Genomic DNA, 57,671 nt, shown 5'->3' on the forward strand with positions numbered 1-57,671 from the left:
CTACGCTCACCGACCCTATCACGACACGCCGTGAATAATCCGGGCTAGTATTCAACACCCCTTGCCATTGAGAACAAATCATGTACATTGGCCCCGTTGCATCCCCACTCCAGCTATGAAATAAGGGAGGTTCAGATGGCAGACCCGGCATTGAGGCTCGTTGAAAGGAACGAAATGGACAAGCAGAAAGCGTTAGAGGCTGCCTTGAGCCAGATCGAACGTAATTTTGGCAAGGGTTCGGTGATGAAGCTTGGCCAAAACGATACGGCGGTTCACGAGGCTATTTCCACCGGTTCGATCGGGCTCGATATCGGGCTCGGTATCGGCGGCTTGCCGCGCGGCCGTGTTGTCGAGATTTACGGCCCCGAAAGTTCTGGCAAAACAACCTTGGCGCTTCATGCCATCGCCAGCGCACAAAAGCTCGGCGGCATCTGCGCCTTCGTCGATGCCGAACATGCGCTCGATCCGGCCTATGCCTCCAAGCTTGGTGTGGATGTCGATGAATTGCTGATTTCCCAGCCCGATGCCGGCGAACAGGCGCTCGAAATCACCGATACGCTGGTGCGCTCCGGCGCCGTCGATATTGTGGTGGTGGATAGCGTCGCGGCACTTGTGCCGCGCGCCGAGTTGGAAGGTGAGATGGGCGATGTCCATGTCGGACTTCAGGCACGCCTGATGAGCCAGGCGCTGCGCAAACTGACGTCCTCGATTTCGCGCTCGCGCTGTCTGGTCATCTTCATCAACCAGATCCGTATGAAGATCGGTGTCATGTTCGGCAGTCCTGAAACTACGTCGGGCGGCAACGCACTTAAATTCTACGCCTCCGTCCGTCTCGATATCCGCCGCATCGGCGCCATCAAGGATCGCGATGAAGTGGTCGGCAACCAGACCCGGGTCAAGGTGGTCAAGAACAAGATGGCGCCACCTTTCAAGGTGGTTGAATTCGACATCATGTATGGCGTCGGCATTTCACGTACTGGTGAATTGATCGATCACGGCCTAAAGGCGGGTCTGGTGGAGAAATCGGGCTCTTGGTATTCCTATGACAGCCAGCGCATCGGCCAGGGGCGGGAGAATGCCAAGCAATTCCTGGCCGATAATCCGGAGATGGCGGACTCCATTGAAGCGGCGATCCGCGAGATTGCCGGCCTCGGCGGCAAGACCAAGATAGAGGCCTTGAAAGGCAGAGACGGCGGGCCGGATAAGGCAATCGAGATTGAGACTGCCGAAGCGGTCGGCGAGTAACGTCCGATGGCGAAACGCTCTGGCGCGCGGTGTTACCGCGCGCGGTGAGACAGTGATTTGAAGGCCGCGCGGCACAAAACGCCGTGCGGCCTTCTCTCCGTTTGCACGACCTCTGTCGCACCTTGCTGGACAGGCTATCCCTGGCGCTTTAAACAGCAGACACCCGCGCGTCGAGCTGAGCGGCCTTAAATCGGATTTGTCATGCTAAGCGTCAGTGATATTCGTAGCCATTTTCTGGACTATTTCCGCAGTCACGATCATGAGGTCGTGGCGTCCAGCCCGCTCGTGCCGCACAACGATCCGACGCTGATGTTTACCAATGCTGGCATGGTGCAATTCAAGAATGTCTTCACCGGAGCCGAGACGCGGGCCTATCAGCGTGCCGCGACGTCGCAAAAATGCGTGCGCGCCGGCGGCAAGCATAATGATCTTGACAATGTCGGCTACACCGCGCGCCACCACACCTTCTTCGAGATGCTGGGCAATTTTTCGTTTGGCGATTATTTCAAGGAACGCGCGATCGAGTTGGCGTGGAATCTGGTGACTAAGGAGTTCGGGTTGGATGCCGAGCGCCTACTGGTCACCGTATTCGCCGAGGATGAGGACGCGTTTGACCTATGGGGCAAGGTCGCGGGTCTGCCGGACAGCCGAATCATTCGCATTCCCACATCGGACAATTTTTGGGCTATGGGCGATACCGGCCCGTGCGGCCCGTGCTCCGAGATATTCTATGATCACGGGCCCGATATCGCCGGTGGTCCACCGGGCAGCGCCGACCAAGACGGCGATCGTTTCGTGGAAATCTGGAATTTGGTGTTCATGCAATATGAGCAGGTCACCGCGACCGAGCGTATCGACCTGCCCAAGCCCAGCATCGATACCGGCATGGGGCTGGAACGTATTGCTGCCATCCTTCAGGGCGCGCATGACAATTATGAAACCGATCTGTTTCGCAATTTGATCGCTGCCAGCGTTGAAGTTTCCGGCATGCCGGCCGCGGGCGGTCATGTCGTGTCGCACCGCGTCGTGGCGGACCATTTGCGCGCCAGCGCGTTTCTCATCGCCGATGGTGTGACGCCGTCAAACGAGGGCCGCGGATATGTGCTGCGCCGCATCATGCGCCGCGCCATGCGCTATGCCCATCAGATGGGCTGCACCGAGCCGTTGATGTGGCGCCTGGTGCCGACATTGGTCGGCGAAATGGGCCAGGCCTTTCCCGAGCTGGCCCGCGCCGAACCGCTGATCGGCGAAACCCTGAAACTGGAAGAAACCCGCTTCAAGCAGACGCTGGCGCGCGGCCTGAAACTATTGGGCGAGGCGACTGCGCGGCTTGGCGACGGCGAAACCCGGCCGGGTGAGGTTGCCTTCCAACTCTATGATACGTTTGGCTTTCCCCTCGACCTGACACAGGACGCATTGCGCCGCGACGGGCGCGATGTAGACACGGCCGGTTTCGACAGGGCCATGGATCGCCAGCGCGCCGAAGCGCGCAAGGCCTGGACTGGCTCCGGCGACGCGGCGACGGAACGGGTGTGGTTCGAAATTCGTGAACGGACCGGCGCGAGCGAATTTCTCGGTTATGAAATGGAAAACTCCGAGGGTGTTGTTCTGGCCCTGGTGCAAGACGGCGCCCAGGTGAGTGAGGTAGCGACCGGCGCGGAAGCCGCACTGGTGTTGAATCAGACACCGTTCTATGGTGAATCCGGCGGTCAGATGGGTGACAATGGGCTGATCACCTCCGCCGAAGGCGCCAGATTTATTGTTACCAATACTCTGAAGCGCGCCGGTGACTTGATCGTCCATTTGGGCACCGTGGAGAGCGGCGTCCTCCAGATCGGCGATGCGCTAACATTGATCATCGATGCGCCGCGCCGCGCCGCCTTGCGAGCCAACCATTCTGCTACGCATTTGCTGCACGCCGCCTTGCGCCACCACCTTGGCGGTCACGTCAGCCAGAAGGGCTCGCTTGTCGCGCCTGAGCGTCTGCGCTTCGATATCAGCCACCCCAAGGCGATCAGCGCGGAGGAGCGCGACGCGGTAGAAGCCGAAGTGAATGCGTGCATTCGTGAAAATTCATCGTTGGTCACGCGCCTAATGACACCGGAAGAAGCGGTGGAAAATGGCGCGTTGGCGCTGTTCGGGGAAAAGTACGGCGAGGAGGTGCGTGTCGTCTCCATGGGGGAGAATGGCGAATCGGCCTATTCGGTTGAACTGTGCGGCGGCACTCATGTCCGGCGCGCTGGCGATATCGGCATGTTCACGATCCTTTCCGAGGCCGCGGTGGCAGCTGGCGTGCGCCGCATTGAGGCGCTCACCGGTGAAGCGGCCCGTCGCCATGCGCGCGCTCAAGAGGATTATCTGGTCGAAGCGAGCGGCCTGGTTAAATCGACTGCCGCAGATCTGGCTACGCGCATCGCGGCATTTCTCGAAGAACGTCGCCAGCTCGAGCGCGAGTTGCGCGAATTACGCAAGCAGGCGGCGCTCGGCGGCAGCGAGAAGGCGCTTCAAACCAGTGTTATTGGCGGCGTCACATTTCTTGCGCAACGCCTTGACGGGACACCACCGCGTGAATTGCGCCCCATGGTGGATGCGCTGAAAAAGAAACTCGGCTCCTGTGTGTGTGCCATCGTTACCGTCACCGACGGCAAGACCGCCCTGGTGGTCGGCGTCAGCGATGATCTGACGGCGCGCGTGAGCGCCGTCGACCTGGTGCGCGCGGGTGCCGCCATTCTCGGCGGCTTTGGCGGCGGTGGGCGACCCGACATGGCGCAGGCCGGTGGTCCCGATGGCGACAAAGCCGATGCCGCCTTAGAATCTATAGAAGCAGCTTTGAAAAATTTGGCCTGAACTTCAAGCCATCTCGGCTTCGAGGTTACGCGCGATCGCTTCAAGAAAATCCTTGGAATTTAACCATTTGGTGTCACCCGGCACGAGGAGCGCCAGATCCTTGGTCATTTCGCCGCCCTCGACGGTTGAAACACAAACCTGCTCCAATGTCTGCGCAAACCGCGCCAACGCATCGTTTTCATCTAGCTTAGCGCGGTGGCTGAGCCCGCGCGTCCAGGCAAAAATAGACGCGATCGGGTTGGTCGAGGTTTCCTCGCCGCGCTGATAGGCGCGGTAATGCCGCGTCACGGTGCCGTGCGCCGCTTCTGCTTCAACCGTATTGCCGTCCGGTGTCAGCAGCACAGACGTCATTAACCCGAGCGAGCCGAAGCCCTGGGCCACGGTATCGGACTGCACATCGCCGTCATAATTCTTACAGGCCCAGACATAGCCACCTTCCCATTTCATCGCCGCCGCCACCATATCGTCGATCAGACGGTGCTCGTAGGTGAGACCGGCGGCGTCGAACTTTGATTTATATTCAGCTTCGAATATTTCCTGGAAAAGGTCCTTGAAGCGTCCATCATAGGCCTTGAGGATGGTGTTCTTGGTTGACATGTAGAGCGGCCAGCCACGTTCGAGCGCGAATTTCATGCAGGCGCGCGCAAAATCTCGGATCGAGTCATCGAGATTGTACATTGTCATGGCGACACCGCCGCTGGGGAAATTGAAAACTTCGCGCTCGATCACGTCGCCGTCGCCCTCTGGCTCGAATCGAACGGTCAATTTGCCCGGGCCTGGAACAACGAAATCGGTGGCGCGGTATTGATCGCCGAACGCATGGCGGCCAATGACGATGGGTTTGGTCCAGCCCGGCACCAGGCGCGGAATATTGCTGCACACGATGGGCTCGCGGAATACCGTGCCGCCGAGAATGTTGCGAATCGTGCCATTCGGTGAGCGCCACATCTTTTTGAGGCCGAATTCCTCGACCCGCTCTTCGTCGGGCGTGATGGTGGCGCATTTGACGCCGACGCCATGTTTTTTGATCGCCTCGGCCGCGTCGATCGTGACCTGATCATCCGTTTTGTCGCGGTATTCCATGCCAAGATCGTAATAGGCCAGATCGATGTCGAGATACGGCAGGATCAAACGGTCCTTGATCCACTGCCAGATAATGCGCGTCATCTCGTCGCCATCGAGTTCCACAACGGGGTTCGCGACCTTGATCTTATCCATGAAAGGCTCTCCGGAAGGGTGGGCGGTGTGTAGAGTAACGGCTGACCGCATAGAGGCGGCGGCGGCACCATAGCATTGGCGCTTTTTCGGTCAAGGCCCCGACGTACGCGAACCTTAAAATCGCTCCGGCGCCTCAGGGATTTCGGGTGGTGGCGCGGCCTCCAAGAATTTGAACAGCTCCGCAACGCTATCGGCGACATGGTACAAACCGTGAGCCGAAGGCGGGGCGAAGCCCTCGGCCACCACCGCATCCAGAAGCGCCCGGAGCGGCGCCCAGTAGCCGCCCGATTCGAGAATAACCACGGGTTTGTCGTGCAGCCCGATCTGCCGCCACGTCAGGATCTCGAAAAATTCGTCTAGTGTGCCAAGTCCGCCGGGCAAAACGACAAAGGCGTCGGCGCGTTTGAACATGATCTCTTTGCGTTGATGCATGCTGTCCACAACTATGGTTTCGCTAAGCCCGCTATGTTGCAATTCCTCGCGCGCCAAATGATGCGGAATGACGCCGACGACATGTCCGTTGGCCGCTAGCACGGCATCAGCAACCTCAGTCATCAGGCCGATGCCGCCGGCGCCATAGACCAGAGATATGCCGCGCGCCGCGATTTCGCCGCCGAGCCCGCGCGCAAGGGCAGCGTGACGCGGGTCCTTGCCCTTGCTGGAGCCGCAATAGACGCAGAGCGTTTCAATCCGTTTCATGCGGCGGTCATACAACGTGGCAGCGTGAGATACCAGTCAGCGGCATAAGAAGTTTGTTGCTGGCGCTGTTCACGATAAGATGATGACGGCAGTGGGCAAAGCCGCTTTACCCTGCTCATGGCGGCGGTTAGCGTTCGTGTAATGAAGAAATTTGGGAGGGCGAATATGTTTCGGTTATCTGGACTAACTTTGGCGATCCTGGTGGCCGGAGCTATCGGCATTACGTCGTTGACGCCGCCTGTGGCCGCCGCCGACGATCCAGCCAATGTCATCAAATACCGCAAGCAGGTGATGGTGGCGAACGCGTCGCACATAACCAACATATTCAGCGTCCTCAAAGGCGAAACCTCCTATGGCGGGCACATTGCCGCCAATGCACGCGCCATTTCCGACGGCGCGGCGATGATGGTGGACATATTCCCACAGGGAAGCGGTGACGGCGATACCGCTGCGCTGCCCTCGATCTGGCAGGATTGGCCCAAGTTCGAGGCCGCCGCAATGGCCTTGAAAACGGCCGCCGATAAATTGGCGAACGCTGCCGGAACTGGCGATATGGCAGCTGTCGGCGCTGCCGCGGGCGAAGTCGGTAAGGCTTGTGGAGGCTGTCACGAGCCGTTTCGTAAAAAGAAATAGGCGACTTCCTCCTGCTGCTATCTCTTCGGCTCCTGTCTGAATGATGAATATCGGGCAGATTAAGACGCTTTGGGCCCCGTTTGCGCTCATATTGGTTGCGCTGCTCGCCGGCTCTCCCGGGACCGCTAGGTCCGAGGCGGCAGACGCGGTGCGCGGCGAATACATCGTGCGCGCTGCCGGCTGCATAAGCTGTCACACGCAGAAGGACGGCAAGGGCGAATTTCTGGCTGGCGGACGCGCCCTTCTCTCGCCTTACGGCACTTTCTATTCCAGTAACATCACACCGGATTCCGAAACTGGCATCGGCGGCTGGAGCGATGCCGACTTCATCCATGCCATGCGCCACGGTGAATCGCCGCTGGGCCGGACTTATTATCCAGCATTTCCCTACGCCTCCTTTAGCGCCATGCAGCGCCAGGACATGTTGGATATTAAGGCTTATCTTTTCACCGCCGCGCCGGTGCGGCAGGAGAATCGCGCCCAGGAATTACGCTTTCCGTTCTCCTGGAGGTTTTCAATTTACCCGTGGCGCTGGCTGTTTTTTTCGCCGGCCGAAGAGACACCGGATGCCCCCTTTACGAAGCCCGAAGAGCGCGGCCGATATCTGGTTGATGTGCTCGGGCATTGTGCCGAATGCCACACGCCGCGCAATATGGCGGGCGGGCTCAAGCGCGGCAAAACGCTGGCCGGATCGCGCTACGGACCCGGCGGCACGGTGCCAAATATCACGCCGGATACCGAAACCGGCATCGGCGCCTGGTCGATTGGCGATCTGGTGTTCTTTTTTCAGACAGGCTTAAAGCCGGATGGTGACGATGTGCAGGGCGAAATGCGCGATGTCATCGAAGACGGTCTGCGTCATCTGAGCAAAGAAGACTTGCTCGCCATCGCGACGTATCTTCAGACGGTGCCGCCGATCCATCATGCGGTGAAGCGCGCCAAGAGCCACGGCGCCAGTTCCCAATATGATGAGTGGTAGCTTAAACCCATGATGCCTTGTTGCGCCCGGCGCTGATGGTATAGTCCGGTTTTTCGCGCGACGAAATACGAGGCCACGTGAAACGCAACTTAAGAGCCTTGGTGCTGATCGTTCTAGTGGCGATCATCGTTGGTGTTGTGCTTGGCGTATTCCTCTCGGGCGGCGATGAGGAAGACGGAGCGCCCGTGCGCGTGGCATCCGTAGAAAGCGATTCCGCTTCCGCTGGCAATCAAATTTCCGAGCCCGAAAACACTCAATCCGAAATCGCCGAGACCATGACCGACCAGCCTTCAGGCGCGACCGGATCGGACGTTGAAGAAATCCGGCAGACGAATTTAGAAGAACAGATTCGCGTACAGGAGGAACCACCCACCGCAGGCGCGATGGTGACACCACCCAGTTTCGACGTGGTGCGGGTTTCACCGGGCGGCCGGGCAGTCATAGCGGGCAGGGCGGAGCCGGGTGCCGAGGTAACGGTGCTGGATGACGGTATTCCGATCGGCACGGTGCGTGCCGACAAACGGGGTGAATGGGTGCTGGTGCCAGATAACAACCTTGAGGGCGGAGACCGCGAGCTTTCTCTCGTGCAGGATTTACCGAACGGCGATCGAATGCAGTCCGAGCAGATTGTCGTGCTGTCCGTGCCGGTTCTGCCAGATAAGTCGGCGGTCGGGGCGGGGGAAGCCGAAACCGCGGGCACGGCGCCGGGTGAAGAGAAAACCGAAGACGGCGTGTTGGCAGTTCTGGTTGAGCGCACCGGCGATGGTCCCAGCCGCGTTCTGCAAAGCCCCGAGGTCGCCGGCGAGGGCATCGGCAACGAATCGGAAGTCAGCATTCGCAGCCTAGATTATGATTCCGAGGGCGAGGTAACTCTAGCCGGGCGTACCGAACCCAATGCAATTGTGAATGTTTACGTGGACGGAGAATATATTGGCAGCGCCCAGGCCAGCGAAGAAGGCGATTGGCAGCTTACACCGGAGAAAGAAGTTGTGCCCGGCCAGCATAGCCTGCGCATCGACAAAGTGGATGAGACGGGGGCCGTCCTCGCCCGCATCGAGACGCCCATCAGCCGCGCCCGCCCAGAGGAACTTTCGTTGGGTGATGCATTGGTCGTGGTTCAACCTGGCAACAGCCTATGGCGCATTGCCCGGCGCGCCTACGGCGGTGGCGTTTATTATACTGAGATATTTGGCGCCAATCGGGCGCAGATACTCGACCCGAACATGATCTTTCCCGGGCAAATCCTTGCGCTGCCGGTGCTTTAGTAATTTTTCGGCGAACAGACTGAGAGCGCGCGCCCCCGACTGGAAATTCGTGAATAGCGTGTCGGTGGTGTAGCCGTTCAGTCCAGGCGCGCGATCATATAAGTCAAAAGAGAATTGATCTTGGCCTTGTCCTGCTCTGAAAGGCCATGGGTCGCCAGCGCGTTAACCTCCAGCGCATAAGGCACCAATTCGTCGCGCAACAGATTGCCGCGCTCGGTGAGAAAGACATTAATGCGCCGCCGGTCGTTTTCGTCGCGCACCCGGCGCACCAGCCCATCGCGTTCCATTCGGTCGAGAGTTCGCGTGGTGGTGGGCTCTTCGATTTGGACGCGCCGGCTAAGTTGCTTTTGGCTGAGCCCGTCCTTTTCCCAGAGATAAAGCAGCAACGGCCATTGGCCGGCGCTCACATCATGCTCAGCAAAGCGCGATTGCAACGCGCGAGCGAACAGGCGTGCCGCGACGCTCACCAGTTGGGATGTGCTGTCTTCAATGACGAATGTCGAGCCGCCGTCTTCTTTTCCGACCGGACCCGGATGTCTGCGCGATATCTGATACGCCACTGGGAACCTTTGTCACACGCCTAGATCAACGGATTCCTGAACCTACTCTGGTGCGAACGCCAAAACAACGTGGCGGGCTTTGGGCTGTCGGTACCGCGTGCTAGGCTCGGCGCCACGAACTTCAAACCGAATTGTGGAGATAATATTCGATGGCGATAATCAACACCTGCAAGAAAAAACTTCTCAAGGGCGATCCCGCGATTGGCGCCTGGCTTTCGATGGGCAGCCCGATTGCCGCGGAAATCGTCGCCAATGCCGGCTATGACGCCGTCGTACTGGATCATGAGCATGGTCCGGGCGATTTCCTCAATGCCATTTCGTTGATGCAGGCGGTTGCCGAGGCTGGACCGACGCCGATGATGCGGGTGCCGTGGAACGATACCGTCTATATCAAGCGGGCGCTCGATATCGGCGTGATGGGCGTGCTCGTGCCCTATATCCAAAATGCTGAAGAGGCCCGTGCGGCGGTTGATGCCTGCCGCTATCCGACAGTCGGCATTCGCGGAGTCGCGCCACATGCTGGGCGTTGTTCGCGCTGGGGCGCGCGGCTTGGCGAATATCTCGATGCATGGCCGAAGCAATTGCTTCTGATGTGCCAAATTGAAACTGAAGAGGCGATCAACAATATCGAAGAAATCGCAGCGGTGGACGGCGTCGACATGTTGTTTCTCGGCCCGAGCGATGTCTCGGCCAGTATCGGACATATGCTTGACCTTGAGAATCCCAAAGTCACCGCCTTGTTCGAGCGCGCCGAAAGCAAAATGCGCAAGACCAACAAATTGATGGGCACCGTCATCCGCCCCGGACATACGCTCAGTTGGACCTACGAGCGGGGATATGATTTCGTGATCGCGGGCGGCGATGCGCGCTTGCTCGGGGCCAGCGCCCAAGCGCAGGTCAGCGGCTTTCGCGATAAGCCGCCAAAACGTCCGAAACGGGCCAACGCGCCACATCGCAAACGTGGTTGAGATAAACTAGATTTAGGGCGCGGCATCGGCGGCTCTTGGCATCAAGAGCCGCCACCGTTGCCTGCTGGTTTGATATCGTCAGGCCGCTGTTGCGGCTAGCCTGCGTTCGGCCAAAACCTCTTGCATCTTCATATCGGCGATTGGCAAGCTTGCCGTCGCCGCCTAGACTCCCGCTCTCCCGAGACATGTTTGTGGAAATAGTACATGCCAAAATGGGCCAGCGGGCCGACCGGCCACCCTTCCTATTGGCGGCGCGCGAAAAAGGAATTGAGCGCCGCGGACCCAGTGATGGCGGATATCATCAAGGGCTGTGGGCGCGGCGGTTTGATCGGACAGGGCGATCCCTTTGTCACTCTTGTGCGCTCGATCGTGGGGCAGCAAATATCGGTGCGTGCGGCGGACAGTATTTGGAATCGGCTGGAAGAGACGGTCGGCGGCATTTCGCCGAAGAAGGTCGCGGCCCGGGACGAAGCTGAACTACACGGCGCCGGGCTGACGCGGCGCAAAGCTTCCTATATCCGCGATATCGCTGTGGCGTTCTTGGACGGCGGCGTGGCGCCTTCGATGTGGCCCAAAATAGACGATGAGGGCGTCATCGCAGAACTTCTCGTTCTGCGCGGAATCGGCCGATGGACGGCAGAAATGTTTCTCATATTTCATTTGCTCCGGCCCAATGTCCTGCCGCTTGACGATATCGGTCTGATTCGCGCCTGTGAGCGTCATTACGCTGGCGGTGACGCGATGGCGCGCGCAGATATCGAACAGCTCGCCGAGCGCTGGCAGCCCTGGCGCTCAGTGGCAACCTGGCATCTTTGGCGCAGCCTCGACCCGACGCCTGTTGCCTACTAGTCCGAGCTATGGTTTTGCTTTGCTGCCCTTTGAGTCTGGGCGCGCGAAGGCGCGGCGCTGGTCCGCCAATTGAATAAGCCGCGCCTCGACTAGGCCGTTGATGGAATCAGGCGGAAATGCCCCTTTCGTGTCGCGTTCTCCGGCTTTCACACCGGTCAAGATCTCGATGCCTTCATCGATTGTGGACACCGCATAGACATGAAATTGTCCGTCGCGCACTGCTTCTAAGACATCGTTTCTCAGCATCAAATTCTTGACGTTGGATTGAGGTATGACGGCGCCATGCTCGCCGGTTAGCCCGCGCGCTTTGCAGATATCAAAAAACCCTTCGATTTTTTCGTTTGCCCCACCGATGGCCTGGACCTCGCCATTTTGATTGACCGCGCCGGTAACAGCCAGCGACTGCTTGATCGGCACATCGGCGAGCGCGGACAGCAAGGCGTATAGTTCTGTCGATGACGCGCTGTCGCCATCGACGCCACCATAGGATTGCTCGAAAACAATGCTGGCGGCGAGGGAGAGCGGACGGTCGGTGGCATATCGGGCAGCCAGATAGCTGCTCAGGATGAGCACACCTTTGCTGTGCAGCGGCCCACCCAGGTCCACCTCGCGCTCAATATCGATCACTTTGCCGACGCCCATGCGCAACCGCACGGTAATGCGTGATGGCTTGCCGAATGCGAAGCGCCCGGTTTGCAGAACAGCCAGGCCGTTTATCTGGCCAACCTTCGCGCCGTCGGTATCGATCAGCACCGTGCCGCGCAGAATTTGTTCCTGCATGGCCTCGCGGATGCGGCTGACCCTGCGCAGCGCTTCTTCAACTGCCATGTCGATATCATCTTTTTCGATAACGTCATGACCGCGTTCGCCAGAGAAATAATCGGCCTCTCGGACCAAATCGCTCAGGTGGCGTATCTGCGTCGAAAGCCGCTCTGAATCTGCCGCGAGACGCGCGCTGTGATCGCACAATCGGGCGACGGCTCCGCTGGCCAGCGGCCGCATTCCGTCACGTCGCGCCAAGGTGCCGAGCAGACGGGCATACATCAAGTTGGTCTCTTTGGTACGCTCGATCTTGTCGTCGAAATCGCCCGTAACCTTGAACAATTCGGCAAAATCAGGATCGCCCTGATCGAGCATGTAGTAGAGCTGTCTGTCGCCAATGAGGACCACTTTAATTTGCAGCGGTACCGGTTCGGGGCTGAGTGATTGAGTGCTGATAACACCGGCGGATTGGATTGGATGTTCAATGCGGATTTCATGTGAGCGAAGCGCCCGCTTGAGCCCCTCCCAGGCGAACGGTTCCATCAGAATGCTGCGTGCATCGAGCATTAGATAGCCGCCATTCGCCCGGTGAAGCGCGCCGGATTTGATGCGGGTAAAGTCGGTCGTCAGCATGCCCATTTCGGCGACATGCTCGATGCTGCCGACTAATTCCTGATAGGTCGGATGGTCGGCATAAACCACGGGGCCGCCTTTGATGAGGGAGCGGTCGACGATGAGATTGACGCGGTAGCGCCGAAATGGCGCTTCATGGTCCGCGGGCTCGCTGGTCGGCATTTGCCCAGGCATAGGCCCAGACGCTCCGGCCGGCATGTTGGTGCCGCCTTCCTGTGCCCCACGAAAGAGTCCTACATTATCGACCACATTCTTTTCGACGGCCTGCAGATATTCGAGTACGCGAGGCATGTTCGCAAATTGCGCCTTAGTCTCCTCGATCATGGATGTGGCCGCGACGCTGGTGACGCCGCGATCGAGCGCGAGAAATTTTTCCCGCGCTTCGCGCGCCCATTGGGGTACCATCATCATGGTGTCGCGGAATCGTTTTTGCAGCTCGCCTATATTTTTTTGCAGTTCCCCCTGTTCTTCTTTGCTCATGGCGCTGAGTTTTTCGGGCGGCAGAATTTCGCCTTCATGCGTTGGCGCGAACGCGATGCCATTCTCGGTTTGCATGATGGCGATATTGACTTCGCCGGCCTCGCGCTGAATTTGCAGGAAGGCGTTTTCCTGCCGCTGCTTGACGTCGTCAGCGATGATCTTGCGCTGGTTGCGGTATTCGTCGCTTTCGAATATCGCCGGGACGGCGGTTTTCAAATCCTCGATCAATTTGTGGACGGCATCGCGCAGCCGCGCGCCGTCTCCGGCCGGAAGTTCCAGCACCAAGGGTTTGTGGCTGCGTTCAAAATTGTAGACGTAGCACCAGTCGGAAGGCGTGGTTTCGTCTTTGGCTTGTTGTTTCAGTAGCTTTCGGACGACGGCATGTTTTCCGCTGCCGGCCGGGCCCAGGACAAATACGTTGTAGCCTTCCTGCTTTACGCCAAGGGCGAACCGAACAGCGCCAACCGCGCGGTCCTGTCCAGCGATTTCAACCTGGTCCTCAAGTTCCGCCGTGGTGGTGAATGAGAATTGCGCTGGATCGCAAAGGCTGCACAAAGCTTCCGCAGGCAATGGTTTAAGCACAGCGCCCTTTTTTCTTTCTTTCGCCATGTGATGTTTTTCCTTCTCTCCAGCATTGCGCTATAGGGCAGAGGTCAATTCTACCGGTCCTGGCCGCAGGCGTCGCGGCGTGCCAGCATTAATGATATACAGTTTGAATGCAGCACGTAACTCGCAGCAAAAATCGGCTTTTCATAATTGCCTGGGCGCTTATTCTTTGCTTGGCGGCACCGGTTTCGGCGGATTTCGATGAGGGCTTGAGCGCCTTTCTCGACGGCGATTATCGGCGCGCCCGCGAAATCTGGATGGACTTTTCAGCCCTCGGCGATGCGCAATCTCAGTTCGGCCTCGGCATGATGTTCGAGGGCGGACGTGGTGTGCCGCCGGATGCAGAGAAAGCTGCTGAGTGGTATCTCCGCGCGGCGGAGCAGGGCATGCCCGAGGCGCAACTCAGCTTGGGGTCTCTCTACGAACAGGGCAACGGCGTCGCGCGCGACCCCGAACGGGCGGCCGAGCTTTACCGAAACGCTGCCGATCAAGGAAACGCCCAAGCGCAGTATAATTTGGCGGCGCTTTACTTGGGCGGTGACGGCGTCGCACCCAACCGGGAACTCGGCATCGCCTGGTTGCGTCTTTCAGCGAGGCAACGATATGGCCGCGCTCTTCAACGTTTGAAAATGATAGATGTGCCGGTAGAGGGTTCGGTGGAAATTTTGGCCAGCGCACCCGCGCCAGAGCCTCCGCCTCCCGATCGCGCAACCGAATTACCGGCCACCGCGCCGGCGCCCAATCCAGAGCGCGCGGAGCGCCTGCAAATATTAATCGAGGACAATCAGTTCGAAGTGCCGTTGGCCGCCCTCGAAGAAGAAGTGGGCGAAAGTAGCGCTGCCGAGGACGGGACCCCGGCTGAATCGGGCTTCACCTTACTCTTAGCGACATTCGACCGCCAAGAGGCGGCCCAAGCGGCATGGCAAAAATTGAATGCCCGGTATCCAACGCTTTTCGGAGGTCTGCGACCTAAATATACGGCGTTGAAATTGGACGAGGGAGACGTCGAATTGTGGCGGCTCGAAGCTGCCGCCTTAGTAAGCGAAAGCGCGGCGGTGACACTTTGTGAAGCGCTCCGGCGTGAAGGCGAATATTGCTTTCCGCCGCGCGTGAGCAACGCGCCCGAGAACTAAGTGCCGCCCCGCGCACCTAGTCCCGGTAATCCGGTTGATCGCGGTCGAGCACACGTTTCAGCGCATTGAAGTGATCGTTGGCGAAGCGGTGCATGTTATCTGACCGCAATTGCCGCGCAGTGTTTTCGCATATTTCTTGGGGAATCCGCTTGAGCGGGCTGCCGGTGCTCATGGCGAGAATTTGCGCCTTGGCCGTGCGTTCCAAATAGTAAAGGTCGTCATAGGCGCTCGCCACGGAGGTGGCTCCGACCAGGACGCCGTGATTGCTCATCAAGAGAATTGATTTGTCCTGCAGGACGCCGGCGAGGCGTTCGCCCTCCGCCGTGTCGAAGGCAACCCCTGTATAATTATTGTCATACGCGATACGGCCGTAATAGCGCATGGCATTTTGGTTTATCGGTTCGATTGCGCCGTCCTCAATCATCGCAAGGGCGAGCATTTGCGGCTGATGGGTGTGCATAATACAGCGCAGGTCCGGCCGCTTGCGGTGGATCGGTACATGTATGTGAAAGGCGGTGTCTTCCACTACGCCGTCGCCCTCCAACACCTCCCCATCGAGGCTGACCAGGAGCAAATTGCTGGCCGTGACTTCGCTCCAATGGGTGCCGTGGCCGATCAATAGAAACTTGTCGGGCTGCCCGGGAACCGTCAGGGTCAAATGGTTGCAGATCCCTTCGCTGAGGCCGTGCATGTGAGCAAGCCGGTAGGCGGCGGCAAGGTCGATACGCGCTTGTCGAATTTCATCGATCATTTGTCGTTCCGTGTTGTGTTGTTCCGCGGTGAGATCAGAAAATGGTGACGCCCGGTGATAGCCGCGCAGACATGCGGGTTCAGCGCTCTCGGAAGGCTTCCGACCGAACTTTGATGACGGGTTTCAGCAGGTATTGCATCACGCTCTTCGAGCCGGTGTGGATATCTAACGTTGCCTCCATGCCGGGTGCGATGGGCAGGTCGCCGGGTTCAACACCGAGGTAATTCCTATCTGTCTCGGCAATAACTCGGAAATAACTCTGGCCAGTGGCGCTATCGACATGCGAATCGGGCGAAATAGAAACAACCCGGCCTTCAAGTCCGCCGTAGCGTGAAAAATCATAAGTGGAGACTTTGACTACCGAACTTTGACCGACACGGACATAGCCGATGTCGGTTGGGTTGAGCTTCGCTTCAACGACGAGGCGTTCCTGGGTCGGTACAATCTCCATCAACGGCTCTCCAGGCTGCGCCACGCCGCCGATGGTGTGGTGGCGCATGCTCTGGACCACGCCATCAATTGGGCTCGATATTTCTGTGCGCACGACCTGGTCGGTGGCGCGGCCGAGTTTTTCCCGGACCTCCGCGATACGCCGCTCAATCGCGCTCATTTCTTCGAGCGCGTTCCGCGTGGCACGCAATTGTTCTTCATTAATGCGCTCCGTGGTTTCGGCAAGGCTCGCTTGCGCGCGCGGGATAGCGGATTTGAGCTCCTCCATCTCGCCTTGCAATTTCTCGATCTCCTGTTTGATCTGAACATGGTCGATTTTTGGCGTCAGACCCTCGGCGAGAAGGTCCTCTGACATTGCGAAACGCTCGAGCGTGAGGGCCAAATTGTTTTTAATCGAGTTGAGCTGAGAGCGAATTTGGCGGACATCGAGCTCGCGCTGGCGCTGCTGCTCGTGCAAAACAGCAACGGTGCTCTGAAGCTCAAGTTTATGTCCTTCATAGGTTTGCCTCTCCGCCCGCAGCATTTCAGGGCGCCGCGCCGCTTGCGCCTCCGGAAAGACCAGTACCGTGCCCTGAGATTCCGCGACAAGGCGTACCCGGGTCAGAATTAGACTATCGAGTTCGATCTCAATTTCATCTCGGTTCGATCCGGTAATACCGCGATCAAGCTGCAACAGAAGATCGCCGGCATTTACCGTGGCGCCCTCGGTGACGAATATTTGGCTAATGATGCCGCCTTCGAGATGCTGGATAATCTTGACTTGGCCCTGTGGCACGACTTCGCCACTGGCAACGGCCACTTCTTCCAACTCGGCAAAATTGGCCCAAGCGAGAAGGATGGCGATCGCGATGGTGATGAGGAAGGCGCTGCGCTTCCAGCCCTTGGCGCTGGCCTTGCTTTCGAGCCTATCCAGCCGGTTCATGAAGATTTCTCCGCTGTTGCAGCCTGGGCTACGTTATTTTGTTGGGCTTCAACCGTCGCATCGGCCGGGCGCGGCGTGCCGCCAAACAAGCGCGGCAAAATTTCTTGTGTCGGCCCGCCCATGGCGATGCGGCCGCGCTCAAGTACCATGATAGCGTTGCAGGCGCGCAAGAGGACGGGTGTGTGCGTCACGACGACGATCGTGTGGTCGCGCGCCAATTCGCTCAGGGTATCGCGCAGGGCGATTTCCGCCTGCATGTCGAGATTACCTGACACCTCATCGAGTAGCAGGATTGGCGGATCCGGCAGCAGCGCCCGGGCGATGGCAATGCGCTGGCGTTGCCCGCCGGAGAGCCGCGAGCCGGCCTCGCCAATCTCAGTGGCATAGCCGTCGGACAAGTCGATAACATATTCATGCACGCCGGCCAGCGTCGCCGCCCTGACGATTTCCTCGTCACTCGCTTCGGGATTGGTAATAGCGATATTTTCGCGGATCGTGCCGGCAAAGAGAAAACATTCCTGCGGCACATAGCCGATCCACGTGGCGAGATCGTGGCGTGAGAATTGGCTGGTGTCGCCGCCGTCGAGCAGCACCCTTCCGCTGGTCGGGGGGTAGAGGCCCTGCATCATTTTGAGGAGGGTCGTCTTACCGCAGCCGTTGCGCCCGACCACGCCAAGTATGCCGGGCGGCTTGACCTCCATCGAGAGATTGTCGATTACCGGTGGGCGACCTTCTTCATAGCCATAGCTGACCGCCTCAAGAGTTAGGCGGCCCTCGGGACGATCCAGGCGAATGCTTCGCTCCGTTCGATCTTCGGCGAGCGAGAACACTGCATCGAGGCGCTTCAGCGCCTGGCGGCAATTAGCGTAGTTTCGCCAATTGCCAACCAGCTGATTGAACGGGCCGATAACTCGGTTGCCGAGCATGGTCGAGGCGATCAGCGCACCAATGGTGAGCCTCAGATCGATAATCGCGAGTGCGCCGGCGGTCACCAGCGCGATGGTGGTCAGCATGGTGAGGCTGGCGCCGATATTGCTGAACGTGTCGGTTCGCCCGCCGCGCACTAGGGCACGCTCAATGGTATCGGCATGCTTGTCTTCCCACGCCGGCTTTATTGCATTCTCCAGCGCTAGGGCCTTAACCGTAGACCGGCCTTGCAATAATTCCGTTAGAAACGCGTCTCGGCCGATACCTGCTTGGCGCTCCCCCTTGGTCGCAGTCTCCATCATTCGGCCGGAAATGATGGCGACGATGATAAATACCGGAAGCGCAATCAGTAGCACCCACACCACCGGCGGCGCGATGATATAGATGACCACCACGAACAGCACGGCAAACGGCAGATCGGTCAACAGCACTGCGGAGGAGCCCGAGAACGTATTGCGCACCACTTCGGCATCACGGAACAAGGTTTGCCAAAAGCCGGAAGGGCGGCTTTCGAGTGTGCGCAGAGGCAGGGAGGAGATCTTGTCGTAGAGCGAGCGTCCGAGCGAGACGTCGATTCTGAGCGCCACGCGCTGCAGCATGCGGCTGCGCGCTTGTCGAATGATGAAATCGAACAGAAGCGCCGTCAAAACGCCGATCAATAGGCCATAGAGCGTACTAATACCGTTACTAAAGACGACCCGGGTATAGACCTGCAAGACGAAGATCGGCACTGCCAGCGCCAACAGGTTGATGAATAGCGAAACCACAATCGCTTCCCGCAGGCCGGAGCGCGCCGGCTTCATCACCGCTTTCAGCCACTCGCGGCTGGCGGGTTTTTCCTCGTCGAGTGCATTTAAATCTGGCGCCGGCATAGAGCTATTTGGCCAACCTTATCGGTTTGTGGCAAACCTAATCGGCGACGCCGACTTTCTCACAAATCTGTGTCTGCCTTAAACCAGCTGGATATCTGTGATGGCCGGAGCATCTCCGGTGTTTTCCGCAAGCACCGTGTAGCCCGTACCGGCGGCACCGTTGCCATCGAAATAGAGAGTTTTCGTCACGTCGACGACGAGATAGGCAGTGCTGCCCGAGGCTGCGGTATTTGTGCCGTCGAATTGCTCTGTGATGGCAAAGAAATTGAAACCGGCGGACAATGAACTGAGACCGAAAGCGCTATCGGTCAGTGAAATTGTGTCTGTGCCGGAGGTAAAGTCCGAAATTATATTCTGAAACCCAGCGCCAATAGTGTCTGCGTTATCGCCCGGATTCGCCTCGCCGTCAGACGTCGAAGCAAAAGTAAAATTGTTGGTACCGCCGCCGCCCGACATGACATCGTTTCCGGTGCCGCCGGTTAAGATGTCATTGCCGTCTCCACCGCTTAGCGTGTCATTGCCGGCACCGCCGAGCAAAGTATCGTCGCCGCCGCCGCCGTCCAATATGTCGTCATCGTCTTGGCCTTGCAGGATATCGTTGCCGAGATCGCCGAACAGCGTGTCATCGCCGTTACTGCCGAACAAGGCATCGTTGCCGTCATCGCCGTCCAGTTTGTCGTTGCCGCTGCCGCCCAGAAGGGTGTCGTTGCCGGCATCGCCGAACAGCAAATCGTCGCCATCGCCTCCCTGGACGGTGTCGTTGCCGAAGCCGCCTTCGACCGTGTCGGCGCCGATGCCGCCGTTCAGGTTGTCGTCACCAGAGCCGCCTTTCAATATGTCATTGTCGTCGCCGCCGTTCACAAGGTCATTCCCGGCGCCGCCGTGGAGGCTGTCATCGCCGAGGCCGCCATTGATGGTGTCCAGGCCGGCGGCACCGAACACCGAGTCGTTTCCGTCGCCGGCATCAACCGAATCATTGCCGGTGGTGCCGGCCAAAATATCGTTACCGGCGGTGGCGCTGGCGAATGTTTCTCCGAGCCCGAAAGCGGAGAGGAACAGCCCGGTATCGACTGACACATCGCTGGTATCGGACACCGCGATCTTTATGGTGTGCGTACTCAGGCTGGTATTCAGCAACCCGACAATGACACCCGGTTCCGAAATACCGTCATATTCGATGCCGAGTGCCCCGCCCGTATTGTCGAAGAAATTGAATTCGTTAAAGCCGACATCGAAATGCAATATCGAATCGTCCGGGAAGAACGCAAAATTGGTTCCATCGACAAACACCGCGGCGATATCGTTGACGGACTGCTCGTTGAATTCGTCGGTGCCGAACATAAAATCGAAAATGATGGCGTTCACGTTGCCCGTCACGGTGAACGAAAATTCGAGGGATGTGGTGTCGGTCGTGGTTTGTATATGGCCGGTATTGGACAACACCGTATCGAGGTCGTTGTCGCCCAAAAAGCTGGCGTCGCCGCTGAACCCGATGGCGGTATTTGAATTGTTGGGCGTGCCGTCGCCGCTGGTGAGCACGATACCCTTGCCGAGCGAGAACGATACACCGTCTGCGGTGCCGAAATTCAAGCTCTCGAAAAAGCCGGCGGAGGAGGCGCCGGCGGTGGTATTTCCGACAAAGTTTGCGCTGGAGACAAACGGCCCGGGACCGGGTGCCGCAGTTACGGTTAGGCCGGATAAACTATCGATAAGCCCGGTGGCCAAGACCTCCGGGTCGCCGCTGAATTCGCTGACGTCGCTGACGCCTTGCGTACCGAAAAATTCTTCTTCGTTAATAAAAACGAAATCGTCTTCAAAAATGACATCATCTTCAACGAACGTATCGTCAAAATACAAATCACCGCCGTAGAGATACTCGTCGCCGAAGGTGTCATAAGTATTGTCTACAAAGGTGTCGCCATATAAGTCGTCGCTGTAGGGATCGCTAAAATAGTCATCGCCAAATCCGAAATCGTCGCCGCCAAACCCGTCATAGTCGCCAAACTCGCCCTCTCCTACTTCTCCGGCAAATTGTTCAGTCGCGAACTCTTCGAATTCACCCTCAAAGGCCTCGTCAAAGACATCAGGGTCGATTTCTCCATCTTGCGCGTCGAGTTCGCCGTCGAAATCCCCAACACCGTCTTCAAATCCGGCATATTCGTCAGAGAATTGATCCGTATTGGTGTCGAAACCGTCCTCCTGAGCAGCGCCATCGACAAGTTCGGGGTCGTCGAACTCGCCATCGGGGCCGCCATCAAGCAGGGTGTTAAATACGCCGTCCTGGATCGCTTCGTTGTACTGATCCAGGGCCGCGGCACCGGCGGCAATGCCTATATCGATAGCGTCCTCTAAAGAGCCACCCTCGTTGAGCGCCGCTTCCATGGCAGCGAATGCGTCGTTCGCTGCGGCGAGCCCGGCGGCGGCAACTTCTTCCTCGCTCGGTTCACTGCCGCCATCGCCTTCGGCACCGCCACCTGCGCCTTGCGCATCGTCTGTCGCACCGCCGCTGTTGTCCGCGCCACCTCCGGTATTGTCACCGCCTGTGAGCCCGGCTCCAAAGGCGCCGCCAGTTCCAGACAAAAAATTGTTGATTGCACTATAGAGGCCACTGGCCTGAGCCGCCGATAACGTAATCGCCGGACTGGGAGAATCGAAGACGGAGGAGACCGCCGTGGTTTGATAGGCGGTATTGAGGGTGACCGAGGATGTTTGGGTGCTCACGGTGATAGAACCGGTTACTTCACCTTGTCCTTCGCCCTCGGGCATCATGGTCACAGTATTGAATTCACCCTCCGCCGCCGCCCTGCCGCCGACTTTGGTTCCGCGAATGCCGAGCGTGGCGACCGGAGTGCGGACGATCATGTCATCAGGATTGTTGGCCGCGATCTCCCCGCTGACGAAAACAAATACGCCCTGCACCACCGAAAAGCTCGATGAGCCCTCCAGCGAAGTTGGGTCAAAAATCAATTCGTCCAGCACCATGCGGCCTTCTTCGCCGAGTGAAAATTCGGTTTCATCGATGAACACCACGGCGACCGCAGCGCCGGCGCCGGTCTCGAGAATATCGCCCTGGAATATTGAAGAATCCTTGCCCAACGTCACCGTGGTGCCGTCAACGCGCGTCGCCGTGACTTCACCAACCGATTCGCCGACGCGAACAATAGGCGCCTCTTCAATACCGTCTTCGGATTGCGCGTATTGGCCGGGCGATGCCGGTCCAGCCAAGGCCGCTACCAGATCGAACGGCAAAAGCGCGCCGCCTTCAGTCATCAGATCTGCTTGGGTCGCGGCGCTGAAATATTCGACGATGACGAATTGTGTGCCGTCGGGCGCAGTGATCAGGAGGTCGGAGCCGGCTCGGTCAAAATCGGCATGCAGCAGCATGTCGCCGCCGGGGACAATGATTTCAGCCGCGCCCTGAGCCGAAATGGGGATCGGGGCACTGCCTGTCGCGCCGGTCAAAGCCGATGACGCAGCTGCGAATACGTATTTTCCCTGTTCAATACTCACGCGTCTCTCCTGGGACTATTGTCCGCGCAGGGTTTTCCGGCTTCTCAAAATATTCGGAGGTAGCCGCCCAGAGTTAACTAACAATAGCACATCAAAACTATATATGGAGGAATTTTAGGTTGCAATTGCAACGATTTAGATGAAGCGAAACAGATTGTTAGATCGTCGGCGAGCATCAAGATTCATCATCTTCGCCGAGAAATCTACGCACCTCTTGCAAGAAATTTGCAACGGAGATGGGCTTAGAAATATAGGCGTCGCAGCCGGCCTCCAGGACCCGCTCCTCATCGCCACGCAAAGCCAGCGCCGTAACCGCGATAATCGGTATGGCGCGAAGTTCTGGATCCGCTTTGAGTTGTCGGGTGACGTCGAGGCCGGATACATCTGGCAGCTGAATATCCATAAGGATGATATCCGGCCGATGCTCACGCACCATTTCGAGCGCCCGCGAACCATCCTTGGTTTGCAGGGTTTCGATGCCGGACGCTTCGAGGAGATCTCGCATCAATTTTAAATTAAGAGCGTTGTCCTCGACGATCAGCGCCGTCTTTTTCATCCGTCCCACCATTTATTCAAGAATTTTATTACAGGATCAGGTTAGTAAGAACAGTATAGCTAACAAGACTGATAAGACCACCAAAGCCACGACGAGGCGTTTGAATATGTGGGCCGCCAATCCGAAAAGGCCGCGTTTTCCGGTTCGTTTGCCGCCACGGCTATCCAATCCGGACAGAATAACCATATAGAGCCGCATATTTTTGCGGATTAGCGACGGCGTATCGAAGCGAAGATCGACCATATGTCCAGCGCCGGTTGATTCGCCGAACACCATTTTTAGCGCCGCCAATTGAGGTGAGGTGAAGGTACCTCGCAAATCTGCAGGAATTCGTTCAAAGAATTGCCGAATGAACGGATCGCGTGCCGCTCTTTCGTCTATAGCCATAGGTATTCGCTTTGCTGCCGATTACGAGAGTTTGTAGGCACGGAACCATTCATTACAGGGTCAGGCGATCAATCAACTCAAAATAATATGATCGTGCCGTGATGGCTATGAAATCTAGTCCGCCGGCGCGGCTGCCGTATCGTATCGCCGCCCGCTAGATGCGCCGTCTGGATCATTATCTGACCTGCCTCGCATGGCTGGTGCTCCGCCACGTGACCGTTTTAGCCACACCGCAGAGTAGCGCTGGGACGTGACATCAACAAGTACCGCTGGTGCGTGACATCAAGGAGGATGGTTGTTGCCGCCCCGGAGTGGGACGGCGCATCCGTCTACGGGCGTAGCATTAATTATCCATAATGATGTTGCCGTTTTCGACTTCGAAGACGATCACCGCGCCTTCCTTCGGCGCCCAAGCGCGGGCCAAGCGGTGGCCCTCGGAGATATCGGCCGGCGACAATAACTTAGCCAATTTCTCGCGATTTGTGACTGCTACATTGTGCTCGCGGCTGGGGGGTAATTTTTCAGTCGATAGGGAAAACCATTTATATGCTTGAAGAAGGTCGTGCGGCCTGCCCTGGCCGGTGCCGAGCATGGTGGCCATATTATGGCCAGCCAGCATGTTTCCACGGTCAACCGCCATGGCATACCAGGTGTAGGCTTTGGCAGGGTCCGGCGCGACGCCCAATCCCATCTGATAGGCGAGCCCGAGGCTAAACATTGCGCGGGTATCGCCGTCTTTTGCCCGCCGGTTCCAATCTTCGACCATCTCCGGTTGGGTGTCTTTGGCCACGCCGCCGCGAATGACGGCCAGGGTCAATTCGGAAGAGCCGGCCGGGGCTGAATTTAATGCGGACTCCAGTTTGGTGAATTCTATAAATTGGTTCCAATAGGTATCGACGGCGCGATCATTGAGCGATTCACACCCCGCCAACGCCAACACCATCCAAATGGAAAGAATTATGTGTCTGGATCGTCGCATCACTCGGCTTTCATCACGCATAACGGGCATTTAATTATGCCCGTTCAATCAAATTTATCCCCAACAGACGCTGAATATAAACGATGCTAATATAAAATTGAAACGTCGATTAGTCAGACTCCGTCTCAAGATATTCTCTGAGCACGACCGCGCCGTTGTGTAGCATATCTTTGGTAGCGAAGACGAAGGTTACGCGTTGCCCGGCGCAGATATTCCGTAGCGAACACACCGCCGATTGGTTGTTGCTCAGTTCCAAGACGTAGCGCGCACGAAATTGCTGCCAGCGCTCCGGTCGATGACCAAACCAGGTTCGAAGTTCCGGACTAGGCGCAACATCCTTCACCCAGTGATCGAGTGCGGCGTCGGATTTGGATAGTCCGCGCGGCCACAAACGCTCAACGAGAATACGCACACCGTCTTCGTCCGCGGCGGGTTCGTACGCGCGCTTCAAGCCTATGTATCTAGGAGCCATCGCCAAATCCGTCGTAAATAAGACGCCCAACATAGACTCAATATGCGTCTATGCTAAGTTTCGTGAGTGCCGCCACCTGGGAGTCAGCAAACCCCACCATGGATCAAAGCGAGTATCGAGCGCGATGATAAAGCTGTACCGTTTTCCCCCTCTGGAGAAGTTGCCGTCTGCCAGCCCGTTCTGTGTAAAAGTCGAGGCCTATATGCGTATGGCGGGGATCGCCTACGAGACACGCGACATAACCGATCCGCGCAAATCGCCGAAAGGCAAGGTGCCTTTCATCCGCGACGGCGAAACGGAGGTCGCGGATTCGGCGCTCATTATCGAATATCTTAAAAGCCGTTACGGCGATCCGCTCGACGCCGGCCTGAGCGCCGCCGAGCAAGCCACGGCCCTCGCCTATCGCCGGTTGTTGGAAGAGCATTGCTATTTCTGCATCGTCCAAATTCGTTGGATACGGGAGGAAAATTGGCGGCGTTCAAAAGCCCGCTATTTCTCATCTCTGCCGCCGCCACTGCGCTGGATATTGCCGGGTGTGGTGCAAAGACAGGTGCGCCGCGATTTGCGCGGGCAGGGCATCGGCCGTCATACGGATGCCGAAATCAACGCCCTGGCGCTAGAGGATTTGCGCGCAATATCGAAATTCTTGGGTGAAAAAACCTATCTTATGGGCGCGGCACCGACTTCTCTCGACGCTGTGGGCTACGGATTTTTGAGCAACTTGCTGTATGCGCCCTTCGTACTGCCTATCCAGGCTGAAGTAGACGAGCTTAAGAATCTCACCGCCTATTGTGAGCGCATCGAAAAGAAATATTTCGCCGACATTTGAGCGGCCGGCGCGGTGGAAACCGCTCTCACCATTGCCGCGCTAAAGTGAAAGCGCCTGGCGCGCGGCCTCGACCACGGCGTTCGCGGTAATTCCGAATTTTGCGTATAGCTGGTCTGCTGGCGCCGACGCGCCGAATCCGCGCATGCCGATCATGATGCCGCCAGCGCCAAGATATCGCTCCCAACCAAATGAAACAGCGGCTTCAATGCCGATGCGCACGACTTCGCCGCCGAGCACGCTGTTGCGATATGCCTGGTCCTGCGCGTCGAACAATTCCCAGCACGGCAGCGAGACGATTCGCGTCGGGTAGCCTTCGGTCTCCAAAACCTGACGGGCGTCCGCCGCGATTGCGATTTCCGAGCCGGTTGCGAGCAGAACGACACGGGGTGTTCCGCCGGTCGCCTCGTGCAGCACATAGCCGCCACGCGCCGACAGGTTTTCATCGCTAAGCGTAAAGCGCTGTGCGGGTAACCCCTGGCGGCTCAGCGCCAATACCGAAGGGCCGGAGCGATTTTCGATTGCCGCTTGCCAACATTCCGCGGTTTCCATTGCATCTGCCGGGCGGAACACATTGAGATTGGGCATCGCACGCAAGGCCGCGAGATGCTCGACCGGCTGGTGGGTCGGGCCATCTTCACCGAGGCCGATAGAATCATGCGTCATGATATAAATAACGCGCTGGCCCATAAGCGCCGACAAGCGAATAGCCGGGCGGCAATAATCGGAGAAAATCAAAAATGTGCCGGCGTAGGGAATGCAGCCGCCATGTAGCGCCATACCGTTCATCGCCGCCGCCATGGCGTGTTCGCGCACGCCGTAATGAACATAGCTGCCGCTAAAATCGCCGGGTGCAATCGCTGCCATTCCGGCGACCCGGGTGCCGTTCGAGCCACTAAGATCGGCCGAGCCGCCGACCAATTCGGGCAGCGTTTGAAATAGTACCTCTAGCGTTTTCTGGCTCGCCACGCGGCTCGCGATCTTGGGCTGATCTGCCGCCAGAGCGCGCTTGAATTCCACTAAGCCGGCGCTCCAATCGTCGGGCAATTTGCCGCTTGACACCCGCTCGAATTCGGCCCGCAGTGCGGCATCGCTAGCGGCCAATCTGCGCTGCCAATCGGCATGCGCTTCGGCCCGCCGGACTCCGGCTTCGCGCCAGAGCGCAAGAATTTCAGCCGGCACGGTAAACGGTGGATGGGGCCAACCGAGGCGCTCTCGCGTTCCGGCGATCTCCTCCGCGCCGAGCGGCGCGCCGTGGCTCGCCTCAGAGCCTTCCTTAGTGGGCGCGCCAAAGCCGATCCGCGTGCGGCAGACGATCAGTGCCGGCTTCGCGGATTTCTGCGCCGCTTTGAGCGCCCGAGCAATCGCTGCGGGGTCGTGACCGTCGGCGTCAAAGGCGTCCCAACCGCTGGCCTGAAAGCGCAGCATGGCGTCGTCGGAAAGTGCCAGTTCGGTCGCGCCATCGATCGAAATGCTATTGCTGTCATAAAGCACGATCAGCTTGTTGAGTTGTAAATGACCGGCCAGGGAAATTGCCTCGTGGCTGATTCCCTCCATTAGGTCGCCGTCGCCGGCCAGCACATAGGTGCGGTGATCGACAATCGCGTCGCCAAAACGCGCTGCCAACATGCGTTCCGCGATCGCCATGCCGACCGCGGTGGCAAGCCCCTGGCCAAGCGGCCCGGTCGTGGTCTCGATGCCGGCGGCGGCGCCGTATTCCGGGTGTCCCGCTGTGCGGCTGCCGAGCTGACGGAAATTGCGGATCTGATCGATATCAATATCCGGGTAGCCGCATAGATAGAGCAGCGAATAGAGCAGCATCGAGCCATGCCCGGCCGACAGGACGAAGCGGTCGCGGTCCGGCCAATCCGGATGGGCAGGGTCGTGCTTAAGGAACTGCGAGTAGAGGACGGTGGCAACGTCGGCCGCGCCGAGCGGCATACCGGGATGGCCAGAATTTGCCGCCTCGACCGCATCCATGGAGAGCGCACGGATGGCGTTGGCCATGTCGCGGTGGGCGGTGTTGCTCGGTTCGGAGTTCGCGGCTGATTCCGTCATGCTCATTTGTCTTGCTGTGAAAACCCGCACGCAGCGGCGAGACGCCAATGCGCATGTGATCAAGCAACATGACGACGCTCGCCGGGAGCGTCAACAGCCTGTGTAATGCGCCCCATACAGTTGACTGCCAAGTCCGCCTGGTCTAAGTGTTTGATGGTGAGAAGTCGGTTTCGGAATTTATGACAACATGCTGATAATACTAAATGATGCCGAATCTTGATGAATCTGTAGCGCGTCTCGGGAGGGCAGTCGAGAAGTTGACGCAGGCGCTCGAAAACGGCTCCGCGAAGAGCGGCGCAGGGTCGGCTGTCGGGCTCGCCGAGTCGCTGCGTACCGTTCAGCGGGAGCGCGATGGTCTTCATGCCGATCTCGAATCTCTTCGCGCCGAACATCGCAAATCGGGCTCAGCCTTGCGCGATGCGCAAGAAAATTACGCCGCCATGCAAGTGGTCAGCGAGGCCGTCGCCGGCCGGCTAGATGGCGCGATCGGCGATCTGAAAACATTGCTCAACGAATAGGGTCGGGGCGTATGGCTCAATTATCCGTCACCATCCACGGACGCAACTATCCCATTGTCTGCGACGATGGCCAAGAAGAGCATGTGACCCGGCTTGCCGCCTACATTGATAAGCGGGCAACGGAAATCGCCGAGACGGTCGGGCAGGTAGGCGAAGGCCGCTTGTTGGTGATGACGGGTCTTCTTGTCGCCGATGAGTTGTCCGAAGCTTATGATGAGATGGAGCGGCTGCAAGTCGCGTCAAAAAGCACAGAAGACACAATTCGCAGCGAAACGCGCGAGAACCTGGAAGCAAAAGTCGCACCGGTTGTCGAATCTCTGGCCGTTCGCATCGAAAATATTGCCGCCGGCCTAGAGAGCGACTAAGTTCCGCTTGGGCGGTTGCTGCGGAGCGTGACACGCCGTAGTTTCCCGGGGCCAATAACTTCCTCTAGGGAGCTGTCTCTGCCGAGACTGTGGTTTCGGTATGCGGCGCCCACCTGCCTTGCAGGCCTGGAGGAAACTTGCAGCGTGGCGGCTGCTGCGGCGCCGCCCACCTTCAATCCGACATGTGGTTTCTCTTGCCGTGAAAAGATCAGACGCCGTTTGGGAAGCCAAGAATGCGCTCCGGGAGTATGCCGGCGCTCGCCGGCGGCTCGCCCACCGCCAGAGTGGGCCAGGCGCCGGCGTCCGTGCCGCTGATCACTGCTTGGCCAATTTGCCGGTGCCTCCGGGCGCCATTATTTCGGGCTATTGGCCCATACGTGATGAATTCGATGTCATGCCGGTAATGCGCCGCCTGTCTGGCGCCGGCTATCGCTGTGCGCTGCCCTATGTCGACAAGAAGCGCCACGTCTTGGAGTTCCGTGAATGGCGGCCCGGCACGGTCATGCTCGAAGGTCCGTTCCGCATTCCCGAGCCGACCGAAAATGCCGCCCAACTAACGCCGACCCTCCTGCTGGTGCCCTTGCTCGCGTATGATTCAGATGGCTTTCGCCTCGGCTATGGTGGCGGCTATTACGACGGCGCGTTGGCCGATCTCAGAGCCGCTGGAGGGCCTGTCTTGGCAGTTGGCATGGCGTTTTCCGAGCAACTGGTCGAACACGTTCCGCATGGCGACAGGGACGAACGGATGGATTGGATCGTGACCGAACGCGGCGCCATGCTGTTTGCCGGTGAATCTCAAAAGGACGGTGAATGAGAATATTGATGTGCGGCGACGTGATGGGGCGCTCGGGACGCGATGTGCTGAATGCGCATCTTCCGGAGCTGCGCGAATCACTGAAGCTCGACTTTGTTCTCGTAAACGCAGAGAACGCGGCCGGCGGCTTCGGCATCACAGGTGAGATTTGTCGCACCCTTTATCAATTGGGTGCCGATGCCATCACCCTTGGTAATCACGCCTTTGACCAACGGGAAACCGCTTCTTACATAGAAAACGACGCCAAGCTCATTCGCCCGGCCAATTATCCGCCGGGCACGCCCGGACGCGGAAGCGGCCTGTTCCGATTGGCCGACGGGCGAAAGGTTCTGGTCATTCAAGTGATGTGCCGTCTATTCATGGACGCTATCGACGATCCATTCGCCAGTCTCAAGGCGGAGTTAGAGCCGTACCGCCTCGGCGCCAATGTGGATGCCATTCTGGTCGATATTCACGGCGAGGCGAGCAGCGAAAAGCAGGCGCTGGCCTATTTGGTCGATGGTCGCGTTTCAGTCGCCGCCGGCACACATACCCACGTGCCGACCGCGGATCATATGATCCTGCCGGGCGGCACCGGGTTCATGACGGATATTGGTATGTGCGGCGCCTATAACTCGATCATCGGCATGGAGATCGCGCCAGTCATCGAACGCTTTACGCGTAAAATGCCGGGCAAACGATTTACACCCGTCCTCGATGACGGCACGTTGGCGGCTATCTATGTAGAAACCGACGACGACACGGGCTTGGCCAAGCGCGTCGCACCGGTGCGCATTGGCGGCGTTTTGACTCCGGCCATGCCGGGTTGAACGCGCCTGGCGGAGAAATTATTTGCCCGCGCGCGCGGCGCTGGCGGTGGGCCTTAAGGCGGCTCTGGTGATGCCCTCGACGCCGCCCGGCAGCGCACCGCCGGGCCCCGCCGCAGGACCCGCAACTGCCGCTGCCGGGGTCTCCACAATCGTTGCCACGGCGCTCGCCATATCGATTTCGACGACGCGGTTTATCGCGCTCACGGTCGCCAACAAGCGCGCCGCATCATCACCGCAATGCTCGATCGCCAATTCAACCAACATTTTTAGCACATGGCCATAGGCGCCAAGATACCAGCGCGGCTCGAGGCCAGCCTTTTCATGTGCTTGGCCCATGCGGCTGACGCGGGCAAAATAGCCATCGTCAAACTGACAGGAAAACAGGTTCAACAGGTGCTGGCCCTGTTCCCGGCGGAGACACGCAATGCCCTCGGCGCTTTGGGTCAGCAGGCGCATCTCCGGCCAGGACGAAACATATTTCAGAAATTCGGCAATGACGTCGTCGATACGCTGCTCGACGACGGGGCGAAACTCGGCCAGAAGTTGACGCGCTCCAGCGTCAAGTTCGGGGTGCGCACGGCCCTCAATAAGGGCCGCGTCAGCCGTCGCTTCCGCCGTTTCGAAGGTCTTTGTTCGCGCCGCCATTTATCCTCCAGCGGGTAGAAGGCCGTGATCCGGCATCTTATGCCATAGTGGCAGCATGCCGGTCTGATAATATTTAACACCAAGCAAGGCCGTTCGAACAGATTCAACATAAGGAGACCCAACAGCGTGACGGAACATAGTGCGGCAAACAGTCAAAGCTGGGACGTAAAACTATATGATCAGTCTTTTGGCTTTATCTCAGAATTTGGTGCCGGGCTGGTCGAACTGCTGGCGCCAAGCCCAGGCGAGCGCATCATCGATCTCGGCTGCGGAATAGGCCAGCTCAGTGCCCAAATCGCGGCCCAGGGGTGCGAAGTCATCGGCATTGACGCCGATGCCGAGATGATCGCGACGGCGCGGCGGAAACATCCGGACGTTCAATTCATCTGTGCGGCGGGCGAAGATTTCGCGGTCGATGTACCGGTCGACGCAGTGTTCTCCAACGCAGCGCTGCACTGGATGAAGCAGCCCGAACCGGTGATCGCCAGCGTCGCGCGAGCGTTACGGCCGGGCGGCCGGTTTGTCGCCGAGATGGGTGCGCACCGCAACGTGATGACCGTTACCGAAGCGCTCTATCAAGCCCTGGCGGAGCAGTCGGTGGCGCGCGCGAAGGTCGAGTTTCCATGGTATTTTCCGCGCACCGGGGCCTATGTCAGCCTCCTGGAGGCGGGCGGCTTCGACGTCACGCATTTGCACTATTTTTCGCGCCCCACACCGCTCGACAATTGCCCGAACGGTTTAAGCGATTGGATACGCATGTTCGGGCAGAATTTTCTCGCCGCAACGCCGAGCGGTGGTGAAGCGCAACTGATGGCGCGTGCGGAAGAGTTGTGCCGCGATCGTCTTTGCACCGATGGCCGCTGGTTGACCGATTATACCCGCTTGCGATTTCGCGCCGATCGTTTTGACGGATAGGATGGAGGCATATGATTGTCACGCGTTTGTTGGCATGTTCCGCGGCAGCTGCTGTGGCAGCTTTTTTGATTTTCATCCCCGCGGCACCGGCTGTCGCCTATGACCCGACTACCGGCGAAGCGCTTCACCAGGCATGCGCCGGCGCCGCGCCGCATGTTTGCCTTTCCTATCTCGCCGGTATCATCGATATGCATGAAGCCGGCCTGTCAGGCGGAGAAGTGCAGCTGTTCTGCCCCGAGAACGCGCCGCCGGAGAAAGTCGGCCGCGGCGTCTGGCTATATTATGAGCAGCATCCCGACGCCCTGGAACAGCCAGCGGCCTTGGGTGCGGTTCACGCGCTGGCACTCATGTTCCCGTGTGAGTAGGCCGCAGCCGCCTAAATTCGGCCACATTGGGTGATTATTGCTAAGGCTGTGAAATTACACGGGATTTGGTATGCTAGAGAATCCAAGTCACTAAATAGAGTATCGAGGCAAGAATGTCCGGACATGCAAAATGGGCCAATATTCAACATCGCAAGGGGGCCCAGGACGCGAGGCGTGCCAAGCGCAACGAAAAACTGGTGCGCGAGATCATAGTCGCCGCGCGGCAAGGCGCGCCCGACCCTGAGCATAATGCGCGATTGCGTACGGCAATCATTGCCGCCAAGTCGCAAAGCGTGCCCAAGGAAAATATCGACCGGGTCCTTAAGAAGGCCCAAGGAGGCGGCGACGACGTCAATTTCGACGAGCTCTGCTATGAAGGTTTCGGGCCGGGTGGCATCGCCATGTTAGTCGATGCCGCGACCGATAACAGGAACCGCACCGCGGCCGAAGTGCGCTCGATCTTCAATAAATATGGCGGCGCATTGGGTGAATCGGGCAGCGTGAGTTACATGTTCGAGCGCATCGGTTCGGTCCACTACGCAAGCGATGCGGCGAGCGCTGACGAGATGTTCGAGGCCGCGCTCGAGGCCGGGGCAAGCAACTGCGAATCCGATGCTGACGGCCATGAGATTTCGTGCGCAATCGAAGATTTCGGCGACGTCAGCGACGCTTTGGGCGAACGCTTTGGGATACCCGAAGATGCCGGCCTGACCTGGAAGCCGCAAACCACCATTCAAATTGAAGAGGATGTAGCCGAATCCTTGTTTAAGCTGATGGAGGCCTTGGACGATTGCGACGATGTGCAGACTGTCTCGGCCAATTTCGAAGTCAGCGACGACGTGATGCAGAAGCTCTCGGCATGATCGGCGTGCGGCGTTTCATCGGCTTAGATCCGGGCCTGCGTGCAACGGGCTGGGGCGTAATTGAGGCCCAGGACAATCGTTTGCGTCATCTCGCCAATGGCACGGTGGCGACGGATCCGGATCTGGAAACCGCCGAGCGCCTGCGTCAACTTCATGACGGCCTGGCACGAATATTAGCCGAGTGGGCGCCCGACGACGCTGCAGTTGAAGAAACCTTCGTCAACCGCAATCCCCGCTCCACGCTCAAATTGGGTTTAGCGCGCGGCGTTGTGCTCTTGGCGCCGGCCCTGTTCGGCCTCCGCGTCGCCGAATATTCGCCCAATAAAATCAAGAAATCCGTGGTCGGTGCGGGGCATGCCGATAAAACCCAGGTCGGTGTTATGGTGCGGCATTTACTGCCCGGCTGCGATCCTGCGGACGCGGATGCCACCGATGCCCTGGCCGTCGCCATTTGTCATGCTCATCACGCCGCGACCGACGGCCTGTGGCCGTCCATTCGGGCTGCGGCCGTCTGAGGCGCCGTGCCATGATTGCAAAACTGAGCGGCAAGCTGGATTCAACCGGCGATGGCTGGGCGGTGATAGACGTCGGTGGCGTCGGATATTTGGTTTTTTGCGCCGGGCGCACTTTGTCCACTCTGCCGAGTCCTGGCGCCGCGATCTCACTGGAGATCGAAACCGTGGTACGCGAGGACCAGTTTAATCTCTATGGCTTCGTCGATGCCCATGAGCGCGAATGGTTCCGCCTGCTGCGCAAGGTGCAGAGTGTCGGCGCGAAAATGGCGCTTGCCATTCTTGGACTGCTGTCGCCGGACGATTTGTCGCTGGCCATAGCGGCCCGTGACCGCAGCGCTCTGACTAGGGTCTCGGGTGTCGGGCCCAAACTTGCGGACCGCCTGATCACCGAATTGAAAGACAAGACGCCCGTGGCCGGCATGGCCGTGGCGATGGGTTCCGGCACCGCTAGCGAACGCGGATCGCCGAGCGGCGACGCGGTTTCGGCGCTGGTCAATCTGGGTTATCGCCAAAGCGAGGCGTTTGGCGCGATCGCTGGCGCGGCGCGGATTCTCGGGGAGGGCGCCTCGATCGAAGCGCTGATCCAGGCCGGCCTCAAGGAACTCAGCGCATGAGCGATGATCGCGACGATCGCATCATGTCGCCAGAAGCTCACCAAGAAGACGGCGCAGAGATCAGTTTGCGGCCGCAGACGCTCGACGAATTCATCGGCCAGCCCAATATTTGCGAAAATTTGCAAATCTTCGTGACCGCCGCGCGGAGCCGCGGGGAGGCCCTTGATCACGTGTTGTTTTATGGCCCGCCCGGGCTCGGCAAGACGACATTGGCCCAGATTGTGGCGCGCGAGCTTGGCGTAGGTTTTCGCGCGACGTCCGGCCCCGTCATCGCGCGGGCCGGTGATCTTGCCGCGATCTTGACCAATCTTAATGCCCGCGATGTCTTGTTCATCGATGAAATTCACCGCCTAAATCCGGCCGTCGAAGAAATCCTCTATCCAGCGCTTGAAGATCGCCAGCTTGATCTGATCATCGGTGAAGGGCCGGCGGCGCGGTCGGTACGCATCGATTTGCCGCCGTTCACATTGGTTGGCGCGACAACTCGCACCGGGCTCGTCACGACGCCGCTTCGCGAACGCTTCGGCATTCCGCTGCGGCTGGATTTTTACGGCACCGATGATCTTGAGGAGATCGTCCGTCGCAATGCGATTAAATTGAATTTCAATCTGACCCAAGAAGGAGCACGGGAAATTGGCCAGCGCTCGCGCGGCACGCCGCGGATTGCCGTGCGTCTGTTGCGCCGTGTGCGAGATTTCGCTGCGGTCGCCGGGACAGTTCAGGTCGACGCAAAGTTAGCGGATGCCTCGTTGCGCCGCCTCGAGGTCGATGAGAGAGGCCTTGATTCTCTCGACCGGCGCTATCTGAGTTGTATTGGGAAAAATTACGCCGGCGGACCGGTCGGTGTCGAAACCCTCGCCGCGGCACTGTCCGAACAGCGCGATGCGCTCGAAGAGGTCATCGAACCGTTCCTCATTCAGCAGGGCTTTTTGCAGCGCACCTCGCGCGGCCGCGCGTTGACTGCTCATGGCTTTCGCCATTTGGGCATGGAAGTGCCCAAGCCGGAAAGCCCGCAGTTCGAGCTGATCGAGGAGGGCGGCGATGAGTAGCAACGCCGCAGCCGCCGCCCGTCCGCCGGCTTTGCAAAGTGCTGCCGCTGGACGCTTGGCCGGCGATGTTTTTATCTTTTCCTTGCGCGTCTATTACGAAGATACCGACGCGGCGGGGATCGTCTACTATGCCAACTATCTAAAATTCATCGAGCGTGCGCGCACCGAAATGATGCGCGCCGCCGGCATCGATCACAGCGGCATGCGCGAAGCGGATGGGGTTCTTTTTGTCGTTCGGCGCTGCACGCTCGACTATCGCCGGCCTGCGCGGCTTGATGATTTGCTCGAAATTCATACCCGTATCGTTGCCCTGAAAGGGGCGAGTTTGGAGGCCGAGCAAAGCGTTCTCAGGGACGGCGAAACGCTGGTGCACGCTAATTTGCGGCTCGCCTGCATCAAGGAAACTGGCGCGCCGGCGCGTTTCCCGCCAGATCTCCGATCCGCCCTGGAAGCTATGCAGCAGGGATCACGACCAGCAAAAACAGGTTCTTAAATTATGGATACTAATCTCGTTACCGCGATGGAATTAGGTGCAGGCGCCGTCTCGCATAGCCTATCTCCGTGGCAGCTGTTCGTTGAAGCCGACATCATCGTCAAGGCGGTCATTCTGCTGCTTATTGTGTGTTCATTCTGGAGCTGGGCGATCATCTTCGAGAAGGTGACACGCTATCGCCGGGTCACCCGGCAGGCAGCGGCCTTTGAGGCCATGTTCTGGTCCGGCGGATCGTTGCAACAGCTCTACGAAAATATACAGCAGCAGGCGACGCATCCGATGTCGCGGCTGTTCGAATCTGCGATGCGCGAATGGCAGCGCTTTTCATCAGGTGCCAATCCGCAACTCGATTCCACCCGCCTCGAGGGTCTGCAGCGGCGCATCACCCACGCCATGGACGTGACGCTCGACCGCGAACTCGATCAAATGCAGAAATATCTCGGGTTTTTGGCGACCGTTGGCTCGACAGCGCCGTTCGTCGGCCTGTTCGGCACGGTGTGGGGCATCATGAACAGCTTTCAATCGATCGCCGCCAGCAAGGACACGTCGCTGGCCGTGGTTGCGCCCGGTATTGCCGAAGCTCTATTCGCGACCGCGCTCGGATTGGTCGCGGCGATACCTTCGGTGGTCGCCTATAACAAGCTGAGCGGCGATCTTGACCGTTATAGCGGTCGCTTAGAATCTTTCGGCACCGAATTCCGCTCTTTGATGTCGCGCCAGCTTGAAGAGCGCGTCACCTGATGGGTGCCGATCTTCATTTGAGCGAAGGACGCAGGCGCCGACGCCACCGGGCGCCGATGAGCCAGATCAACGTCACGCCGTTTGTCGACGTGATGTTGGTGCTGCTGGTGATCTTCATGATCACAGCACCCCTTTTGACGGTCGGCGTGCAGGTGGATTTGCCGGAAACTGAGGCCGGGCCGATCAGTGGCGATGATGAACCGCTCGCCATCAGCATCACCAAGGACAATGTCATATACCTGCAGGAAACCGTGGTCGAACTGGGCGATCTGGTCGCGAAGCTGATGGCGATCTCGGAGCGCCGTACCGATACGCGGATATTCATGCGCGCCGATACGGACATTCCCTATGGCCGCGTTATGGAAGTGATGGGCACGATAAACCGAGCCGGGTTCAAGAAAGTGGCGCTCGTCACCAAGCTCGACAAAGGGGAAAAATAGACGCCATGGGCCGGCGCGGCTGGATATTTTCAGGGATCCTGCATGGTGGCGTAATCGCGGCGGCGGTGCTTGGCCTGCCATCTTTATTCCAGGGTGGTGATGAATTCGTGGAAGAAACGATTGTTGTCTCCATGGTGTCGGAAGAGGATTTGGTGGGCATCGACCGGAGCGAGTCCGAGCCCGAGCCCGCCGAACCTGTCGCCGAAGCCGCGCCTCAGCCCGAGCCAGAACCCGAGCCGGAACCGGTCGTAGAGGCGGCGCCGGAGCCACCGCCACCGCCGCCTGAGCGGGAACCCGAACCGATTGAGGTAAAAGCACCGGAGCCGCCGCCGCCGCCGCTGCCGCCCGAGCCAGAACCTGAACCGATCGAAGTAAAAGCACCGGAGCCGCTGCCACCGCCGCCCGAGCTGGAGCCCGAGCCTGAGTTGGCCGCGGTCACGCCGGAACCCCCGCCGCCGCCGCCAGAGGCTAAGCCCGAACCCGAACCGCCGAATGCCCCCCAGGCCACACCCGCCCCTCAAATCAGTGTGCCCAAGCCTCGCGCCAAGCCAGCGCCGGCACAGCCTAGCTTCGATTCGCTGCTGAAGAGCGTGGTCGAAGAAGAGCCTGAAAAGAAACCGCAGCCAGAGCCTGAATTCAACACGCTATTGGCAAATGTGGCGGACACGCCGCCGCCCAAGCCGAAGACCGAAACACGCGACCTGCCGCAGCGAACAAGTACAATGAAATTGGCACTGGCCAATCAGATTGCGGCGTTGATCAAGACCCGGGTGGAAGCGAATTGGAGCGTGCCGGCGGGCGTGCGTGACGCCGGCAATCTTGTGGTTACCATCCGTATCCGCTTGGGCCGTGACGGCGCCGTGCAAAGCGCCGAAATTCTCGACGCGAATTATGCCGAGGATCTGAATTTCCGGGCGATGGCGGAAAGCGCCCGACGGGCCGTCCAGAAGGCGAGCCCGATCAGGTCGTTGCGGAATTTTAGCGACGACTATAATGAATGGCGCGATGTCACGATGACATTTCGCCCGCCGGTATAAGATGCGATTATGACAGGCGCGATAATGACAGACGCGATGATAGCAATAGCGAGTTGGCAAGAGCGATGACGCAGCGGAGACGTAACGCATGAGTTGGCAGGCCCGCAGGGAACCAGGCAAGGCCACGATTTACAGTCGAGGTGTGCCGTCGTGCGCCATTGTCTGGCTGGTCGCGATATTTTTGTTGGCCATTGCCATTCCTCTGATGCCGGCGCGGGCAGAGCTGCGCGTCGATATCACGCGCGGGCAGGTAGAGCCGATGCCGGTCGCCGTTTCGGATCTATTCGGCGAATCTGAAGATGCGGCTAAATTTGGCCGCCGAATTGCCGAGGTCGTCGCGCGCAATCTCGAACGCTCCGGCCTGTTCCGCCCGATTGACCAGCGCGCCTATATTCAGCGCCCCGAAGCCATGTTGAGCGGGCCACGATTTGCTGATTGGCGTCAGATCAACGCCCAGGCGCTGGTGACCGGCAAAGTGCGGATCGTCGCCGGTGACAAATTGGAGGTCGAATTCCGCCTGTGGGATATATTTGCCGAACAGCATCTGGTGGGATTGCGGCTCGGCAGCGTCACGAGCCAATGGCGGCGCATCGCCCACAAAGTAACCGATGCGATCTATGAGCGGCTTACCGGCGAAGTTGGGTATTTCGATACCCGAATCGTCTACATCGCCGAAACCGGTCCGCTCGACGCGCGCATTAAGCGCCTCGCAATTATGGACCAGGACGGCGAAAATTTGCGTTTTCTGTCGGACGGCAAACAGCTGGTGTTGACGCCGCGCTTTTCACCGACCGCGCAGGAAATCACCTATCTTTTCTACGACAAAGGCATTCCGCGGGTATATTTGCGCAAGATCGATTCGGGGCAGCAGGAAGTGCTGGGTAATTTCCCCGGTATGACGTTCGCACCGCGTTTCTCGCCAGACGGCAACAGCGTCGTCATGACCTATGCGGCGGACGGCAATTCGGATTTATTCGAAATGGATTTGCGCAGCCGCAAAGTGCGGCGGTTGACCGACAATGGTGCGATCGATACTGCGCCTTCCTACTCGCCGGACGGTCAACAGATTACCTTCGAATCTGATCGTAGTGGCGAACAGCAAATTTATGTCATGGCGCGCGAAGGGTCGAAGGCGCGGCGCATTTCTTTCGGCAAGGGCCGCTACGGCACCCCGGTCTGGTCACCTCGCGGAGATTTGATTGCGTTCACCAAGAGCAATAAAGGCCGGTTTTCCATCGGCGTGATTAAACCGGATGGCACTGGTGAGCGTATATTATCGCAAGATTATCTCGTGGAAGGCCCGACTTGGGCGCCGAATGGGCGCGTGTTAATGTTTTTTCGGCAGAGTGAACGCAATCCAGACAGCTCGGAATTGGTCACAGTCGACATCACTGGCCACAATGAGAGAATATTGTTCACAACCACAGCGGCGTCCGACCCGGCTTGGTCGCCCTTGATCCCATGAATATCCAGAGTTATAAGTCTTCATTCTTATTTGGCCGATTCTTGAAAATATATAGGTAATACATATCGGCAATCATAAATAAGACCCTTCTGAACGCGTTTTTCTATAGGCTCGGCAAAACAGGCCGAAACTCGTACCGCGCGGTATGCGCCTCGTCTGAGCCATCGGCAATCTGAATCATATTTGAGGGAGCGACCTGATGTGGAAGAAAATTTTTGGAGCAAAACGGATACTGGCTTTGGCCGCCGTATTGCTAATTGTGGCAGCGTGCGAAAGCACGTCGGATGATACTGCCGCGACGGCGGGTGACGGCGACGCGACCTCGTCAGCGCAGAGCAGCGATTCCAGCGGCGGTGGTGACGTGAATGTTGCGACGGTCGATTCCTCGGCGCCCACCCCCGGGAGCCAGGAAGACCTCATGCAGAACGTAGGTGACCGTGTGTTTTTCGAATATGACAGTGCGGTTTTGACGCCTGACGGGCGGCGCACCTTGGAGCGCCAGGCCGAGTGGCTGCGTCTTTTCCCGGAGCACAATATCATGGTCGAAGGCCATTGTGATGAGCGTGGAACGCGCGAATATAACTTGGCACTCGGCGAACGCCGCGCCTCGGCGGCGCGCGATTATCTGATCGCGTTCGGCATGGACCCGGCGCGCGTGACCACCACCAGCTACGGCAAGGAACGCCCCTACGCGCTCGGGCATAACGAGGAATCTTGGAGCCTCAACCGGCGCTCGGTCACGGTGGTTAACTAACCGGGAGTTGTCGGCATAGCGGCAGGAACAGGCCGATGAAGGCGCTGAGAGCAGTTCTGCTATGCGGCGGACTGGTGATATTTCTCGCGCTTTCGCCGGCCGCCCATGCGCAAAACGAATCTGCGGTTCTGCGCAGCCAGATAGAACTTCTAAAAGGCAACCTTGCTTCGCTGTCCAAACAATTTCAGGACTTGCAGCAATTCGTTTTCACCAATAGTGGGGGCGAAGCGGGGGCGAACGGAGCCGCAGCATCGGTGGGCACGACGCCAGGCGCTGGTGACGGCTTTTCCAACCGGCGGTTAGCGATTGTCGAATCGCGGCTCGATCAGATCGATCAAAACGAGATGCGAAAGATCGAAGGCCAATTCGATGAGTTGCGAAACCTGATCGAACGCATGGACTCACGTCTCGAGAAGCTGGTAGCGGATGTAGATTTCCGTTTAACCGCACTTGAATCAGCACCCCGGGGGGCTTCTCAAACCACGGCTGGTAACGGCCAGGCCCCTGGCTTGTTGGATAGCACCGACAGTGATCTGACACGGCCCGGCGGCGCGAGCTCTCTTGTCGACCCCGATGATGGATATCAGCCATCTGGCAGCCCGCGCATTCTTGGCACGATTCCGCTGGAGGATGGCGTGGTCGAACCGTTCGCGCCCGAGCCCGAACAGACGGCGCATGCTTCGATCCTGCCAGACGGCACTCCGGAAGAACGATATAAATACGCCCTCGGCCTGCTGCGCAAAGCCCAATATGACGAAGCCGACCGCGTGCTCGGCGCTTTCATCGAAGTACATGGCGAACATCCACTGGCCGACAATGCTTCCTTTTGGCGCGGCGAAACTTTCTACGCCAGAAAGATGTTTGGCGATGCAGCGCGCATCTATGCGACCAATCTCCAGCTCTATCCCGAAGGCGGAAAAGCGCCCGACAATATGGTGAAACTGGGTATGGCGCTGGCGAATTTGGAGCGCACGAAGGAAGCTTGCCAAGCATTTGCAGAGCTTGACCGTAAATTTCCCGACATGCCGGCAAATGTGCGCCAAGCGGCGGATCGCGGGCGCAGCGCGGCAAGTTGCCCATAGCGGATTCGCGCCCGCACAGCGGGCAGTTAAGCTGATTCCATGAAGACGCCTCACATCGTTCCACCAGAACGCGCGCCGCTTTCCGCCAAACGTTTGGCTCATGCTGAATTCAGCCGATTGATGGCGCCAGCAGGTCCATTCGAGCCGGCCGCGCATCTTGCCATCGCGGTTTCCGGCGGTTCCGACAGCCTTGCGCTTTGCTTGCTCGCCGCGGCCTGGGCGCGCCGGCGTGGGGGCCGGGTCACGGCGCTTACCGTTGAGCATGGCCTGCGTCCGGAATCGGCGGCGGAGGCCGAGCAAGTGGCGTGCTGGCTCAAGGCACGCGGTATCACGCATTGTCTCTTGCCGTGGCGCGGTGAGAAGCCCAAGAGCGGCGTTCAGGCGGCGGCACGGATGGCGCGGCTGGCGCGCTTGGCCAATTGGTGTGTGCGCCATCATGTCGTTCACCTCTTGAGCGGCCATCAATTGGAGGATCAAGCGGCGACCGTCTTGCTCAGACTTTCGGCCGGAAGTGGCGGCGCCGGCTTGGCGGCCATGCCGTTGGTGCAGGATATCGAAGCCGCGGACGGCGCCGCCGTGCGTCTCATTAGGCCACTCCTCTCCGTGCCCGAGTGCCGCTTGAAGGCAGTGCTGCGCGACAGCTCGCAAGCATGGCTCGATGATCCGTCCAACCGCAATTCAGCCTATGCCCGCACCCGCCTGGCGGCGGCGCTGGAGGCGTTGAGCGGTGAGGGCATGACGGCATCCCGCCTCGCCCACACGGCGCGGCGCGCCGGACAAGACCGGGCAGCGCTTGACATTGCTTGTGGTGAACTGCTGGCTCGCGCAGCGGCGCCTCACCCGGCCGGCTTCATCCTGCTCGATTGGAACGCCTGGCGAAGCGCGCCGGACGCGGTGTCTGTGCGCCTCTTTGGCCGCCTGGTAGCGGGTGTCGGCGCGCGCCCATTTGGTGCCCGCCTGGAGCGGTTAGAGCGCCTGTGTGAGCAACTACGCGCCTCCTATCCAGAGCGCGCCGCAACACTTGGCGGCTGCCGCATCATGCCTTATCGCGGCAGGCTATTGATCTGCCGCGAGCCCGGTGCAATGGGCGAAGCCGTGGCCATGAAACCGGGCGACAAGCTGGTGTGGGACAATCGCTTCCGGGCTGCCCTTCCGCGGCGCGCTGAATTCCGAGGAGAATGCACGCTCGGACGGCTGGGGTCTGAGGGGATTGCAGAGCTGCGTCGGGTGATGGCCGATGGCGAAAGGGCACTACAAAAAATTCCGGCGCCAGCGCGTCCTGCGCTGCCGGCGTTTAGAGACCTTGACGGGCTGCTCGCGGTACCCCATCTAAAATATTCAAGATCGCCCGCCGAGCGTGGATGTCGGGCAGAATTCTATCCGGCGGAAAACCCTGTCGGGAACGTGTTTGGTCCGATCGCATGAGGGAAGTCACCACAAGTTTAAGAAATATTGTACTAATCCGGTATATTATTGAATATTAAGCGGCAAAATATGGCGATTACGACGGTTATCTGGTGAATCTATCGGGCCGCTGGCAGATGGTCGGCGCGTCAAGGCTGCGATAGGGTGGTTGTCATGGAAGGAATGAGGACATTCGGTTGGGTAGCTTCGGCAAGAACATAGCGCTTTGGATCATCATCGGTCTGTTGTTGGTCGCGCTGTTCCAATTATTTCAGGGCGGCTCGACACGCAACCCGAGCCATGAATTGGCATTTTCCGAGTTCGTGAATGATGTCGAAAACGGCCAGGTTTCGGATGTCACCATTCAAGGCCAGACGCTGACTGGTCACTATGTCGATGGCCGGGAGTTCAATACATTTACCCCGAACGATCCATCCCTGGTGGCGACGCTGCGCGCCCACAAAGTTCAAATTACTGCTGCGCCGATCGAAGGCGGGGTGCCGTTCCTCAATATTTTATTGTCTTGGTTCCCGATGCTGCTTCTTGTCGGTGTCTGGATCTTTTTCATGCGCCAGATGCAGTCGGGCGGCGGCAAGGCAATGGGCTTCGGCAAATCGAAGGCCAGGCTTTTGACTGAGCGCCAGGGTCGGGTGACATTCGACGATGTCGCCGGAATCGATGAGGCCAAAACGGAACTCGAAGAAATTGTCGAATTTTTGCGCGATCCGCAGAAATTTCAAAAGCTCGGCGGTAAGATTCCCAAAGGCGTGCTGCTTGTCGGACCTCCCGGAACTGGCAAGACCCTATTGGCGCGGGCGATAGCCGGCGAAGCGAATGTCCCGTTTTTCACCATATCTGGCTCCGATTTCGTCGAGATGTTCGTCGGCGTCGGCGCCAGCCGCGTGCGCGATATGTTCGAGCAAGGCAAAAAGAACGCGCCCTGCTTGATTTTCATAGATGAAATTGATGCGGTCGGTCGGCACCGCGGCGCCGGCCTCGGCGGCGGCAATGACGAGCGCGAACAAACCCTCAACCAATTGCTGGTCGAAATGGACGGCTTCGAGGCGAACGAAGGCGTGATCCTGATCGCCGCGACCAACCGTCCCGATGTTTTGGATCCGGCTCTGTTGCGCCCCGGACGTTTCGACCGTCAGGTCGTCGTGCCCAATCCAGACGTGCTAGGCCGCGAGAAAATTCTCAAAGTGCACATGCGTAAAGTGCCGTTGGCACCGGACGTGAACCCGCGCACCATCGCGCGTGGCACACCAGGTTTCTCTGGCGCTGATTTGGCCAATTTGGTCAATGAGGCGGCGCTCCTCGCGGCGCGGCGCGCCAAGCGCGTCGTGACCATGGCCGAATTCGAGGACGCTAAGGACAAGGTCATGATGGGCGCCGAGCGCCGTTCGATGGTGATGACCGACGAAGAGAAGCGCTTAACTGCCTATCACGAAGGCGGGCACGCGATTGTTGCAGTAAATATGCCGGCGTCTGATCCAATCCACAAAGCCACCATCATCCCACGCGGCCGGGCGCTCGGCATGGTCGTGCGCCTGCCGGAAGGCGATCGCATATCGCTAAGCCGCGAGAAATTGACAACCGATATCGCCGTCGCTATGGGCGGGCGCATCGCCGAGGAAATGGTATTCGGCTACGAAAAAGTGACCAGCGGTGCCTCATCGGATATCAAAATGGCGACCGCGATTGCGCGCAGCATGGTAACTCAGTTTGGCATGTCCGACGAAATGGGCCCGCTCTCCTACAACGAAAACGAGCAGGAAGTCTTTCTCGGACATTCAGTAACCCAGACGAAGCATGTGTCCGAAGATACCGCCAATGCGATCGACCGCGAAGTGCGCCGCATTGTTGATGAAGGCTATAAACAGGCGCAGGAAATATTGAACTCCAATGTGGATCAACTTCATAGTTTGGCAAACGCATTGCTCGAATATGAAGCGCTGAACGGCGAAGAGATCGACGCGATTCTGCGCGGCGAGACCTTATCACGGCTGGATGATGATGATGAGCCGCCGCCACGGCGCGGCAAACACGGCACAGTACCAAGCTCAGGCGATGCAACCGGCACCGGCGGTCTAGAACCCAAACCGCAGCCAGGTGCCTAACTCCGCGGTTTCGGCTGCTGCGCCGCTGTCGACCGCGCTAGGATGAACGCATCTTCCCCGTCTGACCTCGCCTGGCAAGGGATTCACGACGGGGCCCGTATCTATTTGCGCCGGTTGACGGCGCTGCCCGGCGCCACCAGCTCCGTCGATCAATTCGAACTCATCGTCGCCACCGCTGCGCAAGAAACGCGAATGCGCCTTTGTCGCGCCGATTTGGAAGACGGTGCTTGTCGGGTCGGCGGTGCTCCGCAAGAGCGCATTTCTGCTCTGTTGGCACGCGCCGATGCCGTGCGCGGCCCTGTTTGCGGCCTCGGCATGGATCGGCCGCGCATCATGGGCGTGCTCAATATCACGCCCGACAGCTTCTCCGACGGCGGCGAGAACTTCGATTGTGGTACGGCCATCGCCGCGGCAATGGATATGCGCGAAGCCGGTGCCGATATCATCGATGTCGGCGGCGTTTCAACCCGCCCGGGCTCACGCGCGCCGTCCGAAGCAGAGGAGCTGGATCGCGTGATGCCGGTGATCGCAGCACTAACCGGCGACGGCCTGATTGTCTCGGTCGATACCCGCCGCGCCGCAGTCATGGCCGCGGCACTGGATGCGGGCGCCAAAATCATCAATGACATTTCTGCCCTGACCGCCGACCCAGACAGCTTGGACGTGGCAGCGCGCTTTGCCGCACCGGTCATTCTCATGCACATGCAGGGCACGCCCAAGACCATGCAAGAAGCGCCGGTCTATGATCATGTGGCGCTCGACATATTTGATTACCTGGAAGGGCGCATTGAGGCCTGCGAAGCGGCCGGCATTGCGCGTCGCCGGTTGATCATCGACCCCGGCATCGGCTTCGGCAAGACGATGGCGCACAATCTGCAAATCTTGCGGGATGTCGGCCTCTTTCACGCTCTCGGATGTCCGTTATTGATCGGCTTGTCGCGCAAATATTTCATTTCCCGTCTGAGCGCCGGCGAGGCCGCCGGTGCGCGCGTGCCGGGCTCGATTGCCGGCGCCCTACATGCGATTTCGCAAGGCGTGCAGATCGTCAGAGTCCATGATGTGCGCGAAACCGTGCAGGCGATAAAGGTCTGGCAGGCCATCCGTGGCGACATGTCGGGTATGGAATCAACGTAATATGGTATTAATGACAACTGGAGTCGCGCGGCGCGGCTGTGATCGCCGAGGCAAGTGACGGACGATGGCGAACAAATTGTTTGGCACAGATGGCATCCGTGGCAGGGCGAACAAGCCGCCCATGACGGCGGAGATCGCCCTCAGCGTGGGCGAAGCTGCGGGTGCGCATTTTCTGCGCGGCGACCATCGCCACCGCGTCATCATCGCCAAAGATACCCGCCTGTCGGGCTATATGCTGGAGCCGGCGTTAACCGCCGGCTTCATATCCGTCGGCATGGACGTGGTCTTGGTCGGCCCATTGCCGACGCCGGCGGTCGCCATGCTGACGCGCTCGCTGCGTGCGGATATCGGCGTGATGATCTCGGCGTCACATAATTCGTACGAAGACAACGGCATCAAGATATTCGGCCCCGACGGCTACAAGCTTTCAGATGAGGTCGAGGCGGCGATTGAAGCGCGCATCGGCAATGCCGATGTAGCCCATCGCGCAGCCCCGGCGCAGCTCGGGCGGGCCAAACGGCTCGAGGACGCGGAGGGCCGCTATATCGAATTCGCCAAAAATACCTTTCCACGCAATCTCCGTCTCGACGGGCTGAAAATCGTTGTCGATTGCGCCAACGGCGCGGCCTACAAGGTGGCGCCCAGCGTGCTGTGGGAATTAGGCGCGGAAGTGGTCTCGGTCGGTGTCGAGCCGAATGGCTTGAATATCAACAAAGGCTGTGGCTCCACCCATTGCGGCGTTATGCAAGCTGCCGTGGTGGCGCATGGCGCCGATCTCGGCATGGCGCTCGACGGCGACGCCGATCGGGTCATCATGTGCGATGAAACCGGCGCGTTGCTGGACGGCGATCAGATCATGGCTTTGGTCGCGCACAATTTGGCGCGCACGGATCGCCTTCGCGGCGGCGGCATTGTTGCCACGGTGATGTCGAACCTTGGCTTGGAGCGCTATCTCAAAAAAATTGGCTTGACCCTGGAGCGCACCAAAGTTGGAGATCGCTATGTGGTCGAGCATATGCGCCAATTTGGCTTCAATCTGGGCGGTGAGCAGTCCGGACATATTATCCTCAGCGACTACGGCACCACTGGCGATGGTTTGATCGCCGCCCTGCAAACCTTAGCCGTGCTGGCGGCTTCGGGCCAACCGGCGAGCGAGGTGGCGCGGCTGTTTACGCCCATTCCTCAAACGCTGCGCAACGTGACCTATAGCCATCAGGATCCGCTCGACTTCACCCAGGTGAAACGCGCGATAGCCGACGGAGAGTCCCGCTTGGGGCAGGACGGCCGTTTGTTGATCCGTAAATCGGGGACCGAACCTGTTGTCCGCGTGATGGCGGAAGGCGACGATGAAAACCTGGTCAACGAAGTCGTCGGCGACATTGTCAGCGCCATGCACGAGGCGGTGCAATGACATTAGAAATTGGCTTAAAGCCACGCGCCGAAGCGACGGCCAAGTGAAAGGCCGCGTCCTTATCGTCGCCGGGTCGGATTCCGGCGGCGGCGCTGGTATTCAAGCCGATGTGAAGACTGTCACCGCGCTCGGCGGCTATTGCGGAACGGCCATTACCGTGTTGACCGCGCAGGATACCATGACTGTCGCCAGGATTGAGCCGGTGTCAGCCGACATGGTGGCGCGGCAAATGCACATGATGCTCGATGATATCGGCGTCGATTGCATCAAGACGGGCATGTTGTACAGCCACGATATCATTGAAGCCGTGGCTGAAGTGATCGCTACGAAGGCGAGGGACATTCCCTTGGTCGTCGATCCGGTGCTCGTCGCAAAGAGCGGAGACCGGCTGCTCGAAGAAAACGCCCTGCAGGCCTTCAAAGCACGTCTGATCCCGCGTGCCTCGGTCATCACGCCAAATATACCCGAGGCCGAAGTCCTCACCGGAATAGCCGTCAAGACTCGTGACGATATGATGCGCGCCGCCGAGATGATGTACAGCCAAGGCGTGCCTGCCGTGTTGCTCAAGGGCGGCCATATGACAGGCAATCGACTAACCGACCTTTTGCAAACCGAGGATGGTACGGAGCTGTTTGAAGCTGAGCGGATTCAAAGCAAACACACCCATGGCACTGGCTGCACGCTGGCTTCGGCAATCGCCACCGGCATTGCCCAAGGCATGGAATTGCGCGATGCCGTCAGGCGGGCGCGTGAATATGTGCGCCGGGCGATTATTGCTGCGCCGGGATTTGGCGGCGGGCACGGCCCGCTGGATCACACCGTGACGGTTCGTCCACTCGACGATTATTGAGCGCGCAACAATCGGGTGGGCGCAGGTTTGCCGTTGTTCTAGGTTGCTGTTGAATATGATTATCGGAGAGAGGACAGCGCCATGAGTGAATATGCCGAGTTGCAGCATCAGTCGCGCGATTACGCCCGCGTCGAACGCGCGATTTCATATCTCGAAGAAAACTTTCGCGACCAGCCGGAATTGGAGACGGTCGCCGAAGCGGTTGGCCTAAGCGCCACCCATTTTCAGCGCATGTTCAAGCGCTGGGCCGGAATTTCGCCGAAACGCTTCGTACAATATCTGACGCTCGACCATGCCCGCCGGTGCCTGGCGGATTCGGCCTCTGTGCTGGATGCCAGCTATGATTCTGGTCTCAGCGGGCCGGGTCGTCTGCATGATTTGTTTGTCACCTATGAGGCCATGACACCCGGCGATTTTAAACGTGAGGGCGACGGTATCGAGATCGTCTATGGCGTTCACCCCAGCCCGTTCGGGCCATGTTTTATCGGCGAAACCGAACGCGGTGTCTGTGCCCTCGGGTTTGCCGACGACGCGGCATCAGCCACGCCGCTTGAGGATTTTAGGCGGCGCTGGTGCTACGCAAAATTTCGCGAGGACCATCACCAGACCGCCGGCGCCGCGGCGCACATCTTCGGCGCTGCCGGCGGAAAACTTGCGCTCGACCTGCGCGGCACCAATTTCCAGCTCAAGGTGTGGGAGGCGTTGCTGCGCATCCCGCCTGGTGCCGTCGTTTCCTACGATGCTTTGGCAGGTGCGCTCGACAAGCCGGGCGCGGCGCGCGCCGTCGGCGGCGCCGTCGCCGCCAATCCGGTATCCTATTTGATTCCCTGTCACCGGGTGATCCGCAAGTCAGGCCGGTTCCACAATTATTATTGGGGCCCGGAGCGCAAGCGCGCGATGTTGGCCTGGGAAGCGGCACATTTCGCTCCGGCGGCTTAAAATATCGACCTTTCGCCTTGGCGGCGGATGGCCGGAGACGTAAAATCGCATCCGCCAAACCGGAGGCGCTCATGTTCCATTGCTATCTCGACGATTTCTCCGAGGGTTCGACATTCGAGACCGAGGGAAAAACTCTGAGCGAGGCCGAAATTCTCGAATTCGCCTTCAAATACGACCCGCAACCGTTTCACATGGATGTCGAGGCGGCGAAGGACGGACCTTTCGGCGGCTTGATTGCGAGCGGTATTCAGACCATGGCCATCGGCTTGCGGCTCATGCTTCAGGCACAAGTGTTCGCGCCGGGCGCCAGTATGGGCTCACCGGGAATAGACGAATTGCGTTGGCTGAAACCGGTTCGCCCGGGCGATACATTGCGCCTCCGCGGCGAGGCACTTGAAGTGAAGCCGTCGCGTTCCAAACCTGATCGGGGGATTCTCAGATATCGCATGACGATCTTCAATCAGCACGGCGAAGACGTCATGAGCATGTTGGGAATGCAAATCATCAAGCGCCGGACCATCGACTGAGCACAGACTGAGCACGTAATGATAACAGCGCCGAACAAGGAGCGCGCAATCGCCATCTGGCTGTTCGTTCTGTGCGCTATGATCTTCGCCATGGTCTTGCTGGGCGGCGCAACTCGCCTCACCCATTCCGGCCTGTCGATGGTCGAATGGCGTCCGCTGTTCGGTGTCTTGCCGCCGATGAGCGAGGCGGCCTGGCAAAACGTGTTTCAGCAATATCAAGAATTTCCCGAATATCAGAAGATCAATTTCGCCATGACATTGGCCGAGTTCAAACGGATATTCCTGTTTGAATACAGCCACCGCGTTCTCGGCCGAGCGATCGGCGTCGCGTTCGCCCTGCCGTTTCTCTATTTCCTGCTGCGCCGGCAAGTGTCGTGGCACTTGGCGCCGAGGCTGGCCGTCATGTTTGTGCTTGGCGCGCTCCAGGGAGTGCTCGGCTGGTACATGGTTCAGAGTGGCCTGGTGGAGCGCCCTGATGTCAGCCCTTACCGGTTGACCGCGCATCTCGGCCTGGCCGTGATCATCTATGCCTATATGCTGTGGACTGCCATGAGGCTCTTGCAGCCGGCCCGGCGCGCCCGGCTAGCCGGTGGCCAGGGCCGGGCGCTGCGGATCGCCTCGTCGGTCGTGACCGGGGCGATATTTCTCACCATCCTGTCGGGCGGCTTTGTCGCCGGCAACGACGCCGGTCTCGCCTACAACAGCTTTCCTCTAATGGACGGCAGATTCGTGCCGGCCGATATCCTCCGGCTCGAGCCGTGGTGGCGCAATTTTTTCGAAAACTTGCCGTTGGTGCAGCTCGATCACCGCCTTCTCGCCCTGATGGTGATCATCGCCACGATGATTTTATGGCTTGTCGGCCTTCGCCAGCCGCTTTCTACGGGCGCGCGCCGCGCGTTTGGCGCCTGGGCGGTGGTCGCCCTGGCGCAACTCGCGCTCGGTATTTCCACGTTGCTGCTGTTCGTTCCGGTGCCGCTCGGCATCGCCCATCAGGCAGGCGCGCTTTTGACCTTAACCATGGCGCTCTGGACCTGTCATGAACTGTCGCGGAGAGATTAGCGGCGGGTGAAATTAATTTTCACACCCTTGAGGCCGAATAGCGGGCGGAGATAAATGCCGGCGAAGGTGCCGAGAAGCCCGAAAATAATCCACACCCAGCCATGCAAGCTGCCCGACACGACGCCGCTGAAAAACGCGCCGATATTGCAGCCGAAGGCAAGCCGCGCGCCGTAGCCCAACAATAGCCCTCCGATCAGCGCCGCGGCGAGCGAGAGAGGCGGAATTCGCATCAAAGGGGCAAAGCGCCCGGCAAGCGAAGCAGCAAGCGCGGCGCCGATCACAATGCCGATATTCATCACCGATGTGACATCCTGCTCAATTCCGGCGTCCAGCATGCGCGCCGGGTACGGCCATTGCCAGAATTCCCACGCCGCCACGTCGAGGCCGGCGGCATCGGCGATTTTGGCGCCCCATAGCGTATAGCCCCAGGTGATGCCCCATGGCCGCCCGGCCACAAGTAATGTGACGACGTTGAGAATCGCCAGGGCAAGCGCACCCCAGAGAATCGGCCAACGCCCGAACACCAGGCGTTGGAAGGCCTCTTTCCAACTCGCGACGGGTTCGCGTCTCTCCAGCGTTCTGTGACGTTTGCGTTCGATGCGGATGGTCACTACGGCAAGTGCGGCGATGAACGCCAATTGAAGCACCAGGCCACCCGGCCAGCCCAGTTCGCCGTACAGCGAGACGGCGGCAATTTTCGGTTGTTCCACCCACCATGGCAGATGCGCCGAGCCGGCGAGCGAACCGGCGATGAAGCCGATCAGAGTCACCATCATGCGGGTACTTCCGCCGCCCGCAGTAAAGAGCGTGCCCGACCCACAGCCGCCGCCGAGCTGCATGCCGACGCCAAAGATGAATGCGCCGGCCATCACCGACACACCGATCGGCGCCAAGGCGCCGCTCAAAGATTGGCCAAAAACACTGCCGCTGGCGAGAAGCGGGGCGAACACCAGGCTGGCCGCAGCCAGCATCAGCAACTGCGCCCGCACGCCGGAGCCGCGGCCTTCCACCAGCAGGCGGCGATAGGCGCCGGTGAAGCCGAACACCGCGTGATAGAGCGAGATGCCGAGGGCACCGCCGATGAGGTAGAGCGCAGCCTGCCGTCCGCCCACCACGTCGCTCAAATAAGCGACGCCACCGGCCAATACCAAGAGCGCTACGCTGAGCGGTAGAATTTGTGGTTGTCCGGGCGCAAACCAGGAAATTTTTCGCACCATCGCCTTCATACCGTCACTATCGGCAAAGGGCGGTGCACACACCAATAAACATCTGTTGAAGAGGCCGTGTGGCCGTCTAAATTTACCAGCGCAATGTCGGAATTGCGGCGCGCGGGCGTTCGTTTGCCTTGCGGCAGATCGCATTCAAGGTAGCCGGATCGGGCGCTTCAAGGCGCGACACACCAAGCTCCTCGGCTAGGAGGCCACCGGTTACCAAGAGAGAATCAAGGCCCGCCGCGCGGGCGCCAGATATATCGGTTTCCAGCCCGTCGCCCACCGCCAGTACACGCGACTGTTGCGCGATGCCCAGCATGTCGAGGGACAGGCGGTAAATGAACGGGTAGGGCTTGCCGACATAGGTCACGGCGCCACCCATTTGTTCGTAACGCGCCGCCAAAGCGCCGGCGCACAGTTCGCGCGTGCCCAGGCGGATCACCTCACGGTCTGGGTTGACGCACAGCATCGTCAGGCCGCGCGAAGCCGCTTCGCTGAGAAATGGCTCATGCGCCGCCAAGCTCGAACGTTCGTCGCTCAGTCCGATCGCGAGCAGAAAATCGGCCTCTGCAACCGTTGCCGACGACGTATAATCGAGGCCGCGCAGAAGATCATCGTCGTCCGGCGCCGCCAGCAGAAAATAGCGCTTGCCCAATTTCCCCAACGCCGCCGCGTCGCCGGATTCGAAGGCAATCCGCGCTGCTTCGCCGGAAGATAGCACCCCGTCATATAGCGTCCGTGCGATGCCCTTGCTTTCCAGAATAGCGGCGACCTTTTCCGCCCGTCGCGGCGCGTTCGACAGAAATATGACCCGTTTGCTGGCGGCGCGCAGTTGGCGGACGCAGTCGACGGCCTCGTCATAGGCGGCGCCGCCCTGGTGCACTACGCCCCAGATATCGAGAATAAAGCCGTCATAGGCTTCGCTGAAATCGGCGAGGCCGGGCAGGAGCGGTATGTTCATGTTGCCCAAGGTTCAACCACGAACACGCTTCTGACACAGACAGACATCTTTTGAAAGGGCTAGGTCACGGCTTACTTTCACGCGGTTCGCCGAAAAGATAGCCCTGCCCATAGCGAATATTATGGTCGAGAAGCTCTACAAGCTGGGGTTCGGTTTCGATTTTCTCCACGATCATCGTGACGCGTGAATCAGCCAAATCCTCTTGCAAGTAGCGCAGCTGCTCCAGCCCATTTTCGGTGTGGGCCAGGGAAATCAAATTTGCAGCATCGACCTTGACTTAGTGGAAGCTGCGTTTGGCAATTTCTACGAAGTTGAGATCGAGGCGTTCGACGCGATCCATCGAAAAACTGAACCCCAATTTGGCCATGCGTTCGAGATTTTCTGCAAATTCGTTGTAGTGGGTTTCAACATCGTTCTGCGAAAACTCGAAAATCAAATCGTCCACCAGTTCCAGATTCTCGGACAGAAATTCAATGAATTGGCCGAAAAATGTTTCGTCGCGCAGAGTGTGTGGCGACACATTGCAGAAGAATCCATAGTCCCGATTGTGCCGCCGCACCCGACGTAACAATTGAATGCAGCGGAACAGGAGATTGTTGTCGATAGCGCCGACAAGACCCGCGCGCTCGGCGAGTTCTAGATATTGGCGTGGACCGATAAAGTTTCCGGCATGGTCTTGGATGCGGGAATAGGCCTCATAATATTCGACCCGGCGTGTCGGCAGCGAAACGATCGGTTGCAGGAAAAGACTGACTCGGGCGCGCTCCAGGGCGTCACGCGTAATTGCAAGTATATCCTGCGCGTTGCCGCCGAGCGGTAGCGCATCCGAAAAATCTTGGTTTTGGTTGTCGGGAAATTCCACCTGCCCCGAGTGCGGCTGCTGATGCACAGAGCTGCTTAAATCCATGTAGCTCGCGCGGTACTCGCTGGTGACCTTGGCCGTTTGCCGCGCCTCTAGAATATCGAAATTTTCGCCCATTATTGGATCGTCGGGCGGTGGCGGCGTTTTCTGGCGTGGCGTTTTCTGTGCCACTGGTGCCGCGTGTTTTTCTGCGCCCTTCTTGTTGGTCAACTGTGAGAAAAGAGTCCGCAACAGGCGCAATTCGCCGAGCACCTCGTTGCTCGAGCGCGTGTTGGCTTCAAGATCGGCCCCGGGAACCCCGAGAGGGTGGCTGTCGCTAAACCGAGTTTTGATTTCGCGCAGTTCGTTGCGCGCAAGCTCCAAATCGCGTTGCACGGCCGCGCTGGTGGACGTCACGGCGCTGAGCTCATGCGCGATGTAACGGCCGCGTTTGTTTTGCACCACACTTTGGTGTCCCAGCGCGCTCACGACCAGTATCGCCGCACCCGCAAACAGCGCGAGCATCGGTTCGATGCCGGTACTCAATAGCGGCAGACCGAATGCAGCGGCTGCCGCGATTGCGATATAACTTAAAGCGACCAGACCATGGAATAAGACGGACATTCTTGAAGCGCGCATTTCCGTTGGTGAAGCTCGCACATTGCCTGGAGAGCCTTGATTTATGGTTAAGATTTCGCATTTATCCGCGACATGAATATAGCCTGTGGGCACGGTGGTGCTGGCCGCTACACAATTTTTGAGAATTTACGGCCATATCAGATAAGTTGTAGAACCCTTAGGCCCGTCACCATGGCTGTGTGGCAGGGACGGCTTTGCAAGGAATAATCCTTTCGGTTAAGGTTTCGCCGCCATCGCTGGGGGATCGCCGAAAATCGCGCCTTTTTTCGGGGGACGCCCAAGGATTGGCCGGAAATCCGCTCGCGCGGCGTCGATTATTGGGAGGAGAAATACCGCCAGTGCGTGTTGTGGCATTTGGTGCCCTGATCGCCGGAATCGGCGCGATTATCGCTCTCGTGCTCTACCAGGGAGTTGGAGATGTCGCAGCGGCTATTGCCGCGGTCGGCTGGGGGCTGGTTTTCGTTATCCTTTCGCGATTGGTACCGATCGCGCTTGATGGCTATGTCTGGCGTTTCCTGTTCCCGACAGACACGCCACGGCCTGTCGGCCTGTTGTTGTGGGCGCGCTGGATTGGCGAAGGCGTGAATACGCTAATGTCGGCCTTTCAAGTCGGCGGCGCACTGGTCCGCACCCGGCTTCTCGTAATGCGTGGCTTTCAGGGAAAAACTGTCGGTGCCAGCGTCGTTGTCGACCTGACCTTGAGCACACTTACGCAGCTTCTCTTTACGCTGGTCGGCGTTGGTCTTTTGCTGGCGCATTATGGCCACAATGATATCGCCAAGGGCGCCGGCGCCGGCGTCGGGCTTGGCCTCGTGTTAGTGATCTTTTTTTGCTTTTTCCAGCATCGCGGCCTGTTCAGTTATTTGGTCGGCACGGTATCGCGCGTCTCCAAGGGCCGTGATTGGGTAAAGGCGGTTGGCGGTGCAGAGGCTTTGGACGAAGCCATCCGCACGCTTTATCGGCGGCGCTGGGCGTTGACGTTCAACGCAGCAGGGCAAATGATTGCCTGGACTTTGGGGGCGGCAGAAATCTGGCTGGCGCTCTATTTTATGGATATTCCGGTTACCATTGCCGATGCGCTGTTGCTGGAGAGCCTAATCCTGGCGGTGCGGGCGGCAGCCTTTTTCGTACCGGGCGCGGTCGGTGTCCAGGAAGGCGCGTTTGTCCTCCTTGGTGCCGTCATTGGAATCGGTCCGGAGGTCGCGTTGGCGCTCTCGCTGATCAAACGGGTGCGGGAATTAGTTATTGGCGCACCGGCACTGATCGCCTGGCAGGTGGCGGAGGGCAAACATCTGTTTTCGCGGCGCCATGCCGCGGCCGCTGAAAAACCCCTGCCTCAGCCCATTCTGGAACGTTCGAGCAGCGATTAGCGCTGTCAGCCGGCGAGATTCTCGCCGGCCAGAGCCCGCCGAATCAACGCCGCGGTTTCGGAAATTCCATAGAGTGCGATAAACGACCCCATGCGCGGGCCCTGTTCCTGGCCGAGCAATATTTCGTAGAGCGCTTTAAACCATTCGCGCAGATTTTCAAAGCCATGGCGTTTGCCGATTTCATAGACTTCGCTTTGAATGTCTGCGGCGGTGGCGTCTTCCGGCAACGCGTCGAGGACTGAAACCAACTCTTCCAGCGCCTTCGCCTCGTTGGCCTCCGGCTGGCGGTAACGCTTATCTGGCTTGACGAAATCGCGGTAGTAATTGATCGCGAGCGCCACGAGATGGTCGAGAATGGGCGTTGTATCGGGCGTCGCATTCGGCGCATAGCGGCTGATGAATCCCCACAGAACCGAGGGGTCCTCGGTATTGCACACGCTGGCGAGGTTGAGCAGGACGGCATAGCTGATACCCGCTTCCGGTGCTGGTGGCTGGCCGGCATGAATATGCCATACGGGGTTTTCCAACTGCTCCGCCGGGCCTAGTTCCGAGAACTTCTCAAGATGGCTGAAATAATCGTCGACGTGGCGTGGAATCACATCGAAATGCAGGCGCTTGGCGCGGCGCGGTGTGGCGAACATGTAAAGCGACAAGCTCTCCCGCGAGCCATAGCTTAGCCATTCGTCGATGGTGAGGCCATTGCCGCGGGATTTCGAGATCTTTTCGCCGTTTTCGTCCAGAAAGAGCTCATAGATAAAGCCAGCCGGTGGCGTCGATCCGAGAATTCGGCAGATTTTTCCGGACAGCTCAACCGAGGATATGAGGTCCTTGCCCGCCATTTCATAGTCCACGCCCAGAGCATGCCAGCGCATCGCCCAATCGGCCTTCCATTGCAGTTTGCAATGGCCGCCGGTAACCGGCACTTCGACGCTTTTGCCGTTTTCGTTCTGGTAACACACCGTGCCGGCGTCTTCGTCACGCGCTGTGATCGGCACTTGCAACACCCGTCCGGTGCTCGGGCAGAGCGGCAGGAACGGGCTGTAAGTGGCTTGGCGCTCCGCACCCAGTGTTGGCAGAGTGACCGCCATGATTTTCTCATAATTGCGCAAAACATCGAGAAGCGCCGTATCGAATTCGCCGTCTTGGTACGCTTGCGTGGAGCTCTTGAATTCATACTCGAAGCCGAACGCGTCGAGAAACGCGCGCAGGCGGGCATTATTGTGATGGCCGAAACTCTCATGGGTGCCGAACGGGTCGGGGACGCTGGTCAGCGGCTTGCCGAGATGGGGCGTCATCGCTTCACCGTTCGGGATATTGCTCGGCACGCTGCGCAAGCCGTCCATATCGTCGGAGAATGCCACCAGCCGGGTCGGCAAGTTAGACAGCAGAGAAAATGCTCGGCGCACCATGGTCGTCCGCGCTACCTCGCCGAATGTGCCGATATGCGGCAATCCGGACGGCCCGTATCCGGTTTCGAAGAGGACGGCGCCGCTCGACGGAGGGTGCTTCTCGAACCGCTTGGCGAGTTCGTGGGCTTCCTTGAACGGCCAAGCTTTTGCGTCGCGTGCGAACTCGTTGAGCCTGGCTGAATCGCCGGTCATCGCTGGTCGTCCCCGATTATTTCATGTGCGGCGCAAAATGCGTCAAGCGAACTAAGCTCGTCAATGACTATACTGCCAGCATGCCACGAGCCGCCCCCCCTGACGAAGAAAAGCGCACCATGGCACGGCGCGTCCTGGTGCCAGAGGCGCCGGCCTTGGTGCTGGCGCCGGGGCGCGCGGTGTGGCTTGGCGTGACCGGCGAAATCGAAGAGATATCGCCGAGTGAGGCGGCCAGGCGCCTGGTCCAGGGGCCACCGCCTTTTGTCTGTCACGCCCGTGCGATGGCGCGGCGTCTCGGCATCAACGCGTTTCATGCCTATGACCTTCTCGAACTCTACGCCTTTGTCCGCCCGGCAGGGTTTTGTTTGCCGACAGCAATCGGTTTGGCCGACGCCTTGGCCTTGAAGCGGCCGAGCGATCATGCCGGTGAAGCGCTGCTATTGCTCGACGCAGCAACGGCAATGCTATTGGCGCTGGCCAATCAAAGCGTATCGGCGGAACAATCCGAACGCGAGGATACGACGATCCGGATC

55 protein-coding genes (1 of these 55 running past the window's edge) are annotated in these 57,671 nt (G+C 59.1%); 36 read left to right on the forward strand and 19 right to left on the reverse strand.

Annotated features, from left to right (window positions below; all coding sequences use genetic code 11):
• The first annotated feature begins 135 nt into the window (after window positions 1-135).
• On the forward strand, window positions 136-1,245 hold the full coding sequence (gene recA / locus O3A94_03615; protein MDA1355338.1) for a recombinase RecA: 1,110 nt from the start codon (window positions 136-138) through the stop codon (window positions 1,243-1,245).
• A gap of 201 nt (window positions 1,246-1,446) precedes the next feature.
• Window positions 1,447-4,092, forward strand: a complete 2,646-nt coding sequence (gene alaS / locus O3A94_03620; protein ID MDA1355339.1) for an alanine--tRNA ligase — start codon at window positions 1,447-1,449, stop codon at window positions 4,090-4,092.
• Window positions 4,093-4,095: 3 nt separating this feature from the next.
• Here alaS and O3A94_03625 read toward each other — a convergent pair whose 3' ends face one another.
• Both O3A94_03625 and O3A94_03630 read right to left on the reverse strand, forming a co-directional pair.
• Entirely contained in the window at window positions 4,096-5,310 is a 1,215-nt protein-coding gene (locus O3A94_03625) for an NADP-dependent isocitrate dehydrogenase (protein MDA1355340.1), read from the reverse strand.
• Between the two features lie 114 nt (window positions 5,311-5,424).
• Entirely contained in the window at window positions 5,425-6,009 is a 585-nt protein-coding gene (locus O3A94_03630; protein MDA1355341.1) for a TIGR00730 family Rossman fold protein, read from the reverse strand.
• A gap of 165 nt (window positions 6,010-6,174) precedes the next feature.
• On the opposite strand from O3A94_03630, the gene O3A94_03635 reads away from it, so the two are divergent.
• The 3 genes from O3A94_03635 to O3A94_03645 all read left to right on the forward strand — a co-directional run bounded on the left by O3A94_03635 (window position 6,175) and on the right by O3A94_03645 (window position 8,886).
• Window positions 6,175-6,642 carry a cytochrome c gene (locus O3A94_03635; GenBank protein MDA1355342.1) on the forward strand — a complete coding sequence of 156 codons (468 nt, stop codon included), beginning with the start codon at window positions 6,175-6,177 and terminating at the stop codon, window positions 6,640-6,642.
• A 40-nt stretch (window positions 6,643-6,682) separates the two neighbouring features.
• A complete protein-coding gene (locus O3A94_03640) occupies window positions 6,683-7,621 on the forward strand; it encodes a cytochrome c (protein MDA1355343.1) in 939 nt (312 codons plus the stop codon).
• 77 nt (window positions 7,622-7,698) lie between these two features.
• Window positions 7,699-8,886: a LysM peptidoglycan-binding domain-containing protein gene (locus tag O3A94_03645; protein MDA1355344.1), complete on the forward strand. Its 1,188-nt coding sequence runs from the start codon at window positions 7,699-7,701 to the stop codon at window positions 8,884-8,886.
• Between the two features lie 77 nt (window positions 8,887-8,963).
• On the opposite strand, the gene O3A94_03650 is transcribed toward O3A94_03645, so the two are convergent.
• A complete protein-coding gene (locus O3A94_03650; GenBank protein MDA1355345.1) occupies window positions 8,964-9,446 on the reverse strand; it encodes a MarR family transcriptional regulator in 483 nt (160 codons plus the stop codon).
• 149 nt (window positions 9,447-9,595) lie between these two features.
• Here O3A94_03650 and O3A94_03655 point away from each other — a divergent pair, with 149 nt between their 5' ends.
• The gene (locus O3A94_03655; protein MDA1355346.1) at window positions 9,596-10,414 is read left to right on the forward strand and encodes an aldolase/citrate lyase family protein; all 819 of its coding nucleotides are present in this window, start codon (window positions 9,596-9,598) and stop codon (window positions 10,412-10,414) included.
• A gap of 204 nt (window positions 10,415-10,618) precedes the next feature.
• A complete protein-coding gene (locus O3A94_03660; protein ID MDA1355347.1) occupies window positions 10,619-11,263 on the forward strand; it encodes a DNA-3-methyladenine glycosylase in 645 nt (214 codons plus the stop codon).
• A gap of 6 nt (window positions 11,264-11,269) precedes the next feature.
• Here the strand turns inward: O3A94_03660 and O3A94_03665 are convergent, their stop codons facing one another.
• Complete coding sequence (locus O3A94_03665; protein ID MDA1355348.1) at window positions 11,270-13,747, reverse strand: ATP-binding protein; 2,478 nt, start codon at window positions 13,745-13,747, stop codon at window positions 11,270-11,272.
• A 170-nt stretch (window positions 13,748-13,917) separates the two neighbouring features.
• Between O3A94_03665 and O3A94_03670 the strand changes: the two genes are divergently transcribed.
• A complete protein-coding gene (locus tag O3A94_03670) occupies window positions 13,918-14,877 on the forward strand; it encodes a tetratricopeptide repeat protein (GenBank protein ID MDA1355349.1) in 960 nt (319 codons plus the stop codon).
• A 16-nt stretch (window positions 14,878-14,893) separates the two neighbouring features.
• Here O3A94_03670 and O3A94_03675 read toward each other — a convergent pair whose 3' ends face one another.
• The 8 genes from O3A94_03675 to O3A94_03710 all read right to left on the reverse strand — a co-directional run bounded on the left by O3A94_03675 (window position 14,894) and on the right by O3A94_03710 (window position 24,703).
• Window positions 14,894-15,697, reverse strand: coding sequence for an aldolase (locus tag O3A94_03675; protein MDA1355350.1), 804 nt, complete (start codon window positions 15,695-15,697; stop codon window positions 14,894-14,896).
• A gap of 10 nt (window positions 15,698-15,707) precedes the next feature.
• Window positions 15,708-17,000: an HlyD family type I secretion periplasmic adaptor subunit gene (locus tag O3A94_03680; protein MDA1355351.1), complete on the reverse strand. Its 1,293-nt coding sequence runs from the start codon at window positions 16,998-17,000 to the stop codon at window positions 15,708-15,710.
• Entirely contained in the window at window positions 16,997-18,799 is a 1,803-nt protein-coding gene (locus O3A94_03685; GenBank protein ID MDA1355352.1) for a peptidase domain-containing ABC transporter, read from the reverse strand. The genes O3A94_03680 and O3A94_03685 overlap by 4 nt, the downstream gene beginning before the upstream one ends.
• Window positions 18,800-18,877: 78 nt before the next feature.
• Window positions 18,878-22,309, reverse strand: a complete 3,432-nt coding sequence (locus O3A94_03690) for a choice-of-anchor L domain-containing protein (GenBank protein MDA1355353.1) — start codon at window positions 22,307-22,309, stop codon at window positions 18,878-18,880.
• 175 nt (window positions 22,310-22,484) lie between these two features.
• Window positions 22,485-22,865, reverse strand: coding sequence for a response regulator (locus tag O3A94_03695; protein MDA1355354.1), 381 nt, complete (start codon window positions 22,863-22,865; stop codon window positions 22,485-22,487).
• Window positions 22,866-22,901: 36 nt separating this feature from the next.
• Window positions 22,902-23,252, reverse strand: a complete 351-nt coding sequence (locus O3A94_03700) for a hypothetical protein (protein ID MDA1355355.1) — start codon at window positions 23,250-23,252, stop codon at window positions 22,902-22,904.
• Window positions 23,253-23,595: 343 nt separating this feature from the next.
• Window positions 23,596-24,231 carry a tetratricopeptide repeat protein gene (locus O3A94_03705; protein MDA1355356.1) on the reverse strand — a complete coding sequence of 212 codons (636 nt, stop codon included), beginning with the start codon at window positions 24,229-24,231 and terminating at the stop codon, window positions 23,596-23,598.
• Between the two features lie 109 nt (window positions 24,232-24,340).
• Window positions 24,341-24,703, reverse strand: coding sequence for a DUF488 family protein (locus tag O3A94_03710; protein MDA1355357.1), 363 nt, complete (start codon window positions 24,701-24,703; stop codon window positions 24,341-24,343).
• 124 nt (window positions 24,704-24,827) lie between these two features.
• Between O3A94_03710 and O3A94_03715 the strand changes: the two genes are divergently transcribed.
• On the forward strand, window positions 24,828-25,532 hold the full coding sequence (locus O3A94_03715; GenBank protein ID MDA1355358.1) for a glutathione S-transferase family protein: 705 nt from the start codon (window positions 24,828-24,830) through the stop codon (window positions 25,530-25,532).
• A 39-nt stretch (window positions 25,533-25,571) separates the two neighbouring features.
• On the opposite strand, the gene tkt is transcribed toward O3A94_03715, so the two are convergent.
• Window positions 25,572-27,587, reverse strand: a complete 2,016-nt coding sequence (gene tkt, locus O3A94_03720) for a transketolase (GenBank protein ID MDA1355359.1) — start codon at window positions 27,585-27,587, stop codon at window positions 25,572-25,574.
• A gap of 203 nt (window positions 27,588-27,790) precedes the next feature.
• Here tkt and O3A94_03725 point away from each other — a divergent pair, with 203 nt between their 5' ends.
• The 4 genes from O3A94_03725 to O3A94_03740 all read left to right on the forward strand — a co-directional run bounded on the left by O3A94_03725 (window position 27,791) and on the right by O3A94_03740 (window position 30,093).
• A complete protein-coding gene (locus O3A94_03725) occupies window positions 27,791-28,105 on the forward strand; it encodes a tetratricopeptide repeat protein (protein MDA1355360.1) in 315 nt (104 codons plus the stop codon).
• A gap of 11 nt (window positions 28,106-28,116) precedes the next feature.
• Window positions 28,117-28,470, forward strand: a complete 354-nt coding sequence (locus tag O3A94_03730) for a cell division protein ZapA (GenBank protein ID MDA1355361.1) — start codon at window positions 28,117-28,119, stop codon at window positions 28,468-28,470.
• Between the two features lie 199 nt (window positions 28,471-28,669).
• Entirely contained in the window at window positions 28,670-29,284 is a 615-nt protein-coding gene (locus O3A94_03735; GenBank protein MDA1355362.1) for a 5-formyltetrahydrofolate cyclo-ligase, read from the forward strand.
• Window positions 29,281-30,093 (forward strand): TIGR00282 family metallophosphoesterase, encoded by an 813-nt coding sequence (locus tag O3A94_03740; protein ID MDA1355363.1) that lies wholly within the window; start codon window positions 29,281-29,283, stop codon window positions 30,091-30,093. Before O3A94_03735 ends, O3A94_03740 begins: the two co-directional genes overlap by 4 nt.
• 18 nt (window positions 30,094-30,111) lie before the next feature.
• Here O3A94_03740 and O3A94_03745 read toward each other — a convergent pair whose 3' ends face one another.
• Entirely contained in the window at window positions 30,112-30,738 is a 627-nt protein-coding gene (locus O3A94_03745; GenBank protein MDA1355364.1) for a protoglobin domain-containing protein, read from the reverse strand.
• 126 nt (window positions 30,739-30,864) lie between these two features.
• Here O3A94_03745 and O3A94_03750 point away from each other — a divergent pair, with 126 nt between their 5' ends.
• The 21 genes from O3A94_03750 (at window position 30,865) to O3A94_03850 (ending at window position 50,515) form a co-directional block, all read left to right on the forward strand.
• Window positions 30,865-31,653, forward strand: a complete 789-nt coding sequence (locus O3A94_03750) for a methyltransferase domain-containing protein (protein ID MDA1355365.1) — start codon at window positions 30,865-30,867, stop codon at window positions 31,651-31,653.
• A 53-nt stretch (window positions 31,654-31,706) separates the two neighbouring features.
• The gene (locus O3A94_03755; GenBank protein ID MDA1355366.1) at window positions 31,707-32,018 is read left to right on the forward strand and encodes a Rap1a/Tai family immunity protein; all 312 of its coding nucleotides are present in this window, start codon (window positions 31,707-31,709) and stop codon (window positions 32,016-32,018) included.
• A 113-nt stretch (window positions 32,019-32,131) separates the two neighbouring features.
• A complete protein-coding gene (locus O3A94_03760) occupies window positions 32,132-32,881 on the forward strand; it encodes a YebC/PmpR family DNA-binding transcriptional regulator (GenBank protein MDA1355367.1) in 750 nt (249 codons plus the stop codon).
• Window positions 32,878-33,396 (forward strand): crossover junction endodeoxyribonuclease RuvC, encoded by a 519-nt coding sequence (gene ruvC / locus O3A94_03765; protein ID MDA1355368.1) that lies wholly within the window; start codon window positions 32,878-32,880, stop codon window positions 33,394-33,396. Before O3A94_03760 ends, ruvC begins: the two co-directional genes overlap by 4 nt.
• 11 nt (window positions 33,397-33,407) lie before the next feature.
• Window positions 33,408-34,010, forward strand: a complete 603-nt coding sequence (gene ruvA / locus O3A94_03770) for a Holliday junction branch migration protein RuvA (protein MDA1355369.1) — start codon at window positions 33,408-33,410, stop codon at window positions 34,008-34,010.
• Entirely contained in the window at window positions 34,007-35,059 is a 1,053-nt protein-coding gene (gene ruvB, locus O3A94_03775) for a Holliday junction branch migration DNA helicase RuvB (GenBank protein ID MDA1355370.1), read from the forward strand. The genes ruvA and ruvB overlap by 4 nt, the downstream gene beginning before the upstream one ends.
• Entirely contained in the window at window positions 35,052-35,552 is a 501-nt protein-coding gene (ybgC, locus tag O3A94_03780; GenBank protein MDA1355371.1) for a tol-pal system-associated acyl-CoA thioesterase, read from the forward strand. The genes ruvB and ybgC overlap by 8 nt, the downstream gene beginning before the upstream one ends.
• Window positions 35,553-35,555: 3 nt before the next feature.
• Window positions 35,556-36,293, forward strand: coding sequence for a protein TolQ (gene tolQ / locus O3A94_03785; GenBank protein ID MDA1355372.1), 738 nt, complete (start codon window positions 35,556-35,558; stop codon window positions 36,291-36,293).
• Between the two features lie 56 nt (window positions 36,294-36,349).
• The gene (gene tolR, locus O3A94_03790) at window positions 36,350-36,733 is read left to right on the forward strand and encodes a protein TolR (GenBank protein ID MDA1355373.1); all 384 of its coding nucleotides are present in this window, start codon (window positions 36,350-36,352) and stop codon (window positions 36,731-36,733) included.
• 5 nt (window positions 36,734-36,738) lie between these two features.
• On the forward strand, window positions 36,739-37,770 hold the full coding sequence (locus tag O3A94_03795) for a TonB C-terminal domain-containing protein (GenBank protein MDA1355374.1): 1,032 nt from the start codon (window positions 36,739-36,741) through the stop codon (window positions 37,768-37,770).
• A gap of 205 nt (window positions 37,771-37,975) precedes the next feature.
• Window positions 37,976-39,235: a Tol-Pal system beta propeller repeat protein TolB gene (gene tolB / locus O3A94_03800; GenBank protein MDA1355375.1), complete on the forward strand. Its 1,260-nt coding sequence runs from the start codon at window positions 37,976-37,978 to the stop codon at window positions 39,233-39,235.
• 199 nt (window positions 39,236-39,434) lie between these two features.
• Window positions 39,435-39,989, forward strand: coding sequence for a peptidoglycan-associated lipoprotein Pal (pal, locus tag O3A94_03805; GenBank protein MDA1355376.1), 555 nt, complete (start codon window positions 39,435-39,437; stop codon window positions 39,987-39,989).
• Window positions 39,990-40,024: 35 nt separating this feature from the next.
• The gene (ybgF, locus tag O3A94_03810; GenBank protein ID MDA1355377.1) at window positions 40,025-41,071 is read left to right on the forward strand and encodes a tol-pal system protein YbgF; all 1,047 of its coding nucleotides are present in this window, start codon (window positions 40,025-40,027) and stop codon (window positions 41,069-41,071) included.
• Window positions 41,072-41,110: 39 nt separating this feature from the next.
• Window positions 41,111-42,496, forward strand: a complete 1,386-nt coding sequence (gene tilS / locus O3A94_03815) for a tRNA lysidine(34) synthetase TilS (protein ID MDA1355378.1) — start codon at window positions 41,111-41,113, stop codon at window positions 42,494-42,496.
• Window positions 42,497-42,672: 176 nt separating this feature from the next.
• Window positions 42,673-44,595, forward strand: a complete 1,923-nt coding sequence (gene ftsH / locus O3A94_03820) for an ATP-dependent zinc metalloprotease FtsH (GenBank protein ID MDA1355379.1) — start codon at window positions 42,673-42,675, stop codon at window positions 44,593-44,595.
• Window positions 44,596-44,637: 42 nt separating this feature from the next.
• Entirely contained in the window at window positions 44,638-45,729 is a 1,092-nt protein-coding gene (gene folP / locus O3A94_03825) for a dihydropteroate synthase (GenBank protein MDA1355380.1), read from the forward strand.
• A gap of 64 nt (window positions 45,730-45,793) precedes the next feature.
• Window positions 45,794-47,140 carry a phosphoglucosamine mutase gene (gene glmM, locus O3A94_03830; protein MDA1355381.1) on the forward strand — a complete coding sequence of 449 codons (1,347 nt, stop codon included), beginning with the start codon at window positions 45,794-45,796 and terminating at the stop codon, window positions 47,138-47,140.
• 43 nt (window positions 47,141-47,183) lie between these two features.
• The gene (thiD, locus tag O3A94_03835; GenBank protein ID MDA1355382.1) at window positions 47,184-47,990 is read left to right on the forward strand and encodes a bifunctional hydroxymethylpyrimidine kinase/phosphomethylpyrimidine kinase; all 807 of its coding nucleotides are present in this window, start codon (window positions 47,184-47,186) and stop codon (window positions 47,988-47,990) included.
• 81 nt (window positions 47,991-48,071) lie between these two features.
• Window positions 48,072-48,929 carry a methylated-DNA--[protein]-cysteine S-methyltransferase gene (locus tag O3A94_03840; GenBank protein ID MDA1355383.1) on the forward strand — a complete coding sequence of 286 codons (858 nt, stop codon included), beginning with the start codon at window positions 48,072-48,074 and terminating at the stop codon, window positions 48,927-48,929.
• A gap of 71 nt (window positions 48,930-49,000) precedes the next feature.
• Window positions 49,001-49,456, forward strand: coding sequence for a MaoC family dehydratase (locus O3A94_03845; GenBank protein MDA1355384.1), 456 nt, complete (start codon window positions 49,001-49,003; stop codon window positions 49,454-49,456).
• A gap of 18 nt (window positions 49,457-49,474) precedes the next feature.
• The gene (locus O3A94_03850; GenBank protein ID MDA1355385.1) at window positions 49,475-50,515 is read left to right on the forward strand and encodes a COX15/CtaA family protein; all 1,041 of its coding nucleotides are present in this window, start codon (window positions 49,475-49,477) and stop codon (window positions 50,513-50,515) included.
• On the opposite strand, the gene O3A94_03855 is transcribed toward O3A94_03850, so the two are convergent.
• From O3A94_03855 to O3A94_03870, 4 genes are all read right to left on the reverse strand, one after another.
• Window positions 50,512-51,774, reverse strand: a complete 1,263-nt coding sequence (locus O3A94_03855) for a YeeE/YedE family protein (GenBank protein MDA1355386.1) — start codon at window positions 51,772-51,774, stop codon at window positions 50,512-50,514. The two genes, O3A94_03850 and O3A94_03855, sit on opposite strands and share 4 nt — an antisense overlap.
• Window positions 51,775-51,814: 40 nt before the next feature.
• Window positions 51,815-52,687, reverse strand: coding sequence for a TIGR01459 family HAD-type hydrolase (locus O3A94_03860; protein MDA1355387.1), 873 nt, complete (start codon window positions 52,685-52,687; stop codon window positions 51,815-51,817).
• 64 nt (window positions 52,688-52,751) lie between these two features.
• On the reverse strand, window positions 52,752-52,943 hold the full coding sequence (locus tag O3A94_03865; GenBank protein ID MDA1355388.1) for a hypothetical protein: 192 nt from the start codon (window positions 52,941-52,943) through the stop codon (window positions 52,752-52,754).
• Window positions 52,944-52,964: 21 nt separating this feature from the next.
• Window positions 52,965-54,152 carry an EAL domain-containing protein gene (locus O3A94_03870; GenBank protein ID MDA1355389.1) on the reverse strand — a complete coding sequence of 396 codons (1,188 nt, stop codon included), beginning with the start codon at window positions 54,150-54,152 and terminating at the stop codon, window positions 52,965-52,967.
• 353 nt (window positions 54,153-54,505) lie between these two features.
• Here O3A94_03870 and O3A94_03875 point away from each other — a divergent pair, with 353 nt between their 5' ends.
• Entirely contained in the window at window positions 54,506-55,537 is a 1,032-nt protein-coding gene (locus O3A94_03875; protein MDA1355390.1) for a lysylphosphatidylglycerol synthase domain-containing protein, read from the forward strand.
• Window positions 55,538-55,542: 5 nt separating this feature from the next.
• On the opposite strand, the gene O3A94_03880 is transcribed toward O3A94_03875, so the two are convergent.
• The gene (locus tag O3A94_03880; GenBank protein ID MDA1355391.1) at window positions 55,543-57,138 is read right to left on the reverse strand and encodes a lysine--tRNA ligase; all 1,596 of its coding nucleotides are present in this window, start codon (window positions 57,136-57,138) and stop codon (window positions 55,543-55,545) included.
• Between the two features lie 119 nt (window positions 57,139-57,257).
• On the opposite strand from O3A94_03880, the gene O3A94_03885 reads away from it, so the two are divergent.
• A protein-coding gene (locus O3A94_03885) for an ATP-dependent DNA helicase (protein MDA1355392.1) crosses the window boundary here: on the forward strand, window positions 57,258-57,671 show its beginning. Its footprint extends 2,454 nt past the window's final position; the window shows 414 of its 2,868 coding nt (coding positions 1-414); it begins with the start codon at window positions 57,258-57,260; its stop codon lies beyond the right edge, outside the window.

Source organism: Pseudomonadota bacterium, from assembly GCA_027624955.1.
In the GTDB taxonomy this organism is placed as follows: Bacteria; Pseudomonadota; Alphaproteobacteria; order UBA828; family UBA828; genus PTKB01.

What these genes read in the sequence shown, in the direction of transcription:
- recA (MDA1355338.1), top strand. Translation starts at nt 136, where the DNA reads ATGGCAGACCCGGCATTGAGGCTCGTTGAAAGGAACGAAATGGACAAG.
- alaS (MDA1355339.1), top strand. Translation starts at nt 1,447, where the DNA reads ATGCTAAGCGTCAGTGATATTCGTAGCCATTTTCTGGACTATTTCCGC.
- O3A94_03625 (MDA1355340.1), bottom strand. Translation starts at nt 5,310, where the DNA reads ATGGATAAGATCAAGGTCGCGAACCCCGTTGTGGAACTCGATGGCGAC.
- O3A94_03630 (MDA1355341.1), bottom strand. Translation starts at nt 6,009, where the DNA reads ATGAAACGGATTGAAACGCTCTGCGTCTATTGCGGCTCCAGCAAGGGC.
- O3A94_03635 (MDA1355342.1), top strand. Translation starts at nt 6,175, where the DNA reads ATGTTTCGGTTATCTGGACTAACTTTGGCGATCCTGGTGGCCGGAGCT.
- O3A94_03640 (MDA1355343.1), top strand. Translation starts at nt 6,683, where the DNA reads ATGATGAATATCGGGCAGATTAAGACGCTTTGGGCCCCGTTTGCGCTC.
- O3A94_03655 (MDA1355346.1), top strand. Translation starts at nt 9,596, where the DNA reads ATGGCGATAATCAACACCTGCAAGAAAAAACTTCTCAAGGGCGATCCC.
- O3A94_03660 (MDA1355347.1), top strand. Translation starts at nt 10,619, where the DNA reads ATGCCAAAATGGGCCAGCGGGCCGACCGGCCACCCTTCCTATTGGCGG.
- O3A94_03665 (MDA1355348.1), bottom strand. Translation starts at nt 13,747, where the DNA reads ATGGCGAAAGAAAGAAAAAAGGGCGCTGTGCTTAAACCATTGCCTGCG.
- O3A94_03680 (MDA1355351.1), bottom strand. Translation starts at nt 17,000, where the DNA reads ATGAACCGGCTGGATAGGCTCGAAAGCAAGGCCAGCGCCAAGGGCTGG.
- O3A94_03685 (MDA1355352.1), bottom strand. Translation starts at nt 18,799, where the DNA reads ATGCCGGCGCCAGATTTAAATGCACTCGACGAGGAAAAACCCGCCAGC.
- O3A94_03695 (MDA1355354.1), bottom strand. Translation starts at nt 22,865, where the DNA reads ATGAAAAAGACGGCGCTGATCGTCGAGGACAACGCTCTTAATTTAAAA.
- O3A94_03700 (MDA1355355.1), bottom strand. Translation starts at nt 23,252, where the DNA reads ATGGCTATAGACGAAAGAGCGGCACGCGATCCGTTCATTCGGCAATTC.
- O3A94_03705 (MDA1355356.1), bottom strand. Translation starts at nt 24,231, where the DNA reads ATGCGACGATCCAGACACATAATTCTTTCCATTTGGATGGTGTTGGCG.
- O3A94_03710 (MDA1355357.1), bottom strand. Translation starts at nt 24,703, where the DNA reads ATGGCTCCTAGATACATAGGCTTGAAGCGCGCGTACGAACCCGCCGCG.
- O3A94_03715 (MDA1355358.1), top strand. Translation starts at nt 24,828, where the DNA reads ATGATAAAGCTGTACCGTTTTCCCCCTCTGGAGAAGTTGCCGTCTGCC.
- tkt (MDA1355359.1), bottom strand. Translation starts at nt 27,587, where the DNA reads ATGACGGAATCAGCCGCGAACTCCGAACCGAGCAACACCGCCCACCGC.
- O3A94_03725 (MDA1355360.1), top strand. Translation starts at nt 27,791, where the DNA reads ATGATGCCGAATCTTGATGAATCTGTAGCGCGTCTCGGGAGGGCAGTC.
- O3A94_03730 (MDA1355361.1), top strand. Translation starts at nt 28,117, where the DNA reads ATGGCTCAATTATCCGTCACCATCCACGGACGCAACTATCCCATTGTC.
- O3A94_03740 (MDA1355363.1), top strand. Translation starts at nt 29,281, where the DNA reads ATGAGAATATTGATGTGCGGCGACGTGATGGGGCGCTCGGGACGCGAT.
- O3A94_03745 (MDA1355364.1), bottom strand. Translation starts at nt 30,738, where the DNA reads ATGGCGGCGCGAACAAAGACCTTCGAAACGGCGGAAGCGACGGCTGAC.
- O3A94_03760 (MDA1355367.1), top strand. Translation starts at nt 32,132, where the DNA reads ATGTCCGGACATGCAAAATGGGCCAATATTCAACATCGCAAGGGGGCC.
- ruvC (MDA1355368.1), top strand. Translation starts at nt 32,878, where the DNA reads ATGATCGGCGTGCGGCGTTTCATCGGCTTAGATCCGGGCCTGCGTGCA.
- ruvA (MDA1355369.1), top strand. Translation starts at nt 33,408, where the DNA reads ATGATTGCAAAACTGAGCGGCAAGCTGGATTCAACCGGCGATGGCTGG.
- ruvB (MDA1355370.1), top strand. Translation starts at nt 34,007, where the DNA reads ATGAGCGATGATCGCGACGATCGCATCATGTCGCCAGAAGCTCACCAA.
- ybgC (MDA1355371.1), top strand. Translation starts at nt 35,052, where the DNA reads ATGAGTAGCAACGCCGCAGCCGCCGCCCGTCCGCCGGCTTTGCAAAGT.
- tolQ (MDA1355372.1), top strand. Translation starts at nt 35,556, where the DNA reads ATGGATACTAATCTCGTTACCGCGATGGAATTAGGTGCAGGCGCCGTC.
- tolR (MDA1355373.1), top strand. Translation starts at nt 36,350, where the DNA reads ATGAGCCAGATCAACGTCACGCCGTTTGTCGACGTGATGTTGGTGCTG.
- O3A94_03795 (MDA1355374.1), top strand. Translation starts at nt 36,739, where the DNA reads ATGGGCCGGCGCGGCTGGATATTTTCAGGGATCCTGCATGGTGGCGTA.
- tolB (MDA1355375.1), top strand. Translation starts at nt 37,976, where the DNA reads ATGCCGGCGCGGGCAGAGCTGCGCGTCGATATCACGCGCGGGCAGGTA.
- pal (MDA1355376.1), top strand. Translation starts at nt 39,435, where the DNA reads ATGTGGAAGAAAATTTTTGGAGCAAAACGGATACTGGCTTTGGCCGCC.
- ybgF (MDA1355377.1), top strand. Translation starts at nt 40,025, where the DNA reads ATGAAGGCGCTGAGAGCAGTTCTGCTATGCGGCGGACTGGTGATATTT.
- tilS (MDA1355378.1), top strand. Translation starts at nt 41,111, where the DNA reads ATGAAGACGCCTCACATCGTTCCACCAGAACGCGCGCCGCTTTCCGCC.
- folP (MDA1355380.1), top strand. Translation starts at nt 44,638, where the DNA reads ATGAACGCATCTTCCCCGTCTGACCTCGCCTGGCAAGGGATTCACGAC.
- glmM (MDA1355381.1), top strand. Translation starts at nt 45,794, where the DNA reads ATGGCGAACAAATTGTTTGGCACAGATGGCATCCGTGGCAGGGCGAAC.
- O3A94_03840 (MDA1355383.1), top strand. Translation starts at nt 48,072, where the DNA reads ATGAGTGAATATGCCGAGTTGCAGCATCAGTCGCGCGATTACGCCCGC.
- O3A94_03845 (MDA1355384.1), top strand. Translation starts at nt 49,001, where the DNA reads ATGTTCCATTGCTATCTCGACGATTTCTCCGAGGGTTCGACATTCGAG.
- O3A94_03850 (MDA1355385.1), top strand. Translation starts at nt 49,475, where the DNA reads ATGATAACAGCGCCGAACAAGGAGCGCGCAATCGCCATCTGGCTGTTC.
- O3A94_03860 (MDA1355387.1), bottom strand. Translation starts at nt 52,687, where the DNA reads ATGAACATACCGCTCCTGCCCGGCCTCGCCGATTTCAGCGAAGCCTAT.
- O3A94_03870 (MDA1355389.1), bottom strand. Translation starts at nt 54,152, where the DNA reads ATGTCCGTCTTATTCCATGGTCTGGTCGCTTTAAGTTATATCGCAATC.
- O3A94_03880 (MDA1355391.1), bottom strand. Translation starts at nt 57,138, where the DNA reads ATGACCGGCGATTCAGCCAGGCTCAACGAGTTCGCACGCGACGCAAAA.